The 46,591-nt window shown below is 70.1% G+C and carries 42 protein-coding genes; 26 read left to right on the top strand and 16 right to left on the bottom strand.

All coding sequences use genetic code 11. The features are described 5' to 3' along the window. The 3 genes from AB8Z75_RS02710 to AB8Z75_RS02700 all read right to left on the bottom strand — a co-directional run. A partial coding sequence (locus AB8Z75_RS02710) for a transposase (RefSeq protein WP_369199713.1) occupies nucleotides 1–192 on the bottom strand: 192 nt, incomplete at its 3' end. 216 nt (nucleotides 193–408) lie between these two features. Next, complete coding sequence (locus AB8Z75_RS02705; RefSeq protein WP_369199712.1) at nucleotides 409–1,251, bottom strand: phosphotransferase; 843 nt, start codon at nucleotides 1,249–1,251, stop codon at nucleotides 409–411. Between the two features lie 450 nt (nucleotides 1,252–1,701). Further along, on the bottom strand, nucleotides 1,702–2,613 hold the full coding sequence (locus tag AB8Z75_RS02700; RefSeq protein WP_369199711.1) for a LysR substrate-binding domain-containing protein: 912 nt from the start codon (nucleotides 2,611–2,613) through the stop codon (nucleotides 1,702–1,704). A gap of 96 nt (nucleotides 2,614–2,709) precedes the next feature. Here AB8Z75_RS02700 and AB8Z75_RS02695 point away from each other — a divergent pair, with 96 nt between their 5' ends. From AB8Z75_RS02695 to AB8Z75_RS02670, 6 genes are all read left to right on the top strand, one after another. After that, on the top strand, nucleotides 2,710–3,084 hold the full coding sequence (locus tag AB8Z75_RS02695; protein WP_369199710.1) for a cupin domain-containing protein: 375 nt from the start codon (nucleotides 2,710–2,712) through the stop codon (nucleotides 3,082–3,084). Then, a complete protein-coding gene (locus tag AB8Z75_RS02690; protein WP_369199709.1) occupies nucleotides 3,081–4,223 on the top strand; it encodes a four-carbon acid sugar kinase family protein in 1,143 nt (380 codons plus the stop codon). Before AB8Z75_RS02695 ends, AB8Z75_RS02690 begins: the two co-directional genes overlap by 4 nt. Then, nucleotides 4,220–5,212 (top strand): 4-hydroxythreonine-4-phosphate dehydrogenase PdxA, encoded by a 993-nt coding sequence (pdxA, locus tag AB8Z75_RS02685; RefSeq protein WP_369199708.1) that lies wholly within the window; start codon nucleotides 4,220–4,222, stop codon nucleotides 5,210–5,212. Before AB8Z75_RS02690 ends, pdxA begins: the two co-directional genes overlap by 4 nt. Beyond that, complete coding sequence (locus AB8Z75_RS02680; protein ID WP_369199707.1) at nucleotides 5,209–5,976, top strand: cyclase family protein; 768 nt, start codon at nucleotides 5,209–5,211, stop codon at nucleotides 5,974–5,976. Before pdxA ends, AB8Z75_RS02680 begins: the two co-directional genes overlap by 4 nt. Next, a complete protein-coding gene (locus AB8Z75_RS02675) occupies nucleotides 5,977–6,660 on the top strand; it encodes a hypothetical protein (RefSeq protein ID WP_369199706.1) in 684 nt (227 codons plus the stop codon). 182 nt (nucleotides 6,661–6,842) lie between these two features. Beyond that, nucleotides 6,843–7,367: a hypothetical protein gene (locus tag AB8Z75_RS02670; protein ID WP_369199705.1), complete on the top strand. Its 525-nt coding sequence runs from the start codon at nucleotides 6,843–6,845 to the stop codon at nucleotides 7,365–7,367. 185 nt (nucleotides 7,368–7,552) lie between these two features. On the opposite strand, the gene AB8Z75_RS02665 is transcribed toward AB8Z75_RS02670, so the two are convergent. Then, nucleotides 7,553–8,947, bottom strand: coding sequence for an MFS transporter (locus tag AB8Z75_RS02665; RefSeq protein WP_369199704.1), 1,395 nt, complete (start codon nucleotides 8,945–8,947; stop codon nucleotides 7,553–7,555). A 553-nt stretch (nucleotides 8,948–9,500) separates the two neighbouring features. On the opposite strand from AB8Z75_RS02665, the gene AB8Z75_RS02660 reads away from it, so the two are divergent. Both AB8Z75_RS02660 and kdgD read left to right on the top strand, forming a co-directional pair. Further along, the gene (locus AB8Z75_RS02660) at nucleotides 9,501–10,682 is read left to right on the top strand and encodes a mandelate racemase/muconate lactonizing enzyme family protein (protein ID WP_369199703.1); all 1,182 of its coding nucleotides are present in this window, start codon (nucleotides 9,501–9,503) and stop codon (nucleotides 10,680–10,682) included. A 184-nt stretch (nucleotides 10,683–10,866) separates the two neighbouring features. Next, a complete protein-coding gene (gene kdgD, locus AB8Z75_RS02655; protein WP_369199702.1) occupies nucleotides 10,867–11,793 on the top strand; it encodes a 5-dehydro-4-deoxyglucarate dehydratase in 927 nt (308 codons plus the stop codon). A gap of 31 nt (nucleotides 11,794–11,824) precedes the next feature. Here kdgD and AB8Z75_RS02650 read toward each other — a convergent pair whose 3' ends face one another. Next, nucleotides 11,825–13,324: a sulfatase-like hydrolase/transferase gene (locus AB8Z75_RS02650; protein WP_369199717.1), complete on the bottom strand. Its 1,500-nt coding sequence runs from the start codon at nucleotides 13,322–13,324 to the stop codon at nucleotides 11,825–11,827. 59 nt (nucleotides 13,325–13,383) lie between these two features. Next, nucleotides 13,384–14,745 carry an ROK family transcriptional regulator gene (locus AB8Z75_RS02645; RefSeq protein ID WP_369199701.1) on the bottom strand — a complete coding sequence of 454 codons (1,362 nt, stop codon included), beginning with the start codon at nucleotides 14,743–14,745 and terminating at the stop codon, nucleotides 13,384–13,386. Between the two features lie 133 nt (nucleotides 14,746–14,878). On the opposite strand from AB8Z75_RS02645, the gene AB8Z75_RS02640 reads away from it, so the two are divergent. Next, nucleotides 14,879–16,261: a sugar porter family MFS transporter gene (locus AB8Z75_RS02640; RefSeq protein WP_369199700.1), complete on the top strand. Its 1,383-nt coding sequence runs from the start codon at nucleotides 14,879–14,881 to the stop codon at nucleotides 16,259–16,261. Between the two features lie 238 nt (nucleotides 16,262–16,499). On the opposite strand, the gene AB8Z75_RS02635 is transcribed toward AB8Z75_RS02640, so the two are convergent. Beyond that, nucleotides 16,500–17,459: an NADP-dependent oxidoreductase gene (locus AB8Z75_RS02635; protein WP_369199699.1), complete on the bottom strand. Its 960-nt coding sequence runs from the start codon at nucleotides 17,457–17,459 to the stop codon at nucleotides 16,500–16,502. Between the two features lie 70 nt (nucleotides 17,460–17,529). Between AB8Z75_RS02635 and AB8Z75_RS02630 the strand changes: the two genes are divergently transcribed. From AB8Z75_RS02630 to AB8Z75_RS02620, 3 genes are all read left to right on the top strand, one after another. Further along, nucleotides 17,530–18,483 carry a GlxA family transcriptional regulator gene (locus AB8Z75_RS02630; RefSeq protein WP_369199698.1) on the top strand — a complete coding sequence of 318 codons (954 nt, stop codon included), beginning with the start codon at nucleotides 17,530–17,532 and terminating at the stop codon, nucleotides 18,481–18,483. Between the two features lie 186 nt (nucleotides 18,484–18,669). Continuing rightward, nucleotides 18,670–20,661, top strand: coding sequence for a molecular chaperone HtpG (gene htpG, locus AB8Z75_RS02625; protein ID WP_369199697.1), 1,992 nt, complete (start codon nucleotides 18,670–18,672; stop codon nucleotides 20,659–20,661). 265 nt (nucleotides 20,662–20,926) lie between these two features. Next, nucleotides 20,927–21,076, top strand: a complete 150-nt coding sequence (locus AB8Z75_RS02620) for a hypothetical protein (protein ID WP_369199696.1) — start codon at nucleotides 20,927–20,929, stop codon at nucleotides 21,074–21,076. On the opposite strand, the gene AB8Z75_RS02615 is transcribed toward AB8Z75_RS02620, so the two are convergent. Beyond that, a complete protein-coding gene (locus AB8Z75_RS02615) occupies nucleotides 21,062–22,060 on the bottom strand; it encodes an SDR family NAD(P)-dependent oxidoreductase (protein ID WP_369199695.1) in 999 nt (332 codons plus the stop codon). The genes AB8Z75_RS02620 and AB8Z75_RS02615 overlap by 15 nt on opposite strands. Before the next feature lie 73 nt (nucleotides 22,061–22,133). Between AB8Z75_RS02615 and AB8Z75_RS02610 the strand changes: the two genes are divergently transcribed. Continuing rightward, nucleotides 22,134–23,108: a cupin domain-containing protein gene (locus tag AB8Z75_RS02610; RefSeq protein WP_369199694.1), complete on the top strand. Its 975-nt coding sequence runs from the start codon at nucleotides 22,134–22,136 to the stop codon at nucleotides 23,106–23,108. Between the two features lie 65 nt (nucleotides 23,109–23,173). Here the strand turns inward: AB8Z75_RS02610 and AB8Z75_RS02605 are convergent, their stop codons facing one another. From AB8Z75_RS02605 to AB8Z75_RS02595, 3 genes are all read right to left on the bottom strand, one after another. Further along, nucleotides 23,174–23,704, bottom strand: coding sequence for a VOC family protein (locus tag AB8Z75_RS02605; protein WP_369199693.1), 531 nt, complete (start codon nucleotides 23,702–23,704; stop codon nucleotides 23,174–23,176). A 246-nt stretch (nucleotides 23,705–23,950) separates the two neighbouring features. Next, a complete protein-coding gene (locus AB8Z75_RS02600; RefSeq protein WP_369199692.1) occupies nucleotides 23,951–25,273 on the bottom strand; it encodes an MFS transporter in 1,323 nt (440 codons plus the stop codon). Further along, the gene (locus AB8Z75_RS02595; RefSeq protein ID WP_369199691.1) at nucleotides 25,270–26,967 is read right to left on the bottom strand and encodes an amidohydrolase; all 1,698 of its coding nucleotides are present in this window, start codon (nucleotides 26,965–26,967) and stop codon (nucleotides 25,270–25,272) included. Before AB8Z75_RS02595 ends, AB8Z75_RS02600 begins: the two co-directional genes overlap by 4 nt. Nucleotides 26,968–27,191: 224 nt before the next feature. Here AB8Z75_RS02595 and AB8Z75_RS02590 point away from each other — a divergent pair, with 224 nt between their 5' ends. Continuing rightward, the gene (locus AB8Z75_RS02590) at nucleotides 27,192–28,097 is read left to right on the top strand and encodes an Lrp/AsnC family transcriptional regulator (RefSeq protein ID WP_369199690.1); all 906 of its coding nucleotides are present in this window, start codon (nucleotides 27,192–27,194) and stop codon (nucleotides 28,095–28,097) included. 208 nt (nucleotides 28,098–28,305) lie between these two features. On the opposite strand, the gene AB8Z75_RS02585 is transcribed toward AB8Z75_RS02590, so the two are convergent. Further along, nucleotides 28,306–29,502: a putative sulfate exporter family transporter gene (locus tag AB8Z75_RS02585; protein ID WP_369199689.1), complete on the bottom strand. Its 1,197-nt coding sequence runs from the start codon at nucleotides 29,500–29,502 to the stop codon at nucleotides 28,306–28,308. Nucleotides 29,503–29,651: 149 nt separating this feature from the next. Between AB8Z75_RS02585 and AB8Z75_RS02580 the strand changes: the two genes are divergently transcribed. Beyond that, the gene (locus tag AB8Z75_RS02580) at nucleotides 29,652–30,602 is read left to right on the top strand and encodes a LysR family transcriptional regulator (protein ID WP_369199716.1); all 951 of its coding nucleotides are present in this window, start codon (nucleotides 29,652–29,654) and stop codon (nucleotides 30,600–30,602) included. Nucleotides 30,603–30,632: 30 nt separating this feature from the next. Here the strand turns inward: AB8Z75_RS02580 and AB8Z75_RS02575 are convergent, their stop codons facing one another. After that, on the bottom strand, nucleotides 30,633–31,544 hold the full coding sequence (locus AB8Z75_RS02575) for a MerR family transcriptional regulator (RefSeq protein WP_369199688.1): 912 nt from the start codon (nucleotides 31,542–31,544) through the stop codon (nucleotides 30,633–30,635). Between the two features lie 247 nt (nucleotides 31,545–31,791). Between AB8Z75_RS02575 and AB8Z75_RS02570 the strand changes: the two genes are divergently transcribed. The 3 genes from AB8Z75_RS02570 (at nucleotide 31,792) to AB8Z75_RS02560 (ending at nucleotide 33,677) form a co-directional block, all read left to right on the top strand. Then, nucleotides 31,792–32,298, top strand: coding sequence for a metallophosphoesterase (locus AB8Z75_RS02570; protein WP_369199687.1), 507 nt, complete (start codon nucleotides 31,792–31,794; stop codon nucleotides 32,296–32,298). Between the two features lie 139 nt (nucleotides 32,299–32,437). Further along, the gene (locus AB8Z75_RS02565) at nucleotides 32,438–33,238 is read left to right on the top strand and encodes a helix-turn-helix domain-containing protein (protein ID WP_369199686.1); all 801 of its coding nucleotides are present in this window, start codon (nucleotides 32,438–32,440) and stop codon (nucleotides 33,236–33,238) included. Between the two features lie 10 nt (nucleotides 33,239–33,248). Further along, nucleotides 33,249–33,677 carry a nuclear transport factor 2 family protein gene (locus AB8Z75_RS02560; protein ID WP_369199685.1) on the top strand — a complete coding sequence of 143 codons (429 nt, stop codon included), beginning with the start codon at nucleotides 33,249–33,251 and terminating at the stop codon, nucleotides 33,675–33,677. A 127-nt stretch (nucleotides 33,678–33,804) separates the two neighbouring features. Here AB8Z75_RS02560 and AB8Z75_RS02555 read toward each other — a convergent pair whose 3' ends face one another. Continuing rightward, complete coding sequence (locus AB8Z75_RS02555) at nucleotides 33,805–34,461, bottom strand: trimeric intracellular cation channel family protein (RefSeq protein WP_369199684.1); 657 nt, start codon at nucleotides 34,459–34,461, stop codon at nucleotides 33,805–33,807. Between the two features lie 429 nt (nucleotides 34,462–34,890). Between AB8Z75_RS02555 and AB8Z75_RS02550 the strand changes: the two genes are divergently transcribed. From AB8Z75_RS02550 to AB8Z75_RS02525, 6 genes are all read left to right on the top strand, one after another. Beyond that, nucleotides 34,891–36,099: an AAA family ATPase gene (locus AB8Z75_RS02550; protein ID WP_369199683.1), complete on the top strand. Its 1,209-nt coding sequence runs from the start codon at nucleotides 34,891–34,893 to the stop codon at nucleotides 36,097–36,099. Between the two features lie 20 nt (nucleotides 36,100–36,119). Beyond that, nucleotides 36,120–37,730, top strand: a complete 1,611-nt coding sequence (locus tag AB8Z75_RS02545; RefSeq protein WP_369199715.1) for a VWA domain-containing protein — start codon at nucleotides 36,120–36,122, stop codon at nucleotides 37,728–37,730. 168 nt (nucleotides 37,731–37,898) lie between these two features. Continuing rightward, nucleotides 37,899–38,759, top strand: a complete 861-nt coding sequence (locus AB8Z75_RS02540) for an ABC transporter ATP-binding protein (protein ID WP_369199682.1) — start codon at nucleotides 37,899–37,901, stop codon at nucleotides 38,757–38,759. Further along, a complete protein-coding gene (locus AB8Z75_RS02535; protein ID WP_369199681.1) occupies nucleotides 38,756–39,730 on the top strand; it encodes an iron-siderophore ABC transporter substrate-binding protein in 975 nt (324 codons plus the stop codon). The genes AB8Z75_RS02540 and AB8Z75_RS02535 overlap by 4 nt, the downstream gene beginning before the upstream one ends. Before the next feature lie 4 nt (nucleotides 39,731–39,734). Next, entirely contained in the window at nucleotides 39,735–41,804 is a 2,070-nt protein-coding gene (locus AB8Z75_RS02530) for an iron ABC transporter permease (RefSeq protein ID WP_369199680.1), read from the top strand. Nucleotides 41,805–42,083: 279 nt separating this feature from the next. Further along, on the top strand, nucleotides 42,084–42,659 hold the full coding sequence (locus AB8Z75_RS02525; protein ID WP_369199714.1) for an MSMEG_1061 family FMN-dependent PPOX-type flavoprotein: 576 nt from the start codon (nucleotides 42,084–42,086) through the stop codon (nucleotides 42,657–42,659). Nucleotides 42,660–42,662: 3 nt separating this feature from the next. Here AB8Z75_RS02525 and AB8Z75_RS02520 read toward each other — a convergent pair whose 3' ends face one another. Then, nucleotides 42,663–43,085 (bottom strand): VOC family protein, encoded by a 423-nt coding sequence (locus tag AB8Z75_RS02520; protein ID WP_369199679.1) that lies wholly within the window; start codon nucleotides 43,083–43,085, stop codon nucleotides 42,663–42,665. Nucleotides 43,086–43,330: 245 nt separating this feature from the next. On the opposite strand from AB8Z75_RS02520, the gene AB8Z75_RS02515 reads away from it, so the two are divergent. After that, entirely contained in the window at nucleotides 43,331–44,782 is a 1,452-nt protein-coding gene (locus tag AB8Z75_RS02515; RefSeq protein ID WP_369199678.1) for an MFS transporter, read from the top strand. Between the two features lie 296 nt (nucleotides 44,783–45,078). Continuing rightward, nucleotides 45,079–45,666: a hypothetical protein gene (locus AB8Z75_RS02510; protein WP_369199677.1), complete on the top strand. Its 588-nt coding sequence runs from the start codon at nucleotides 45,079–45,081 to the stop codon at nucleotides 45,664–45,666. Nucleotides 45,667–45,809: 143 nt separating this feature from the next. Here the strand turns inward: AB8Z75_RS02510 and AB8Z75_RS02505 are convergent, their stop codons facing one another. After that, nucleotides 45,810–46,565 (bottom strand): SDR family NAD(P)-dependent oxidoreductase, encoded by a 756-nt coding sequence (locus tag AB8Z75_RS02505; protein ID WP_369199676.1) that lies wholly within the window; start codon nucleotides 46,563–46,565, stop codon nucleotides 45,810–45,812. Nucleotides 46,566–46,591: the final 26 nt, after the last annotated feature.

Here is a 46,591-nt window from a genome sequence, read left to right as displayed (position 1 = left end):
CTCATAGACCGTCTGCCAGGGGCCGTACCGCTCGGGCAGGTCAGGCCAGGGCACACCCGTGCGGGCACGGAACAGCACCCCGTTGATCACCCTCCGGTGATCGGCCCACTGCCCACCTGGCCTGCCATTGACCGGCAATAACGGCTCGATCTTCTGCCACTGCGCATCACTCAGCTCATGCCGTCGCACCATGCAGGACACCTGCCCCGCACCACACCGATCCACCACCAAGAGCCATCAGAAACGGCCTAGCGGTCCGGTCCGATTTCGGGCCGCCTCCCCTGCCCTTGCGGGCATGGGGCAGGGGGATGCGGTTCTCTCTCAGGTCGGCCGAGTTGGGTCCCTGCACCAGGCGGGAATGCCGCACTGGCGCAACGGATGGGGACCCAGCAGCTCTCCGTCTCGGGCTCAGCCCAGTCCGCAGCGTGCGAGCGCGGCATGAAGCTGATGGAGCCCCTCCGCTCTCCAGTGCTCCCGATCGGGCATGTGGTCGTTCCGGCGCCAGCGCCACGCCGAGAACATGGCCCAGTTCAGGGCGCGGCACCGGTGGATCAGGTCATGGTCGGCCCCCGGGTAGTGCTGTGCCACCTCTTCGGGTGCATGGGCCAGGTCGAACTCGATCGGCCCACGGCAGCACGTGGCGAGGTCCACGAAAAGCGGCCCTCTCCTCGTGCTGAGGAGGTTGCCCGGATGCGGCTCGCCGTGCAACAGCTGGTCGCCGGCTCGTTCGGCGCTGATCGCGGTGGTCACTCCGCTCAGTGTGCTGACCAGGAGTTCCCGGTCGGAATCGGACAACCCCGGGGACCGCTCCTGGTCGTTCACCTGCCTCAGCGCACCGGCGACTCGATCCGTGAAATCCGGTGCGTCGAGCTCGATCCGGCGCAGGGCTGCATGGTGCTGTAGCAGCGCGTCCGCGTAACCGGCCGGCGCGATCGCTGATTCCGCGGGCTCGTAGTAGGTCCAGAGCGAGATGGCGAAGCCCTCACGCACGTGGACTCGGGGGTCGACACGTGGGTCGAGCTCGGCCACCGGAGCGTCAACGTCGACGAGGCGGCGGGCAACCTCTACTTCGAACTCGGAGGCGGTCAGATGCCCCGAAGGTGCGACCCGAGCCAGGACATCGCAAGGGACCAGGCGCAGCGCGACGCGATCCGAGTTGTGGATGACGACCGTGTCGTCGACCTGCAGGCCCAGCTCGGAAGCGGTCGCCCGTCCCGCCTCAGCTGCGCGGCGGAGTTCGAGTGGCTCCATACCGGTCTCCCCGTCGTCGAGTACGCGTACACGTCGGAGAAGCTCAGCGATGCTCCGACGTCCGCGCGTACAGCATTCGGCGCCCGAATCTGGACCCCGCCATCAGCATGGCAAGGAAAGACCTGCGCGGGGTCCCCATTTTCTCGGGCCGGTCATGTCACCGGCCTACGTGCGGAACGTCGAACTGGACGTGGGGCGTGGGGCGTGGGCCTGACGGCTGCCGAGTGGGACGGCTGCGGGTGTTTCTACCGGTCGGCGAGGCCGTTGTGGTCGGTGGCCGGGTCGTCGGCAGGCGGTCGACGGGATCCTGGACCGGCATGCCGTGACGTGACGTGATGTGGCGTGACCTGACCGAACGATCCGGCCCGTGGAGAAGTCCACGAACGCCACCGGCTGCGGTCCGCGAACGGAACGGACGAACACGTCGGAGCATCGTCTCCGGGGTGGGCCTCACTGTGTCCGGTCTTCGCGTGCCGGGACAGGTACCGAGCTCTTGCCCTGTTCCAGGAGCCACCGGTGGAGAGACCGGATGCGGGGGTCGGCGTTGCCGGCGCGAGAGAGCAGCACGTATGCGGTGCCGTCTTCGACGAAGCCCAGCGGTGCGACGAGACGGCCGGAGTCCAGGTCGTTCTTGACGAGCGGGTAGGGGCCGATAGCGACTCCGAGCCCGGCCGATGCGGCTTCGAGGCTGAGGTAGAAGTGCTCAAACGTCTGCGCGGTCACCCGTGGAAGGGTGGTCTGTGACAGGCGGGCCCAGGTCTCCCAGGCGTCGGGTCTGGTGGCCGAGACGAGGTGTGGCGCGTACCCGAGGTCCGCCGGGCGACGGAGCTCGCGTGCGGTCTCGGGCGTGCATACCGGTCCGATCCACTCGGCGAAGAGCGGCTGGGATACCAGGGAAGAGTCGAGGTGGAAGTCGTTGCGTCTGATGGCGACGTCGACGCCCGCTCGGCGGAGGTCGATCGGTCCTCCTGCGGCGGAGAGGTGCAGATCGGTCGCGGAGTGCGGGTCCGAGTAGGACGCCATGCGGGGCAGCAGCCAGCGCATCATCAGGGTCGGTTCGCAGGAGAGGACCAGCGGGGCCGTATCGGCGTGCGGCCGTGCTTGCCGCACTGCGGCGGCGAGTTGGCCGAGCGAGTCGACGACGTGCCGGTTCAGCTCTTCTGCCGCCGCTGTGGGCACGAGGGTCCTGCCCTCGCGGCGGAAGAGCTGGACACCGACGGCGTGTTCGAGTGCGCGCAGCTGACGGCTGACCGCCCCGTGGGTGACGTGCAGCTCTGCCGCCGCCTTGGTCAGGCTCCCGAGCCGCATCGTGGTTTCGAAGGGCACCAAGGAGTTCATCGGTGGCAGGTCCGACCAGCTCATGTGCGTTTTCCTCACATGTAAGTGCGTAAGTTGTGCTTGTTTCCCGCGCTCTTCCCTTCGATTTTAGGAGGACGACTCACAGGAATAGGTATCGCTATGTTGCAGAAGATTGTTCTCAACGACGGGTTCGCCCGGTTCACGGACACCTGGTCTCCGAAGGTGGCCGGAGACATCAACGGCATGCAGGTCAAGCTCGCCAAGTTCGAGGACGCCTTCACCTGGCACCATCACGAGGTCGAAGACGAGATGTTCCTGGTGATCAACGGCAGACTGCGCATCGACCTGGAGGACGGAGCAGTCGAGCTGTCGCCGGGAGAGTTCGTGGTCATTCCCCATGGCGTCGAGCACCGCCCGGTCGCGCTGCCGACGGCCGAGGTTCTGCTGTTCGAGCCGGCAACCACGCTGAACACCGGAAATGCCACCGGTGACAGCCGCACGGTCAGCGATCTGGACCGGCTGGACGTGTGGTGACCGCGCGCGTCGCCATCGTCGCCGATGACCTCACCAGCGCCGCGGACGGGGCCGGGCCCTTCCGTGAGGCGGGTTTGTCAGCGCTGATCACGCTGTGCGGGGAAGAGCTCTCCACCCCGTTCGAGGTCATCGCTGTCGACACTGACTCCCGCGGCCTGGCTCCGGCACCGGCCGGGGTGAAGACCGCGGCGGTGATCCGCGCTCTGGGGAGCTCCCGGGTGCTCCTCAAGACGATCGATTCGACGCTCCGCGGGAATCTGCGCAGCGAGGTCCGGGCCGCACTCGCAGCCGGCAGCCGGTCCACGGCGATCGTGGCTCCCGCCTTCCCCGCCGAAGGACGCACGACAGCGAACGGGGTCCAGTTGGTGCACGGGGTCCCTGTCGCCCACACGGTGTTCGGATCGGACCGGAGCCATCCGGCGACGACGTCGGATCTGCTGGAGATCTTCCCCGAGGGCTGCCGTTGGGAGGTAGGGACCCCGCTCCCTACGGGCATCGTGGTCGCGGATGCCGGCTCAGACGCCGATCTGAACGCGGTTGTCGGCGGTGTTCCCGCGGACCGCGAGGTGTTGTGGGTGGGCTCTCCCGGGCTCGCCGCTGCCCTGGCCCGTCGGGCTCCGTACCGGGTGAAAGCCGTGCCGGTGCGGCTGCCGCCGCGTCGACGGACGCTGGTCGTCGTCGGCAGCCGCAACGACATCAGCCGACAGCAACTGGAACAGTGCGTACCGCGCGAGCACGTCCTGGACGTGAGCGACGGCACAACTGGTGGTGCTCTCGCGGCGGTTGGCAGCTGGCTGGAGACAAGGGGCCGTGCCGGCGTCACCGACCGATCGGACGGGGCGAGCCCGGAGCAGGTCGCTGATCGCCTCGCGGGCGCGGTGTCCGCGCTGCACAGGCACAACGCGTTCGATGCGCTCTTCGCCACCGGCGGCGCCACGGCCCGAGCCCTGCTGGACCGGCTCCGGGTGCGGAGCCTGGAGCTGCTCAGTGAGCCCGAACCGGGGATCGTGGCCGCGAAAGCCGACGGGCAGACGCCGTTCCTGTTCGTCCTCAAGGCCGGCGGGTTCGGCGACGCAGCAGCCTTCCGTCGGCTGCACTCCCTCTTCACAGCCACCCACCAAGGGCAGGAGCTGACATGAAGCCCATCGCCGTTACCATGGGCGACCCCGCCGGCATCGGGCCCGAGATCGTCCTCAAGCTCGTTCGGGACCTCGGGCAGACGGTCCCGATGGCTGTGATCGGTGACGCCGGCACCTTGTCCCGCACGGCCGACGCGCTCGGGCTGCCCGTGACCGTGCGGGAGATCTCCGCGCCGGCGGAGGCCGCGGACGGCGCTGACGTGCTGCACGTCATCCCGGTGACGTCTCTGCGAGCTGACCTGCCCACGGGCCGGGTGTCCGCGGAAGCCGGCAGGGCCGCTTACGACTATGTCGCGCGCGCCGTTCACCATGCCCTGGACGGTGACATCGACGCGATGGTGACCGCTCCCCTGAACAAGGAGGCGTTGCGGGCAGCCGGGCTGCCGTATCCGGGTCACACCGAGATCCTCGCCGAACTCAGCGGTACCGACGACTACACGATGATGATGGCGAGCGACGCTCTCCGCGTCGTGCTGGTCACCATCCACGAGGCCCTGCGGGTGGCGCTCACGCACGTGGACGCACCATCCATACTGCGTGTGACCAGGCTCGCTGATCGCGCCCTGCGCCAGTCGGGGAACCGCTCTCCCCGGATCGGCGTAGCCGGTCTCAACCCGCACGCCGGTGAAAACGGGCTGATGGGCACCGAAGAGATCGACATCATCGCTCCCGCTGTCGTGGCTGCGCGCGGCGAGGGCATCGACGCGTCCGGCCCGTTCCCTCCCGACACCGTGTTCCTGCGGGCGAAGAACGGCGACTTCGACGTGGTGGTCGCCCAGTACCACGATCAGGGGCTGATCCCGTTCAAGTACCTCGGACTGGACAAGGGCGTCAACGTGACCATCGGACTGCCCTTCGTGCGCACCAGCGTCGACCACGGCACCGCCTTCGACCTCGTCGGACAAGGCACCGCCGACCACCGGAGCCTGCGAGTGGCACTGGATCAGGCACTGGTCATGGTCGGGGAACGAGGGATGGGAGCCTCATGAACAACCCGACCCTCGCCGGCGTACTGGAGATACTTCGCGGAAGCGTGTGGGTGGATCTCACGCACACCTTCCACACGGACATCCCGCACAGCCCCGCATTCGAGCCCGCGTCACGGACCGTCGTCTCCACCATCGAGCGCGGCGCCGACGGTGCGTTGACGGGATTTCTCAGTCACGACTACCGCCACGTCGGCCAATGGGGCACCCATGTGGACCCGCCCGCGCACTTCGTTCCGGGGCTGCGCCACCAGGACGACATCCCGGTGACGGAGATGGTGCTGCCGCTGGCGGTCATCGATGTCCGCCGGCACGTGCGCGCCGACCCCGATTACGCCGTCACGGATGACGATCTCGCCCAGTGGGAGAACCGGAACGGGCGGATTCCGGCAGGCTCCTTCGTGGCGCTGCGCACTGGCTGGTCCTCGCGGTGGCCGTCCCAGGAGAAGATGCTCAACCCCGGCCCGGACGGCCTGTTCCACTACCCGGGCTGGAGCCGCGAGGTCCTCACCACCCTGTTCGAGGACCGCGGCGCCACCGCGTGCGGGCACGAGACCACCGACACGGACACCGGGATCAGCGTCAGCCGCGGCGACTCCTCACTCGAACGGTATGTCCTGGGCACCGACCACTACCAGATCGAGCTGATGGCCAACCTCGACCAGGTGCCGGAATCCGGCGCGGTCATCGTCGCCACCTGGCCCAAGGCGCTTCGCGGCTCCGGCTTTCCCGCCCGGGTCTTCGCCATCTACCAGAAAGACGAGTAAGTGGACTTCATCTTCATGCTCACCCGTGACGACCAGACCGTCGTCGACTGCCTTGACCTCGTCGAGGAGCTGGCCGATGTGCCACTGGAACACATCGGGTTCAAGGACGTCGGTGTGGACACCGCCACGCTGCGCGCGCTCCACACGGCGCTGCGCGAGCGAGGCGCGGAAACGTATCTCGAAGTCGTCAGCGCGAACAGGGAAACCGCCCTGCAGTCGGCCCGTATGGGGCGCGACCTCGGGGTCGACTGGTTGATGGGCGGAACGTGGGTTGACGAGACCCTGGAGATACTCGCGGACAGCGACACCAAGTACCTGCCGTTTCCGGGAGCCCCGACCGGTCACCCCACCGTGCTGGGGGGCACCGCAGAACAGATCGCCGCCGATACCGCGCGCTTCGAGCAGTCCGGCGCCGCGGGAGTCGATCTCCTCGCCTACCGCGCCAGCGACGGTGACCCCCTCGGACTCGTCGCCGCCGCTCGAGCAGCCGGCACGGGGCGTCTGGTCGTCGCGGGCAGCATCGGTCACACCTCCCAGATCCGAGCGCTGGCCGACGCCGGCGCCGACGCCTTCACGATCGGGCAAGCTGCTCTCTCCGGTGCGTACAACCCCCGCAGGGGCACGCTGCGGGGGCAGCTCAACGAGATCCTCGATGCCGCAAGCGCCGCGAGCGTGCACGCGTAGCCACTCGCTGCCACGCCCTGCCCCTCGCCCGCTGCTCCCCCCTCGCCCCTGTCCTCCGTCGAGCCACGGCCTTCTCCTTGTAGGAATCCGGTCCACAGCGGGAAGAAGGAAGAAGGCGGGGCTCGGTTCCGCCGGGTACTGGTATTGATGTGCCCGTCCGTGTCCGCTCCACAGGGGGAACCATGCGCATCACGACCGTCCTCGCCTTACTCGTCGCCATGCTCGCGGGTCCGTTCATCGCCCCGTACACCGCGGCGGCTGCCGCTCTCGGTCCCGCGCAGCCATCCAAGGCCACGGGAGCCGCCGCCGGTGCGGGAGCGGACGCTCTCGCACCGGTGGGTGCCTTCGGCGTTTCGGGGGCGTCGGGCGCTTCGAGCGGCAGCGTCGGCAGCATGAGCAGCGCGGGCGGCCGTTACGTCACCAGCGGCATGAATGGCGTAGCCGGCACGACCGGGATGACCAGCACGAGCGGCGTGAGCAGTATGAACGGTATGAGTAGCACGAGCAGCACAGGCAGTACGAGTGGTGCCACCGGTCAGGGCTCCAGCAACGGCCCGAAAGGCGCTCGGGGCTGGTCCGCCGACTCCTGGGTCATGCCTGCCGTCGTCGCCGGTGCCATGCTGTTCTTCCTTGCCGGCCCCCGGCTCGTCGCCCTTCTCGTGAACGCCCTGCGACTCACCAGGCGTGTACGGCGCCCCAAGCGGTGATCCCCACTGTTGCGACCGCGTGAGGCCGTCGTTCCTTCCGGGCTCGGCAACGGGCTCGGCCACAGTCACGTGTCCATGAGCTCGTGTGCGGGCTTCCGGTGGGACGCGCACTCCTGAACCAGCGCTCGGAACCCGGCCGGGTGGCTCGAAGGCGCGTCGGGTATGGAGCATCTCCCGCTGCGGGACTATGCGAGGGCCTGGCCGTCCTCGGGAAGCTCGACGCGCTTGATCTCGCGGACGATGACGAGGTAGCTCACCACGGCCATGGCCGCACAGGCGCTGACGAAGGCGAGGGCGAGGTCGAAAGAGCCCGTGGCGTCGAGGATCCAGCCGATGACGAGCGGCGTGACGATGCCGGCGACGGCGCCGAAGGTGTTGAAGACGCCTCCGGCGAGGCCGGCGATCCGCTTGGGCGCCACATCGGACATGACGGCCCAGCCAAGGGCACCCAACCCCTTGCCGAAGAAGGCCAGGGACATGATCAGGACGACCAGCCAGGACGCGGTCACGTAGTTGCAGATGATGATGCTGGTCGACAGCAACAGGCCGGTGACGATGGGGATTTTGCGGGCTGCTGTCAGACTGATGCCCCGCCGGGCCAGACGGTCGGAGAGCCAGCCGCCCAGGACGCCGCCGACGAAACCGCACAGGGCCGGCAGCGAGGAGACGAACCCGGCTTCGAGGATGCTCATGCCGCGTTCCTGGACCAGGTACACCGGGAACCAGGTCAGGAAGAACCAGGTGATGGTGTTGATGAAGTACTGGCCGACGAAGACACCGAGGGTGATGCGGTTCTTCAGCAGCGTCCCGATGTGCCGCAGGTTCCGCCTGTCTGCGGTGGCCTCCTTGGCCCGCGGCTGCTGTGGGGCGGCGGGGGCGTCCAGGTCGACCAGCGCGCCGCCGGAGGAGAGGTGGTCGAGTTCGCTCTTCTGGATACGCGGGTGGCTGCGGGGAGCGTAAACGACCTTCGTCCATACCAGCGCCAGGACCACACCGACACCGCCGATGACGGTGAAGACGTGCTCCCAGCCCATGGCGGTGACGAGCCATCCCATCAGCGGGGCGAAGGCGACGGTGGCGAAGTACTGGGCGGAGTTGAACAGGGCGGAGGCGAAGCCACGCTCCTTGGTGGGGAACCAGGCGGCAACGATGCGCGAGTTGCCGGGGAAGGAGGGTGCTTCGGCGAAGCCGACAGCGAAGCGGAGAATGAACAGCAGGACGATCGCAGCTCCGGCGAAGAAGCCGATGGCGCCCTGCAGCATGGTGAAGACCGACCAGGCGAAGATGGCCAAGCCGTAGACCTTCTTCGAACCGAAACGGTCCAGCAGCCAGCCGCCGGGTATCTGGGCGATGAGGTAGGACCAGGAGAAGGCGGAGAAGAGTACGCCCAGCTCACCGGAGCTGATGTGCAGGTCCTCCTGCATGGAGTCGCCGGCGATGGAGAGGGTGGAGCGGTCCGCGTAGTTGATCGTGGTGACGACGAAGAGCATGGCCAGGATCAGGTGTCTGAGGCGACCTGTCCTGGCGGTCGCGGTGGGGGCGGCGGTCGTCAGCTCGTCCTGCCGGTCGACAGCGGGCATGATCGGTCTCCTCGACCTCGGTGATGCGGCTGCGCTGCCGCGTGTGGTCCGCGCCACAGAACCGGTGGCTGAGTTGACCGTAGGGACACTCACGATCCACGTCCATGTCCAATTTTGTTGCTTGCAATACAGTGCTTGTATGACGCCTTAGTGATGTGTGTGTGCCGCGCACCTGACGGGTGGGGCTGATCCGGGTTGGGTCACGCGGTGACGACGCTGTGCGTCGGAGGTCCGGATGCGGGCCGGATGAGGACCGGATGAGGACGGTCGCCCTTCCGGTCGACGGGGTCAGCGCAGGGCGCGATGCTCTTCCTGAATGATCGGATCCAAAACTTATGTTGGACGTAAATCATTACCGCGCATAGCGTCGAACCCACCGGACATGGCGCACCACGGCCGCTGACGGAGGAGCGGAGGCACCCGGCTCCGCATCGGGCAGAAGGTCACGGGTCACCTCGGTGCCTCGCGCCTCGGGTGCATCGTCCGGTGGTGAACTGCCACGACACGCACCGCCCCGTCACGATTCCACACACGTCAACCCCAGGGACACGAAGTGGTGACCACGACGCACACGACCACCCATGCCGCGCGCACCGAGGGCGAGGCGGCACTCGACCGGATCGCCTGGCTGCGTCTCTCCTCGGTGACGCTTCCGTTGGCGACTCCGATCAGCGACGCGAAGGTCTTCACCGGACGGCAGAAGCCGATGACCGAGGTGGCCTTCCTGTTCGTGGAGCTCGCGACCGAGCAGGGGTACGAAGGCATAGGCTTCAGCTACTCCAAGCGGGCCGGCGGCCCCGGCCAGTTCGCCCACGCCGAGGAAATCGCCGAGACGCTGGTCGGCGAGGACCCCAGCGACATCGGGAAGATCTGGACCAAGCTCGTCTGGGCCGGCGCCTCCGTGGGCCGCAGTGGCCTGGCCACCCAGGCCATCGCGGCGTTCGACGTCGCGCTGTGGGACCTCAAGGCCAAGCGGGCCGGGCTGCCGCTGGCCAAGCTGCTGGGCGCGCACCGCGACTCGGTGCGGTGCTACAACACCTCCGGCGGCTTCCTGCACGCCCCCACCGAGCAGGTCCTCGACAACGCCGACGCCTCCCTGGCCAGCGGTATCGGCGGGATCAAGCTCAAGGTCGGCCACCCCGACAGGAAGTACGACCTCGCTCGCCTCACCGCGGTGCGCGAGCACGTCGGTGACGAGGTCCCGCTGATGGTCGACGCCAACCAGCAGTGGGACCGGCCCACCGCCCAGCGCATGGGCCGTGCCATGGAGGAGCACCACCTCGTCTGGATCGAGGAACCTCTCGACGCCTATGACACCAGGGGCCACGCCGCCCTGGCCGCCTCGCTGGACACCCCGGTCGCCACCGGCGAGATGCTCGCCAGCGTCGCCGAGCACGTCGAGCTCATCCGCCACGACGCCGCCGACATCATCCAGCCCGACGCTCCCCGCATCGGCGGCATCACCCAGTTCCTGAAGCTGGCCGCCCTCGCCGAACACCACCAGCTTCAGCTCGCGCCCCACTTCGCCATGGAGATCCACCTCCACCTGGCCGCGGCCTACCCCATCGAACCCTGGGTGGAGCACTTCGACTGGCTGGAGCCGCTGTTCAACGAACACCTGGAGATCCGCGACGGGCGGATGCACGTCTCCTCTCGGCCCGGTCTCGGCTTCACCCTCAGCGAGCAGGCTCGTGCCTGGACCGTCGCCACCCACGAGGCCGGCACCCGCCCCTGACATCTCCTCCGTCGACCGCGGAGCTGCGACCTGCGGCGCACACCGCCGAGCCCCGGCGCGGGAGCGCGCAGCAGCGGACGGGCTTCGCGCGCCGGCACCTGCCCCTCCGACCGGCCGGTCGGCTTGTCGGCCTCCGCGCCGCCTTACGCGACACACACTGACCATCCACAGGAGAAGCAGTCCCATGACGTCCTTCACCCCGGCAGAACTCGGCCGCCGTATCGGCTCCGGGCTACTGTCCTTCCCCGTGACCCACTTCCACGACGACCTGTCCTTCGACGAGGACACCTACCGCCGGAACATCGTTCGCCTCGGCCGGTACGACGTCGGGGGCCTCTTCGCCGCAGGCGGCACCGGCGAGTTCTTCTCTCTCACGCCCGACGAGGTCGCACGGGTCGTCACCGCCGCCGCAGACAGCGCCCCGGACGACACCCCGATCCTGGCCCCGGCAGGGCACGGGACCGCCGCCGCCATCGAGTTCGCAGCCGCCGCCGAACGCTCCGGCGCCGACGGCATCCTGCTCTTCCCTCCCTACCTGACCGAAGCCGGCCAGGAGGGGCTGGCCCGGCACGTCGAGGCAGTGTGTCGCACCACGTCCCTGGGCGTCGTCCTCTACAGCCGCGCCAACGCGGTCTACTCCGCCGACACCGTCGCCCGCCTCGCCGACAGCTGCCCCAACCTGATCGGCTACAAGGACGGCGTCGGCGACATCGACACCGTGACCCGCATCCACGCCCGCCTCGGCGAACGCCTCACCTCCATCGGCGGGCTGCCGACCGCTGAAACGTACGCCCTGCCGTACCTCCAGCTGGGCGTGGCGACCTACTCCTCGGCCATCTTCAACTTCCTGCCCGAGTTCGCCCTCGACTTCTACGCCGCCGTACGCGAACTGCGCCAGGCCGACGTGACCCGCATGCTGTCCGACTTCGTCCTGCCCTACACCGAGATCCGCAACCGCCAGGCCGGCTACGCGGTCAGCATCGTCAAGGCCGGCATGACCGCCACCGGAAGGACCGCGGGCCCGGTCCGGCCCCCGCTCACCGACCTCACCCCGCAGGAGTACGACGAGCTCTCGGCCCTGATCGACAAGCTCCCCGGTGCCACGGCCTGACAGGCGTCCGCTCTCCGTGAGGCCGTGATCATCACCTGCTGCCGGCCGGCCGCGGCGCTTCGGTGTCCTCCGTCTCGAAGGAGGACAGGGTGGTGTCGTAGTCGGTCGGCACGTCGTACATCGGCGTCATCCAGTGGAAGAAGTTGTCACCCCGCTCGCGCAGCAGGTGGTAGAGGCGGTGTGTCAACTCCGTGCGGACCGCGCGCAGCTCCGGGTGCCCGTAGCGGTTGAGGAGTTCGTCCGGGTCGGTTTCGAGGTCGTAGAGCTCGTTGTGCGACTCGGGGTTGACGACGAGCTTGTACCGCCGCGTACGGAGCATGCGTTGCGGATACGGGAAGTGGTGGCCGTGGTACTCCGCCAGGTGGTGCTCGTCCCATTCGGGGTGCTCGCCGCGTGCCAGCGGCAAGAGGCTGCGGCTGTCGACGGCCGGCGCGGGGTCACTGCCGGCGAGTTCCAGGATCGTCGCCGTGTAGTCGGTCAGTGAGACGAACTCGTCGCGTACCTGTCCGGGCGGCCCGCCGGGCACCCGCAGCAGCCCTGGGATGCGGTAGATGTCCTCGTACATGGCAGGGCCCTTGTCGTGCAGCCGGTGGGCGCCGGTGAACTCGCCGTGGTCAGCGGTGAAGCAGACCGCGGTGCGCCGGTCCAGGCCCAGCTCCCGCACACACTCCAGAATCCGGCCGATCTGTTCGTCGATGAGGGTGACATAGCCCCAGTAGACGGCGATGAGTTTCCGGCTGTCCTCGATCGGCATGGTGTCGAAAGCCCACAGCTTGCTGTAGTTGCTCTGGACAGGCGGCTTGCCCGCGAACGTCTCCCCCACCGAGGCGGGCAGGTCGACCAGCTCCGGGTCGTACATGTCGAAGTACGCGTCGGGAAGAATGTACGGCAGGTGCGGGCCGAAGAAGTGGGTGGCGAGGAAGAAGGGGTCACCGCCGCCGCCACGCTCGTCCTCGGCGAACCGGTGGAGCATGTCGATGGTGCGGTCGGCCAGGTAGTACTCGAAGGTCGCTTCGACGGGCTGGTGCAGCCGGGCCGCGAGCAGGTTGCCGGGGCTCCCGTTGGGAGTGGTGCCCCGCATCCGGTCGCTGATGGCGTATCCGGGGAGGTCGTGTTCCTCCAGGTAGGTCAGGTAGTCCGGGTGGTCGACGGGGTTGTGCCAGCCCGCAAGGTCCGGCCCCTCGAAGCCGTAGTCGGCCGCCGTACGTCGGACGCCACCGTGCCACTTGCCCATCAGACCCAGGTTGTAGCCCTGACTTCGCAGTTGCCCGGCGAACGTGAACTGGTCGTCGGCGAGGTCTTCCAGGTACCCCACGTTGCGTTCGTAGTTGGCGAGCAGCTTGTGCCGGAAAGGCGCGGCTCCGGTGAGCAGGCTGGCCCGGGCGGGGGTGCAGATGGCCGTGGGGGTGTAGCAGCTGTCGAACCGGGTGCCCTCCGCCGCGAGGCGGTCCAGGTTGGGAGTGCGCACGTGCGGGTTGCCGTAGGCTCCGAGAGTGTCGACCCGGTGCTGGTCGGTCATGAGGAAGAGCATGTTGGTGCGCACGGCGGTGCCTTTCCGGTCGTTCGGGTTCGGTCCGGTCGAAACCGGATTCACGACGCGGCGGTGGCGGAGGCCCCGCCCGCCACGCCGGGTGCCGGTGCGCCGGAGGGCGCCACACCGGGGGCCGCCACCGGGGCCGCCGCGTCGGGTGTCGGCGCGCCGGGTGCCCGTACGCCGGAGGCCGCCGCGTCGGGTGTCGGCGCGCCCGGGGCCGGTGCGCCTCGCGTCGCATATCCGGCGAGCAGGGGCGACTCGTGGAAGACGAGAGCGAGCGCGCCGAGGGCCCCGGCACGGTCGGCCAGGACGGCCGGGACGAACCGCACACCACGGTTGACCCGCGCGGCCGTGTAGCGGCGGAAGGTGGCTTCGGCCGGGTCGAGGAAGAGGGGGCCCAGTTCGGCGACCTCACCGCTCAGGACGACGCGCTGCGGGTTCGCGGTGCTGCACGCCGCCGCGAGTGCCCGGCCGACCGCTCGCGCGGCGCGCTCAAGGGCCGCGCACTCACGCTCCTGGCCGGCGGCCAGGGCCTCGGTGAAGCGGCTCCAGCTGCGCCGGCCGGCGGCCCGCAACAACGCGGGCACGGATGCCACCTGCTCCAGGCAGCCGTGCCCGCCGCACCAGCAGCGGGCGCCTTCCGGGTCGACGCTGATGTGGCCGATCTCGCCCGCCGCACCCTGGGCGCCCCTGAACAGCCTCCCCTGCGCGACGAGTCCGCCGCCGACGCCGTACGACAGCGTCACGTGCAGGGCGTCACCCGCGCCGCGCGCAGCGCCCCAGATGGCCTCGCCGAGGGCGGCCAGGCGGGTGTTGTTGTCGGCGAGTACGGGGACGCCGAGGGATTCGGCGACGCGGTCCGCGACGGACTGCCGGTGCCGGGGCACCCCGGGCGCCGTGTCGGTGGCCGGCCCCGCGCTTCCGCCGGTCGTCCCACCGGGGCCCGGCGTGCCGATGCCGACACCGCTGAGACCCGCGAGGTCGATGCCCTCGCGGGTGGCGAGGTCACGCAGCAGGGCGAGAGCGGCGTCGGCCTGTTCGCGCGCGCTGCTGCGCTTCGGCCAGTGGACGCCGCCGGACGCGGTGATCTCGTGAGACGCGTTGGCGATCGCGACTCTGAGACGTTCGCGGCCCATCTCGATACCCACGGCCTGCGCCGAACTCGGGTTGAGTACGAGCCGGTGCACGGGGCGGCCACGGCCGGCCGGAGCCCCGTCCGCGGGAGCGGACTCCTCCAGCAACACGTTGTCGGCGAGGAGCTGTCCCACGATGCCGGACAGGGTCGTTCGGGAGAGTCCCGTGGCCGTGGCCACCTCGGCCCTGCTGCTCGGGCCCTTCCGCCGGAGCACCTCGAGTACGCGCTCCATGTTTCCGTACCGCAACTGGCGCAGCACGGTGGGGTTCTTGACCACTGCCATGGCGCCCATGCTGCCCAGGACCCCTATTTTCGTCAACACTTCGACGCAACCCTGTGAACTGTGCACCGGCATCTTGATTTTCGACGAAGACTTGACGCTAATGAGGCGCAGCCGTCAAGCAAGGGAGTTCGTCATGCCTGCCGCCATCCCGGCCACGACGCACACCGCACCCGACGCACACGCCCGGTCGCGCCGCACCTTCCTGCTGTATCTGTGCGGGGCTTTCGGCGGGCTGCTGTCCGGATACGACATGGGCATCGTCGCCGGGGCCCAGCTGTTCCTCACGCGCGAACTGGAGCTGAGCTCCTGGATGCAGGGGGCGTTCGTCAGTTCACTGATGGTCGGCGCCATCGCGGGTTGCTTCGGCGCCGGTCCGGCCACCGACCGCTGGGGGCGCCGCCCGGTGATGCTGGCGACCGCAGTGCTGTTCGGCGCGGGTGCGCTGGGCATGGCCCTGGCCACCGGCCCGTGGGTACTGATCGCTTTCCGTGTCGCGACGGGCGTCGGCGTCGGCGCGGCCTCCGCCGTGATCCCCAGCTACCTGTCCGAGCTGGCTCCGACGCGCATCCGCGGCCGTGTGTCCACGCTCAACCAGATGATGATCGCGATCGGCATCTTCGTCTCGTACCTGACCTCGTACGCCCTGTCGGGCGCGGGGGCGTGGCGGTGGATGCTCGGTCTCGCCATCGTGCCCGCAGTGGTGCTGTTCGCCGGTATGTGGCCGCAGCCGGAGACGCCCCGCTGGCTCGCGGCGAAAGGCCGGGAGGACGAGGCCAGGGCCGTGTTGCTGCGGCTGCACGAGCCCGCCGAGGCCGAAGCGGCCCTGTGCGACATCCACGCCGCCGCGCACACGGACCGTCGTGCGCGAGGCCGCATACGGGAGCTTTTCGCCACCCGTCAGGTGCGCCGCGGGCTCGGCATCGCGGTCGCCATGGCCGTCATTCAGCAGGTCATCGGCTCCAACACGATCGTGTTCTACGCACCCACGATTCTCAAGGCGGCCGGGTTCGGGGACTCGGCCGCGCTGCTCAACAGCGTCGGGCTCGGCGTCTTGTCGATCTGCACCACCTTCGTCACGGGACGCCTTGTCGACCGGGTGGGCCGCAAGCCCCTGCTTCTCATCGGGCTCGTCCTGATGGTGCTCAGCATGGGCACCCTGTGTGCCGTCTTCTCGCTCGGTCTGCTCGACCAGGGGGTCGGCAAGACAGCCGCCGTCGCCAGCCTCGCGGTCTTCAAGGTCGCGTACTCGCTGAGCTGGGCACCGCTGCTGTGGGTGATGCTGCCCGAGCTGTTCCCGCTCCGGGTGCGCAGCATGGGGGTCAGTGTCGGGTCCGGCACCAACTGGGCTGCCAACTTCGCCGTCTCGCTGGTCTTTCCCACCCTGCTCGCGGCAGGCGCGGGTGCGGCGTTCGCCCTCTTCGGTGGTATCTGCGTTCTCGCCTTCGCGTTCACGGCCGTCTTCATCCGGGAGACCGCGGGGCGCTCCCTCGAAGCCCTGGAGCGAGCGGCGAACTGACGCGAGCATTCGGTTGCGGCCTCCAGTGCCCGGCATCGCCCCGGAACCGGCAGCACCCCGGAACCGGCAGCACCCCGGAAACGGCAGCACCCGGCCCGTCCGACGCGGCGTGCCCACCCTCGGCCGGGCCGGTACGAAGACAGCGGCGGAGAAGAAGCGTGAGAAGCGCCGCCGTCCAGTCGACACCAAAGGCGGGGTGCACAAAGGGCTCCGCCGGGCCGAGGAGCGCCGCGATCGGTCACCGCATGACGAGGACCAGCTTCCCCGTGGTACGCCCCGTCTCGCCCACCTCGTGCGCCTTCGCCGCGTCCGCGAGCGGGAAGGTGCCCGCGATCTCCGCCCGCAGCCTGCCCGACTCGACGAGACCGGCGATCGCCTTCATGCCCGCGTGGTCGGCCTCGACCAGCATCCCCTCTGTGCGCACGCCGAGTTGGGCGGCCTGCTCGGCCAGTTCCTTCTCGCCGTAGGGCAGGATGGTGACCAAGAGCCCTCCCTCCCGCAGGGTGGTCAGGGAGCGGGCCCGGGCGTCACCGCCGAGGGTGTCGAAGACGACGTCGACGCCGCGCACGGCGTCGGCGAAGTCGGTGGTGCGATAGTCGATCAGTTCGTCGGCGCCCAGGCTCCGCAGGAAGTCGTGCTTGCCCGCGCTCGCCGTGCCGATCACGTGGGCGCCCCGCGCCTTGGCGATCTGCACGGCGAGGTGACCGACTCCACCGGCCGCCGCCTGGATCAGCACACGCTGACCCGCCTGGACGTCGGCGACATCGACGAGGGCCTGCCAGGCGGTGAGCGCGGCGAGCGGCAGCGCGCCCGCCTCGACGTGATCGATTCCGGACGGTTTGTGCGCGAAAGCCCTCGCGGGCCCGGCGACGTACTCGGCGTGCGAACCCGCGCCGTGCGGGTAGGGCAACATCCCGAACACCTCGTCACCCGGCTTGAACAGGGCGACTCCCAGCCCGACGGCCTCGACGACTCCGGACACGTCCCAGCCCAGGACGGACGGCGGGTCGTCGCGGAAAAGGCCGCCGGAACGGTGCTTCCAGTCGGTGGGGTTGACTCCTGCCGCGTGGACGGCCACGAGCACCTGGCCGAGACCCGGTTGCGGGCGCTTCTGCTCGACCTCGCGCAGGACCTCGGGAGGCCCGTAGGCGTCCTGGGACACGGCGCGCATGGTGGCTGTCGAGGTGTGTGCACTCATGCATGCAGCCTCCGATCTTGCCCCCGATCCCGGCAATGGCATGATTGCCATCCTTCGATAGGATCCTGCCATGCAGCGATCTGCACCCCATCGCGTGGTCGTCCTGGCGCCTGACCGTGTCTACCCCTTCGAGCTGGGCATCCCGAACCGGGTCTTCGGCTGGGCCGACGACCGGTACCAGGTTCTCACCTGCACGGTGGACGGACGTCCCGTGCGCACCAACTCGGACTTCGGCCTTATCGTCGAACACGGCCCCGAAGTGCTCGAGACGGCCGACACGGTGGTCATCCCGCCGTACGCCCCCTCCCTGCTGTCCGCGCATCTCCCGGAACCGATGGCCGCCGCTCTCGCGCGCATCCCGCCCGGCGCCCGCACGGTGTCGATCTGCACCGGCGCCTTCGCCCTCGCCGCGGCCGGGCTGCTCGACGGCCGCCGGGCCACCACGCACTGGGCGCTGACCGACTCCTTTCGACGGCTCTTCCCGTCGGTCAAGCTCGACCCGGACGTACTGTTCGTCGACGACGGGGAGATCCTCACCTCGGCGGGCGCCGCCAGCGGTGTGGATGTCTGTCTGCACCTCGTACGCAAGGACCACGGCAGCGAGCTGGCCAACCATGTCGCGCGGTGCTGCGTGGTGCCGCCGTGGCGGGAAGGCGGCCAGGCGCAGTACATCCAGCAGCCCGTCCCCGAACGGTCCTCGGCAGGCACAGCACCCACGCGGCAGTGGGCCCTGGAGCACCTCGACGAGCCGCTGACCCTCACCGACCTGGCAGCCCATGCGCGCATGAGCCTGCGCACGTTCGCCCGCCGCTTCCACAACGAGACCGGGGTGAGCCCCGGCCGCTGGCTCATCCAGCAACGCGTACACCGAGCCCGCGGGCTGTTGGAGTCCACCGACATGTCCATCGACCACATCGCGGGCGCGGTCGGCTTCGCAACCGCCGCGTCGCTACGGCAACACCTGCACTCGGCCATCGGTGTCGCTCCGCTGGCCTACCGGCGCACGTTCCAGACCACACCCTGACACCCGCCGTGGACGCCTACCGTGGCAGCGGGGCCACGGCTGCCGCCCCCGGCACACGCGGGGCCGGACCGCGTCCGTAGTCGTACCGTGCGAGGGACAGGCGAGGCGGCGCCCGCCTCGCCCACTCGCATACAGTTCCGTGCAGTCAATTCCGTCACCGGATGGCCTGAGAAGGAATAACGGATCATGTCGAGCGAGACCACCGAGACCACCGAGACGTTCGAGTTCCAGGTGGAAGCCCGTCGGCTTCTCCAGATGATGGTGCACTCCATCTACTCGAACAAGGACGTGTTCCTGCGGGAACTCGTCTCCAACGCCTCCGACGCGCTGGACAAACTGCGCCTGGAGGCGCTCCGCGACGACTCCCTCGACGCGGACATCTCCGACCTCCACATCGACATCGAAGCCGACAAGGAGGCCCGCACGCTCACCGTGCGGGACAACGGCATCGGCATGTCCCGTGACGAGGTCGTCGAGCTCATCGGGACCATCGCCAACTCGGGAACCGCCCAGTTCCTGGAGAAGCTCTCGGAGGCGCAGCAGACCAAGGATGCCGGCGAGGACGGCTCCTCCGCCGCTGCGGAGGAGCTGATCGGGCAGTTCGGCATCGGGTTCTACTCCGGGTTCATGGTCGCCGACGAGGTGACGCTGCTGACCCGCCGCGCCGGCGAGAAGCAGGGCACGCGCTGGAAGTCGGCAGGCGAGAGCAGCTACACGATCGAAACCGTCGAGGACGCCCCGCAGGGCACCGCGGTCATCCTGCATCTCAAGCCGGTGGACACCGAGGACAGGCTCTACGACTACACCTCGCCCTGGAAGATCAGGGAGATCGTCAAGCGGTACTCGGACTTCATCACCTGGCCCATCAGGATGGCCGCCGAGCCGGTGGAGACGCCGGACGGGGAGGGAGCGGACGGCGAGACGGGCAAGGCCGGTGAAACCGCCGTCCGCGAGCCCGAGACGCTGAACTCGAGGAAGGCGCTGTGGGCCCGCCCACGCAGCGAGGTCTCCGAGGAGGAGTACCACGAGCTGTACAAGCACATCAGTCACGACTGGAACGACCCGCTGGAGACGATCCGTCTGGCGGCCGAGGGCACCTTCGAGTACCAGGCGCTGCTGTTCATCCCCTCCCAGGCGCCGCACGACCTGTTCCAGCAGGGTGCCAAGCGGGGCGTGAACCTGTACGTGAAGCGCGTGTTCATCATGGACGACTGCGAGGCGCTGCTGCCGCCCTACCTGCGGTTCGTCAAAGGCGTCGTCGACGCGCAGGATCTCTCGCTGAACGTGTCGCGGGAGATCCTTCAGCAGGACCGCCAGATCCAGCTCATGCACCGTCGCCTGGCGAAGAAGGTTCTCTCCACGGTCAAGGAGATGCGGACCAACGCACCGGACCGGTACACGACGTTCTGGCGGGAGTTCGGCGCTGTCCTCAAGGAAGGCCTGCTGAGCGACTTCGAGAACCGGGAGACGCTCTTGGACGTCGCCTCCTTCGCCTCCACTCACGACAAGGACGAGCCCACTACGCTGGCGCAGTACGTGGAGCGGATGAAGGAGGGCCAGGAGCACATCTACTACGTCACGGGTGACTCGCGCGCGGCCGTTGAGAACTCGCCCCACATGGAGGCGTTCCGCGCCCAGGGCATCGAGGTGCTGCTGCTGACCGACCCGGTCGACGAGGTGTGGGTCGAGGCCGTCCCCGACTTCGACGGCAAGCAGCTCCGCTCCGTCTCCAAAGGCGAGGTCGATCTCGGCACCGAGGAGGAGAAGCAGGAGCGGGAGACCGAACGCGAGGAACAGCAGCGGGAATTCGCCCAGATGCTGTCCTGGATGACCGAGCGGCTGAGCGAGAGCCTCAAGGAGGTCCGGCTCTCTGCGCGGCTGACGGACTCCCCTGCCTGCGTCGTCTCGGACACGCACGACGTGACGCCCGCGCTGGAGCGGATGTACCGGGCGATGGGGCAGGAGGTTCCGCACAGCAAGCGGATTCTGGAGCTCAACCCCGGGCACGCACTGGTCAAGGGCCTCAATCGGGCCTACGGCGAGCGGACGGACCACACGGAACTGGGCGAGACCGCCGATCTGCTGCACGGCATGGCGCTGCTTGCCGAGGGCGGTGAGCTGGAGGACCCGTCGGGTTTCGTGAAGGTGCTCGCCGACCGCCTGGAGCGCACCTTGTGAGTACCCGGGTGGCTGTGTTCCCGCGGGCGACGGGAATCCGAGCGGGGACCCGAGCGGGGAAGCGGGGAAGCGGGGAACCGGGCGGGGACACAACCACCCGGGCAGCACGCAGGGCAGCCACCGCTGCGACCGGGAGGCAGCCGGGAGGCGGCGGGCAACTCGCCGCCTCCCCGCTCGGTATACCTCGTTGGCCGGCTTCACTCTCCGGCACCGTGCCGACGGGGGGCGCCTTTCCGCTGGAGGCGTCCGGCTGGAGAAGCGGGTGGTGCACGAGGTCGACGGGCCGGTGGTCAACGCGCAGGCCGGTCTCGGCCCGCACCCCGCCATCATCGGCCAGGCGCGCGCCGGGAGGAAGCTCCGGCCGGCGTCGGAGCTGCCACCGGCAGCCTTCCTGCCGACGTCACGCGGTGAGTAACCGCTCGCTCAGCCCCCACAGCCGCCGTGCCGCGTCCGGGTCGATGGCGTGCGGGACGACGTCGGCCGAGGCGATCGCGGCGGGGCCGAAGACGGCGGGCTCCGCGGTGTCGTCCAGCAGTGAGATGTCGTTGTTCCTCAGGTAGACGCCGCCGATGTCGGCGAGCAGCGGGCTGGTCGCGGCGAACACGATGGTGCCCGCGCCCTGCTGCGGCGTCTTCCTGTCGCTGTCCGGGTCGATGATCGGCCGTCCCGACGCGTCGATGAGTCCCATGGCCAAGCGGACGCTGCGCACCTGTTCCTCGGTGCTGGAGTTTCCCAGGTTCGTACCGACGACGATGCCGGGGTGCACGGCGTAGCCGCGGATCGCTTCGCCTGCCCATCGCCGGTCCAACTCGACGGCGCACAAGACGTTGGCGGTCTTGGACTGTCCGTAGGCGAGCATGGCGTCGTAGCAGTTGGTGAAGTGCGGATCCTCCCAGCGGATGCCGCTCAGCCGGTGGCCGCCTGAGCTGACGTTGACGACGCGGGCGCCTCGTGCGGCGCGCAGTGCGGGCCGCAGCCCCAGGGTCAGCTGGAAGTGGCCGAGATGGTTGGTTGCGAACTGGGACTCGTAGCCGCGTGCGTCCCGCACCAGAGGCCCGCCCATGATGCCGGCGTTGTTGATCAGGATGTGCAGCGGGCGACCGGAATCGAGGTACCGGTCCGCGAAGGCGTCGATCGACGCCGGGTCGAGAAGGTCCAGTTGGGCGACCTCCACGCGTGCGATCCCCGCCAGCGCGGGGGCGGCCAGGTCGCGATGGCGCGAGCCGACGGTGACGGACGCCCCGGCCGCGCTCAGCGCGCGGGTGGCCTGTAGGCCGAGTCCGACGTGGCCGCCGGTGACGACAGCATGAAAACCGGTCAGGTCGACGCCTTCGAGAACGTCCGCGGCCGTCGATGCCGCGGTGAAGCCGGACCCCAGGGGATGTTGTTTCGTCTGCATGCCTTCACTGTGGCGGCGCTCGCTCGGACTATGAATAATTGACGGTCCGGACTTCTTTCGTCAGAGTACGGACATGACGGCCGACCCACTGTCCGAGCTGTTCGACCTCGTAGAGCTGCGAGGCCAGATGACGGGCGGGTTCGAGGGGCGCGGACAGTGGGTGTCGCACGGCCTCGTCGACGACCCGCTCAAACTTGTCGCGGTGGCGCACGGGCGGGCCCGGTTGTCCACCGACGGACTCGATGCCCCGCTCGAACTCGGGCCCGGCGACGTCGCGTTGCTGAACAACCGGAGGTGGCTGCACCTCGCAGGTGGTACCGGCGAAGGGCCGCCCCGCGAGATCTTCCCCGACCCGAGCTACCGCATCACGCGCGACGACAACGACCACAGCGGCGGCCAAGACACCCCGGACATCGTCCTGGGCGCTCGCGTCGGCCTCAACTCGCTGGGGCAGACGCTACTGCTGGAGGCGCTTCCGCCAGTCGGCCATGTCCGGGCGTCGACCGCGCCCGCAACCGGCCTGCGCCGCCTCCTCGATGACCTGGTCGAGGAGGCGGCAGAGAGCCGGATCGGCTCGGTCTTCGCCGTCCGGCAGTACGGCCAACTCCTGGTTCTCGAGGTGGTGCGCGCCTACCTCGATCAAGCACAGCCGTCACCAGGGTGGCTGCGAGTGGTGCGGGACGAGAGGCTGCGTCCGGCGCTCGACCTCATGCACGCCGCCCCGGAAAAGCCGTGGCAGCTGGCGGACCTGGCACGCGCCGCGGCGATGTCGCGGACCACGTTCGCCCAGCGTTTCCGGATCATGGCGGGCGTACCGCCGCTGACGTACCTCCATCGCTGGCGCATGCTGCTGGCCCAGCGGGCCCTTCGCGACCGCGATGTCCGCATCGGCTCATTGGCAGCCGAACTGGGCTACGCTTCCGACAGCGCCTTCAGCACCGCGTTCAGACGGGAGTGGGGGGAGGCGCCCCAGCGCTACCGCGACCGGGCGCGCGGCGAGTCGGCCGCCCGCACCGGCCCAGCAGCCGATCGGCGCTCTCGTCGTTGACCCCTGTGTCGCGCCACCGTGCCCACTTGCGTCGGCGTGCCCATCGGGGCCGCGGCGTCGGGACGTCAGCGCCAGTGGTTGTTGCTGGTGTGGTCGCCACCGAGCCAGCGGGCGAGGTCGGCGTGCGCCGTCGTACGCCGCTCGGCTTCGATCTTTTCCACGTCGGGGTGGTCGACCGTGAACTCCAGCATCAGGCCGTTGGGGTCGGTGATGTACAGCGAGACACAGAACCCGTGGTCGATGACGTAGGCGTCCGCCTCCGAGTAGCCGGCCGCGGCGATGCGCTTCCGCATGGCCTCCTGGGTCTCGTGCTCGACCTTGAAGGCGATGTGCCGCCAGGGGGTGAAATGGACGTCGGTCTTGAACTCCTCCTGGTCCTCGGGGTTGGCGAACTGGAAGAAGGCGAGGGCCCCGCCATCGGCCAGTCCGTAGAAGGTGTGGCTGTAGACACGCTCGGCGCCGAACAGCACCTCTCGCTCGGTCCAGGTGGCCACCAGGGGCAGGCCGATCACGTCCTCGTAGAAGCGTCGGTTGATTTCCTGGTCGTCGGTGATCCAGGCGTGGTGGTGGAGGCGGAGCGGAAGCGTCTGGCTCATGTCGATCATCTCCGTTACTGAGACCTGGTGTTGGTCCGGCAGCCGGGCGGCTGTCGCTTCACCTCCCAGAGTGCGCCTTTCCTAGTTGAAGGTTAAACCAATTTTCGGCCATTCTGCCCCCGCGCGTGACGGACAGGGCGAGCGGGGCGTCCTGTCCCGGAGTGGAAGTGACGCGAGCGTGAGCGCTGTCTGACAGCGAGAGGAAGTCCCGGGCCGCCAGCGGGCCGGACATGTGACGGAACGCTCCTACGTCGCGGTGCCGGCCGGCGTCGTCGGCGCCGGAGTGTCCGCGGGTATGGCCGCGTCGGTGTGCTGCGGTGCCTTCAGCAGGCACGTGATGCTCAGCGCGCACATCGCGACGAGCAGCACGATGACCGGGACGATGCTGTCGGTCGCCTGGAACATCAGCGTCGAGGCCACGGGCGAGAGCCCGCCGAACAGCGCGCCTGCCACCTGGTAGGTCACCGAGATGCTGGTGTACCGCGCGTGGGGCCGGAACATCTGGGCCAGCACCGCGGCCACGGGACCGTACGTCGCCGCCATGAACAGCCGCATCGCCGCGAAGACCAGGAAGATCAGCACGGTCGAGTCCGAGGAGACCACCAGGAACTGCGGTGTGGCCAGCACGGCCACCGCGGCCAGGCCCCAGATGACGACCCGGACGCGCCCGACCTTGTCGCCCAGCCACGCGACGCCCAGTGTGGCGACGAGTTCGACGACGGCAGCGACACTGAGCGCGTTGAGTACCACCGTCTCCGAGAGCCCCACCGCGGGGTCGGTGGCGTACGCGGTGATGAACGTGGTCACCAGGTAGTAGCCGCCCACCGCGATCGGGAGCGTGCCGATGCCCAGCAGGATGGGTTTCCAGTTCGTCTTGAGTGCGTATGTGAGCGGCAGGCCCTCGTCCGGTTCGGGCTCCGCCTCGAACACCGGTGACTCCTCGACCTTGAGCCGGATGAGGATGCCGATGACGATGAGCACCGCCGAGAGCAGGAACGGCACGCGCCACGCCCACTCCTGGAGCGCGTTGTCGCCGAACGTGGACAGCACGCTGAACAGGCCGGTGGACAGGAGGGCCCCTGCCGGATTGCCGAGCTGGGCGAAGCCGCCGTAGAAGGTCTTCTTGTCCTCCGGCGCGTGCTCGACGGCCATCAGGACGGCACCGCCCCATTCGCCGCCGACCGCGATGCCCTGCACGAAGCGGAGCAGGACGAGCAGGACGGGGGCGAGCACGCCGACGCCGGCATACGTGGGCAGCAGGCCGACGAGGAACGTCGCGGCGCCCATCATGGTGAGCGTGATCACGAGGGCGCTGCGCCTGCCGAACCGGTCGCCGATGTGGCCGAAGACGATACCGCCGAGCGGCCGGGCGAAGAATCCGACCGCGTACGTGGCGAAGGCGGCGGCGATACCGGTGAGCCGGTCGGTTCCCTCGGGGAAGAAGACGCTGCCGAAGACGAGGGAGGCGGCGGTGGCGTAGACGTAGAAGTCGTACCACTCGATGGTGGTGCCGACGAACGCGGCGATGCCCGCCTTGCGCGCCTTGCGGGATTGGGCGTGTTGCGTCACGGCTGCCCCTCGGTCGACGTGGGTGTGGTGGAGTGCTGGAGCGCGCCGTCTCCCCACGTCTGGAGGACGTCGATCGCGGCGATGGATCCGGGGTCGACGGTGAGCGGGTCGCCGCCCAGAACGGTGAAGTCGGCGAGCTTGCCCGGGGTGAGGCTGCCGAGTTCGTGCTCGCGGCCCAGGGTGCGGGCCCCGCCGAGCGTGTGCGCGGCGAGCGCGTCGGCCGCCGGGATCCGCAGGGAGGCGTCGCCCAGCCGGTGCCCGCGCCGGGTGACGCGGGTGACTGCCGCCTGGATCGCCTCCAGCGGTTTCGGCTCGGCGACCGGCGCGTCGGAGCTGAGCGTCACGGGCACCCCCGCCTCCAGGAACTCCCCGAGCGGGTTGAACCGCTCGCCAGGGGTGCCGATCGCCTCGGTGACGCCTTCGCCCCAGTTGTAGTAGTGCTGGGTCTGGTTGACCGGGTGGATGCCCAACCGGTGCATGCGCGCGATCTGTGCGGGGGTCGGCAGTCCGCAGTGCTCGATCCGGTGCCGCGCCTCGGACCGGGGGTGGCGCTCGGTCGCGGCCTCGACGGCGTCGAGCACCATCTCTATCGCGTCGGGTGACTGGGCGTGGGTGGCCGTCTGGAGCCCCACCGCATGAGCCCTGGCGATGAGTTCCCGGTACGCCTCGGGTTCGTGGTAGAGCTGCCCGGTGCGGCAGGGGTCGCCGACGTAGCCGTCGGGGAAGTACGCCGTCCAGCCGCCCAGGGTGCCGTCGGCGTAGAACTTGATGCCCGCGAAGGAGAGCCGGGCGTTGCCGAACGCGCCGTGCATGCCTGTGTCGATCACGTGGTCCAGCAGGTGGCTCAGCAGATACATGCCGACGCGGGTGCGCAGCTCGCCGGCGTCGGCCAACCGCAGGTAGGTGTCGAACTCGCGGCGGGTCACCTGGCAGTCGCCGATCGTCGTCACGCCGCCGGCGAGGAACCGCTCCTGGGCGGTGCGCAGTTGCCGCAGGTGTTCCTCCGGTTCGTCACCGAGGTGGAAGTTCGGTCCGTGGCGGCCGATCTTCACGCCGCCGACGCCGGTGAGGATGTTGCAGGCGGCGTCGGAGACCTCGCCGGTCAGCTCCCCGTCTGCGTCGCGGAAGAACGTGCCGCCCTCCGGGTCCGGGGTCTCGCGGGAGACACCGTGCCGGGCCAGGGTGGCGCTGTTGACGACGCCGCCGTGTCCGCTGGCGTTCATCAGGTACACGTCGCGATCGGTGCTGACCTGGTCGAGCTCCTCCTTGGTGGGGTGTCGGCGCTCGGCGAGGTTGCGGTGCTCGTAGCCGTAGCCGCGCACCGGCCGTCCGGGTGGCAGGGTGCCGGCCGCCGCGCGCAGCAGGGCGATGATGCCGGGGATGTCGGCCGCCTTGTCGGGCCCGCAGTCGACCCAGCTCATCATCTGGCCGTACATCAGGGGGTGGGCGTGCGGATCCACGAAGCCCGGCACCACGACGGCGCCGCCGAGGTCCACCTCCTCGGTCGTGCGGCCGAACCGCGCCGCCGCGGCTCGGCACTCCTCGAGTGTGCCGACGGCGCCGAACCGGTTGCCGTGCACGAGGAACGCCTCGGCCCCGTCGGTGAGCGGGTCCACGGTCCGCAGGGTGGCGCCGGTGAACAGAGTGGTGGTCGCGTCCAGGACTGACGTCTCCTGGTGGCGCAGCGTGCGCATGGGTGTCCTCGTGCGGGTGTCGGGGGCTTGTCGATTGTCGGCACCGTAAGACCGCCCCCCGCCCGCAGCAATGCCATGTACGCTGCTCCGCGCGCGTGTCGCCGCGTTTCTGTCGGCCTCCGGCTCTGATATGCGGCTGATCAGCTCCCCATGCTCACGTCGACCGTAAACTTGTTCTTTCGGAAGCACGGAATCACTCTGTAAAGATTGGGTCTCGGACACGCATGAACGAGGATCTGGACGCCATGCTCATCGCCGCGCTCCAGCAGGACGGCAGGGCGAGCTACAGCGAGCTGGCCGCCCGGGTGGGCGCGCCGAGGACGGCGGTCTCGACGCGGGTGCAGGCGCTGCTCACCTCGGGCGCCGTGGAGATCGCGGCCGTGGCGCATCCCCAGCTTCTCGGGCTCACCTCGCTCGCCCACGTCTCCGTCGCCGTGTCGGGGCCCGCCGACGACGTGGTCGGCGCGCTGTGCGCGACGGACGCCTCGGTCTTCGTCTCCGCCGTCAGCGGCGCCTACGATCTCGTCGCGGAGCTGCGCGTCTCCAGCGACCGCGAGCTGTACGACGCCCTCGCCCACCTCCGCGCGCAGCCTCGGGTACGGGCGGTCAACACGCTCCTCTACACCGACGTCGTCACGTCGGTCTTCATGCCGCAAGGACCGCTCCGCGGCGACGTGCACGTCAACGCCACCGACCTGCGGCTCATCGAACTGCTGGAGCGCGACGGCCGCATGCCGTTCGTCGAACTGGCCCGCCGCGTCGGCATGTCACCGAGCGCCGCCCGCGCCCGGGTCAGCCGGCTCGTCGGCAACCGCGCCCTGCACGTCGCCGCCGTGGTACGGCGCGGCTCGGGCAGCGGCAGGCCCGCACTCGGCGCGGGCCTGAATCTGGGCGGGGACGACGAGCACGTCACCGAGTTCCTCGCCGCCCTGCCCGGGGTCGAGTTCGTCGCCCGTACCGTGGGCCGCTTCGACCTGGTGTTCACCCTCGGCGCCGACTCGACCACACGCCTGCACCACGTCACGGAGCAGATCAAGGCACTCGACGAGGTGCGCGGCCTGACCACGTGGGCGCACCTGGAGGTGTTCAAGGAGCACTACTCGCGGGGCATCGCGCGGACGCAGACGTAAGGGCACGTGTGCTTCCGGGGCCGCCGCCCGCTGGGCCCGCGCCTCGGCCCGACGCCCCCTCTCGTTCGGCTCGCCGGGGAGGGGGTGGTGGTGACCGTCTCGGCGGGCAGAGCGCTGCTGCGTACTCCGCCACCGCCGAAGACGGCCGTCTCCGCTCCGGGGCCGACGTCCTGCCGACGCGGTGCCGGGAGCCGCTGTGCCACCCCGTTCAGAAGTGACCGAGCAGGTACTGCAAGGCCAGGCTGGTCGCGGACACCACCAGCCACAGCAGGCCGCCGAGCAGCAGCGGGGCGGGGCCGGCGCGCCGCAGCTTGGCCGGTTCGGTGGACAGGCCGATGGCGGAGAGTGCCACCGTGATGAGGAAGACGGCGAGTGTGCTGAGCGGCTCGTGCGCCGCGTGGGGCACGAGCCCCGCGGTGTTGATCGCGGCCAGGGCGATGAAGCCGACCAGGAACCAGGGGATGAGACGGCCGAACCGGACCCGCCGGGGCTCGGGCCTGCCCGACTCGGCCGAGCCCGCGGTGGCCGCCGCGCGGCGGCGGACCAGTGCGGCCAGCCCCAGGCAGATGGGGATGATGAGCAGGGTGCGGGCCAGCTTCACGACGACGGCGTAGTTCGCCGCGGGGCCGCCGTAGGTGGTGGCGGCGGCGACCACGGAGGACATGTCGTTGACCGCGGTACCGGCGAAGAGCCCGAAGGCGTGCTGGCTCATGTCCAGCAGGTGACCGAGGAAGGGGAAGGTCAGGACCGCGGCGACGTTGAAGACGAAGATGGTGGAGACCGCGTAGGCCACCTCCGCCTCCATCGCTCCGATGACCGGCGTCACCGCCGCGATGGCCGAGGCGCCGCAGATCCCGGTGCCGACCCCGATCAGGGTGCGCAGATCACGGACGATTCCCAGGCGCCGCCCGATCCAGTACGCCGCGGCCAGGCAGGCCGCGAGGGTCACCAGCATCACCGGAAGCGACCCCAGTCCCACCTTCATGATCTGTCCCAGTGACAGCTGCGCGCCCAGCACCACGACTGCGGTCTGCAGCAGGCCGCGACCGGCGAACGCGATGCCCGGCCGCAGCACGGCCCCAGGCCGGACCGCCACCGCCACCAGTACGCCCAGCACGATGCCGCTCACCGGCCCGCCGACGACCGGCATGAGCCTGCCCACCCCAGTGGCCACCGCCGCGATGGACACGGCGAGGGCCAGCCCGGGGAGACGGGAGAGGACCACGGTGCCCACACTCCGGGTGGAGGGGGGCTTCGCGGCCGACGCGTCGGCGGGCGAGGCCGTGTCCTGGGCGGCGGTCGTGGACCCGGCTGGGGCCGCGTCCTGAGCGGCGGTCGTGGAGCCGGATGGGGCCGGTGTCGGTGAGCCGTGGGCGGGGGGAGAGGCGTCGCTGTCATCAGTCATGATCCACACTCTCCGGGCCGGGGCGGCCCCGCTGTAGCCCCCGATCGCACAGCAGCTCATAGTGCAACGCTATGAGCGCGACATACGCTGTCGCTGTGACAGCTGATTCCGCGGAACCTCCCTCCAGCCCCGCGTCCGGCGCGGCGCCGATGCCCTCCCGCACCCCTGACCTGGAGTCGCTGCGGCTGCTCGTGCTCGTCGCCGAGCTGGGCAGTCTCGGTCGGGCCGCCGAGCGGCTCCGGATCGCGCAGCCGTCGGCGAGCCGCCGCCTGTCCACCCTGGAGCGGGCGCTCGGGCTGGTGCTGGTCGACCGCACGCGCCGAGGTTCGCGGCTCACGGCCTCGGGCCAGATCGTCGCGGGTCACGCCCGGCGTGTCCTGGACGAGGTGGAGGCCCTGCTCACCGGTTCCGACGCGCTGCGCAACCGGCGGGAGGCCGAACTCCGGGTGGCGGCGAGCCTGACGATCGCCGAGTACCTGCTGCCCGCCTGGATCAGCGAGCTGCGAAGCCGCAGGCCAGAGCTGTACATAGGGCTTCAGGTCACCAACAGCGAGCACGTTCCCGGTCTGGTCGAATCGGGTGAAGCCGACGTCGGCTTCGTCGAGGGACCGCATCTGTCGCAGGTGATGTCGACGCGGCAGGTCGCCGAGGACCGGTTGGTCGTCGTGGTCGACCCCGGCCATCCGTGGGCCCGCCGCCGTCAGCCGCTGGCCGCGCGGGAGCTGTCCACCACGCCACTGGTGCTGCGCGAGAGAGGGTCCGGCACCCGCCAGACGCTCGACCGCGCGCTGCACCTGGCCGGGTACGGCCGCGCCCGCGCGCTGCTGGAGCTGGGCTCGACGGCCGCCGTCCGGGGCGCGGTGATCGCCGGCACAGGGCCCGCGGTGCTGAGCGAGCTCGCCGTGCGCGGAGACGTCGCCGAGGAGCGTCTGGTCGGGATCGAGGTGGCCGGGGTGGAGCTCACGCGTGCACTGCGTGCGGTCTGGCCGATGGGAAGGCGGCTGGTGGGGCCGGCGGCAGAGCTGGTGGCGGTGGCCCGGGGGGACGGTCGCTCGGAGCGGGCCCGCCCTAGGTCGCGGAAGGGCAGCGGCGGGCGCTGATCGGCCTTGTGTGCGGCACGGCCACGGTGCCTAGGTGGCGGGTGCGTCTTGGGCGGATAGTTCTTCCGCGAGTTCCATGCAGCGCAGGCGCGCTGGGGAGAAGTCGTAGGGCATCTTGCCGGTGGCTTCGAACACGCTCATGGAGTCAGCCTCCCGCCTGCCAGAGCCGAAGCCGCCCTCGCCCTCGCCGTCATCGGCGGTGGCAGGGTGCAAGGTGTCCCAGGCGTCGAAGAGGGCGTCGTCGTCCTGGTCCAGGCCGGATTCCTCGATGACGGCCTGCAGGGCGCTTTCGAAGGCGTGCCGCTCGACGGCCACTTGGGCCACCCGTGGATCATCGACGGCGACACTGTCATCGAGTGCCTCCTCGGCGTCATCGATACGGTCGGAAACCTCCCGCAGAGCGGGATGCGTGGCCAGGACGACGAAGCGGGTGGCCTGGACGGCCGCGCCGAGCGGGCCGAAGATCCGCTCAGTGACCAGCAGACTGTCCAGGTCCGCCTGGCGCAGGGAGCCCTCGGGCAGGCTCTTGAGACGTTCGGTGACGACCTCGGAGAGCAGGCCCATCCGGCTGCCTTCGGTGCGCATCCGCTGCACGGCCATCCGTTGCCGCCGCAGTTCCGCCTCCTGCTCGGCGAGGGTTTCCTCCAACCGCTCCAGGATGCCCGCGATGTGGTCTCCGCTGTCCGCACCGGCACAAGCCGTGCCGGTGGTCAGGGCGTCTCGGATGTCGTCCAGGGCGATCCCGGCGTCGGCCATCTTGCGAATCCACAGCAAGCGGATCATGTCCTCGTACCCGTAGCGGCGGCGGTCATCGCCGCCCCGCTCAGGCTCGGGGAGCAGGCCGATCTCGTGGTAATGGCGAATCGCCCGCGGCGTGCTGCCGACGAAGGCCGCCGCGTCGCCGATCTTGACCTGACGGGGTGGCACGAAAGACGCATGCATGAGCAGAGACCTTTCCTCAAGGCATCGGGACGTGAGTCCACCGGACCACATGCCGCTACGGAAGGTGCAACCCCCCGGAATGTCCGCACTCAACCGGGCAAGAGACCGCACGCGGCTGCATCCGGGGATGACCGCCACCCGAGAGTACGTAGGGGAGGCCGTCGGCCGCGCAACTGAGGCGGGCGCAACACGCGCTCGGGGTCGCGCGGCGCCACGCAAGCACCCTCCCGTCCGCTACGGTCGCAGGGTGCGACTCCTGCTCATGTCCGACACCCATCTGCCCAAGCGCGCCAAGCGCCTGCCTGAGCAGCTGCTGGCCGAGGTCCCCCGCGCCGATGTCGTGCTGCACGCGGGCGACTGGGTGGACACGGCCACCCTCGACCTGCTGGAGTCGCGAGCGCGGCGGCTGATCGGGGTGTACGGCAACAACGACGGCCCCGAGCTGCGGGCGCGGCTGCCGGAGGTGGCGTACGCGCAACTGGGAGGCCTGCGCTTCGGTGTCGTCCACGAGACCGGCGCGGCGCAGGGGCGGGAGCATCGCTGCGCCGCCCGCTTCCCCGACCTGGACGTCCTGGTCTTCGGGCACAGCCACATCCCCTGGGACACCACGACAGAAGACGGACGGCTGCGTCTGCTCAACCCGGGCTCGCCGACGGACCGGCGGCGCCAGCCCCACTGCACGTACATGACCGCTCAGGTGAAGGCCGGACGCGTGGCGGGGCTGGAGTTGCACACGCTTCCGCTGCGCCGGTGAAGCAGGCCGCCTCACCGCTTGGCCCGCGAGGCACCCTCCTCCGAGGCGGCATCGCCTGCGTGACGTGCCGCCTCCGTCGTGGCGTCGATTACCTCAGAGGTAATGGCGCCGGACCAGTGACCCGCTTAACGTCTCCCGCATGGCAACCGCAGCGCCCCCACAAGTCGGCCAACTGCTCCGCGAGTGGCGCCGTCGGCGACGACTGAGTCAGCTCGAGCTGTCCCTGCGAGCGGAGACCTCGTCGCGGCACATCAGCTTCGTCGAGACGGGCCGCTCCCGGCCCAGCAGCGTCATGGTGCTGCGCCTGGCCGAGGAACTGGACATACCGCTGCGCATGCGCAACCAACTCCTGCTGGCCGCTGGTCACGCCCCGGTGTACACGGAGAGTCCGCTCGACTCGCCGCGTATGGTCGCCGTGCGCAGGGCCGTGCGGCAGGTGTTGGAAGGCCACGAGCCGTACCCGGCGGCCGTGTTCGACCGGGCCTGGAACATCGTGGACAGCAACGCGAGTCTCGCCCTGTTCACCGACAAGGTGGCGCCCGAGCTGCTGAAACCACCGGCCAACGCCCTACGCGTCGCCCTGCACCCGGACGGCCTGGCACCGCACATCGCCAATCTCGGCCAATGGCGGGCCCACCTCATGGGCCGTCTGCGCCGCCAGGTCGCCGCCGGCCTGGAGGGTGCGCTGCGCGAGTTGCACGACGAACTGGCGGCATACCCCTGTCACGAGCCGGAGCCCGACGTCGAGTTCCCCGGACCGGCGGACATCTTCGTGCCACTGCGGCTCCGCCACGACGGTGGCGAACTGACCTTCTTCAGCACCGTCGCCACCTTCGGCACCCCGCTTGAGGTGACGACTGCCGAGTTGGCCATCGAATCGTTCTTCCCGGCGGACGCCGCAACGGCGGCGGCGCTTCGTAGCCCAGCCCCTCCTCAGTGAACGGAGTCTCATGCCCACAGACACGCGCACCGTCGTGGACGAGCTTGTGCGACGCATCGGCCAGGGCGACCCCGAGCGCATCGCCGCGCTGTACGCCGAGCACATCGACTGGAAGCTCAGCTGGCCGGAGCCGGGGCACAGTCGGGCAGCACCTTGCTGGATCCGCGCACGCTCCACCCGAGCTGACGTCGCCGACCACTTCCGCTCACTGGCCGAGGAGCACATACCGGAGCAGGCCGACACCCGGATCGAGCGGACCCTGGTCGACGGAGACAACGCAGTCCTGCTGGGCGAGATCCGCCAAACGGTCCGTGACACCGGCCGCCCCTACCGCGCTCGGTTCGCCCTGCACCTGACGGTGGTGAACGGCCTGATCACCCGCCACCACGTCTACGAGGACAGCCTGGCCGTCTCCGGAGCCTTCGAGCCGCAGGTGTGACACGCTCCCCCTGCTCTTGCCCCTGCCCCCTGCCTCTGCTCCCGCTCCCGCTCCCGCTCCCGCTACGACGACGGTTACGGTTCCAGAGCTCGGCCCGCCCAAGGCGACAAGCCTGGCGTGGGCCGGGCTATGGGCTGTCGCGGGGCGGTTCCCGGCGGCCGGAGGTCTCAGGCGGCTCGGGTACGTTGAGGCGGTAGCGGAGGCCGAGCACACGGATCAGGAAACACGTCATGGCGGCGCCCAGTGCGGCCGGCACACCGTAGACGCCCATCCGGACGGTGGCGACGGTCATGGCGGCGCCCACGAGGGCGGGAACGGCGTACAGACCACTGCGGAGCACCGACGGGATCCGGCGGACGAGCGTGTCACGGATGGTGCCCCCGCCCACCGCGGTGAGCACGCCCAGCAGGACTGCCGGTGCAGGGGCCAGCCCGAATTCCAGGGCTTTGCTCGCGCCGATGACAGCGAACGCGCTCAGCCCGACCGCGTCGAGGATCGTGATCGGTGTCTCCAGACGATGCAGGTGCCTGCTGAGGGCGAAGGCGATCAGGCCGCCGACGGCCGCGAGCGTGTAGTACCGCCAGTCGCGGAGGGTCGCGGGTGGCAGCGAGCCGAGCAGGACATCGCGGATGACACCGCCGCCCAGCGCTGTCATCATGCCGAGAACGATCACTCCGACCACGTCCAGGCGCGCGGCACGCACCGCTGTCAGCGCTCCGTTGAGCCCGAAAGCGAACGTGCCGGTCAGATCCAGGGCGAGCAGGGGCGGAGGTTCGGAACTCATACGGACCGCATACCCCGCCAGAGCGCGCGTCGCGGTGGGTGTACTGCACATGCCGACATCGAATGCAACATTCGGGTGCACACGGGCACTGCGCCCTCAGGGGAACCCGGAGAGCCATGCCGGGAGACACCCCGGCGCGCCGGTCACCCGGTCACGCGGTCACGCGGTCACGCGGTCACGCGGTCACGCGGTCACGCGGCGACAGGCTCGTGGCCTGGCACGGCTTCGCACCGCGTTGTGCGAGCCGGTCGATGCCCACGGCTCCCCCGGTAGCCGAGTTATCTTACTCGGGCAAAGAATCGTTCTTCGATGACCAGCCCGGTGTGACCGCTATCGCCCGCAGCTACCCGTCACTTCGGCGTGGCTCCGGGAGGAGGACTGCCTCGGCGGCCCGGCCGGCAGAGCGGCGTCACAGGCAAGGAGCTGCACATGAGCGCGCGGGACGCGCAGGACGCGCAGGACGCGGCCAAGAGGCTGCGGGCGATCAGCGACGAGTTGTCGGACCGCTTCTACGAGCGCGATGACGTGGTGCGGGCGCTGGTGGTGACGTTGCTGGCCGGGCAGCACTCGTTGGTGCTCGGTCCGCCGGGGACGGCGAAGTCCGAGATGGCCCGGGAGCTCACGGGCAGGATCGAGGGGGCGTCCTACTGGGAGATCCTCCTGTCCAAGTTCACCGCTCCGACGCGGATGTTCGGGCCGATCGACGTCGCCGCGCTGACCCGGGGTGAGTACCGCCAGGTGTACGACGGGCGAGCCACGACCGCACATGTCGCGTTCATCGACGAGATATTCAAGTGCTCCGCGGCGGCGCTGAACGAGACGTTGGGCTACCTGAACGAGCGGATCTACCATCCCGAGAACGGGGGCGCGCCGATCTCCTGCCCGCTGATCGGGGCCATCACGGCGAGCAACGAGCTGCCCAGCGGGGAGGACCTGGCCGCGATCTACGACCGCCTGTTGGTACGGATCGAGGTCGGTTATCTGGCCGATCCCTCGAACTTCGCCGCGCTGGTCCGCTCGGCCGTCGGCCGCCCGGCGGCACCGACCCGCACCACCGTCGAGCTGGCCGCGTTGCAGCAGGCCGTGGCAGAGGCCGTCCCGGCCGTGGACATACCCGATGTGATCGTGGACGCGGTGTGTACGCTGCGGGCCGCCCTGCGCCGCAAGGAGCTCGTCGCTTCCGACCGCCGCTGGCGCCAGTCGGTCGGTCTCCTCCAGGCGTCCGCCTACCTTGACGGCCGCTCGGCGGTCGCGGAGACCGACCTGTCGGTGCTCACCCACGTGCTGTGGGACTCCCCCGCCGAACGCCCGACCGTCGAGCGCGAGGTACTCCAGCTGGTCAACCCGGACGCCAAGGAGGCGCTCGACCTGGCCGACGCCATGGACGAGCTGGAGGCCCAGCTCGACGCCATGGCCGGGCAGTCTCGCGAGGCGCTGAGCGAGTGGGTCATCAAGAAGGCCCACAACAAGCTCGCCACGGCCGGGAGGAGGCTGGAGAAGCTGCGCGAGGAGGCGGCGGGCGCCGGACGCTCCACCGCTGCCATCGACCGGGTCTTCGGGCGTCAGCGTGCCGTCCGCGTCCGCGTTCTCACCGAGGCCCTCGGTATGGATGCGAGCATGGTGCAGTCCCAGCTGTGAGCAGCGGAGAGACAGAGGCGATGGGTGCGGCACCGCACCAACTGAACGAGCTGACCAGCCGGTCCGCGAAGTGGCTGGGGCTGTCCGCCGCCGCTCCGCAGCGGCACAGCGTGGCCCTGGTGGCGGACCGGTTCGACCTGATCGCCTGGCGCGACACCTACGAGCAGTCGGCCGCGCTGCGGGAGCTGGCCGAGGAGCTGGCCGGTCGCTACCACTGCACGACCGATCTTCTGGCCGACGTCTTTCTGGCCGCCTACAAGCTCGACCCGCGGTTGCGCGAGCGCACGGAGATGTCCCCTTCCCGGCTGGTCAACCACCAGATCATCAGCTCGCTGGTGGAGTCGCCGGAGTTCGCGGAGCTGCGCCGGGAGACCTTGGGCGATCCGTACGCCGCCGCCATGGCCGTACTCGCCCAGGCGCCTGCGCTGCGCCGGATGCTGGAGCGCTCCCAGGACGCGCGGACGCGGGCCGAGCATGCGCAGAGGGCCCGGCAGGACGCCGCGAACGCGGCGCAAGCCGTGGCCGAGGCGCTCCGACGGGCCGCCGACGAGGCGGATGAGGACGGCACCGTGCGGGCCCCGGCCGCCGACGCCGTGCACGAGGCGATCAACACTGCCGAGGCCGCCGCGCGGCGGGCCGCCCAGGACACCGCCGTCGCCGCCGCGGCGGCGGTCCCCGGTACCCGTTCCGACGCGCGGAGCGCGGTGGCTCAGGCCGCCGCCGCGGTGCGGGAGGAAGCCGCGCTGATGCGGGCGTGGGGCGTCGGCCTGGGCGAGCTCGAGCGGATGCCGTTCGACCAGCGCGCCCGCCTCGCCGACCGGCTGCGTACCAGCCGTCTCGCGCAGTGGGCCGAGCTGATCGGGCGTTTCCGGCAGATGGCCGAGGGTGAACGTGCCCGCAAGGTGGAGAACGCCACCGGTCAGCTGGTCGGCGTCACGCTCGGCGACGACCTCTCCCGCGTCGTTCCCTCCGAGTTGGCCCACCTCGGCGTGGCCGAGCTGCGCGCGGTGTTCGCCGCGCGCTACGCCGCCGGGGAGCTGATGCTCTACGACAGCCAGGGCGAGGAGGCCACCGGCCAGGGCGCCGTCATCGCGTGCGTGGACACCTCGCACTCCATGTACGAGGCGGGGCCCGGCGGAGTCACCCGGGAGGCGTGGGCCAAGGCCTGCGCCCTGGCGCTGCTGGACCAGGCCCGCCATGCCGAGCGGGACTTCGTCGGCATCCTGTTCTCCGCCGCCGACAAGTTCCGGGTCTTCCGCTTCCCGGCCGGCCGGCCCGCCGGCATCGCGCAGGTGCTCGACTTCGCGGAGGCCTTCCTCGGTGGCGGCACCAGCTACCAGACGCCGCTGACAGCAGCCAGTGAACTGCTGGAGGAGGAGTACAACGACTCCGCCCGCAAGCGCGGCGACATCGTCATGCTCACCGACGACGAGTGCGACGTCACGGAGGAATGGATGCGCGGCTGGAACGGCGCCAAGCGCCTGCTGGGTTTCCGTACCTTCGGGCTGGCCATCGGCGCACCGCGCGCCGCCGAAGCCGGTTCGGTCCTGGAGGCCCTGTGCGACAACCTCCGTTCCATCGAGGACCTCACCGACGTCCACGCCGCCGCCGACCTCTTCCGCGTGATCTGACGCCCGCGTGATCTGACTTCCGCGTGATCTGACGCCCGGGTGGTCTGACGCCCGGGTGGTCTGGCTTCTGCCTGATCCGACCCGGCGCTCTCCCCTGTTCTCCCGGGCCTGAGGGGCGTCCGGCAGCCCACCGACGACGACTTACTTAGGTTAGGCTAACCTACCTACATGAGCGTTGGTGAGCACGCCGCCGCTGCCCCGCGTCTGCGCGGGCACGGCCTGGCAGCCGAAAGTGTGACCGTGGCGTACGACGACGTCGATGTCGTACACGAGGCCGCCCTCACACTCCGGCCAGGCGAGATCACCGCGCTCGTCGGCCCGAACGGGAGTGGGAAGTCGACACTGTTGCGCACCCTCGCGCGCCTGCAGCGCGCACGCAGCGGCACGCTCACCCTCGACGGGGAAACCGACGGCCTGGCCCTCACCTCGCGCGCGTTCGCACGCCGCGTGGCGCTGCTCACGCAGGGCCGCCCCACGCCCGGCGGCCTCACCGTCCGCGACCTCGTCGAGTTCGGCCGCTACCCCCACAGGGGCCGCTGGGGCGGACAGGACCCCGACGGCAGCGCCGCTGTGGAGCGCGCGCTGCGGATGACAGGCGTCGAGGACCTGGCCTGGCGGGGAGCCGAGCACCTGTCGGGTGGCCAGTTGCAGCGCGTATGGCTCGCGAGCTGCCTCGCCCAGCAGACAGGTGTGCTCCTTCTCGACGAGCCGACGACCTATCTCGACCTGAGATACCAAGTCGAACTCCTCGACCTCATCCGGGACCTGGCGGACGAGCACGCGATCTCGGTGGGCGTCGTCCTGCACGACCTCGACCAGGCAGCGGCCGTCGCCGACAGGATCGCCCTGCTCCAGACGGGGCGGATCACCGCCGAAGGCGTCCCCGCCGACGTCCTGACGCCGCGGCGGCTGACCGAGGCCTACGGCATCCGGATCGACGTCGACACCGACCCCCTGACCGGCCGGCTGCGGACCCGCGCGGTCGGCCGGCATCACATGCGAAGTGAAAGGCTCAGCACCACCCCATGAAACGCCCCCTGATCACCGCGTTCGCCGCCACCGTCGCGGCCGTCGTCCTGGCCGGCTGCGGGACGACCGAGACCGCCTCCACCGGCTCGGACGCGACATCCGGCCGCATCGCCCTCACCGACGCGACCGGCACGAAGGTGACCCTCGACGGCCCCGCCAAGAAGGTCGTCGGCACCGAGTGGAACGTCGTCGAGAACCTCGTCTCGCTCGGCGTCGAGCCCGTCGGCGTCGCCGACGTGAAGGGTTACCAGGAGTGGAACTCCGCAGCTGAGCTGAAGAACGACCCCAAGGACATCGGCACGCGCGGCGAGCCGAGCATGGACACGATCGCCTCCCTCGCGCCGGACCTCGTCGTCGCGACCACCGATCTGCCCTCCTCGGCCGTCAAGCAACTACGGAAGATCGCCCCCGTTTTGGAGGTGCGCTCCGCCGACGCGTCCGACCAGCTCGGACAGATGAACGAGAACCTCGACCTCATCGCCGAGGCCACCGGCAAGGAGAGGCGGGCCGACGTCGTAAGGAAGCAGTTCACGGCGAAGCTCACCGCAGGCCGGAAGGCCCTCCGGGACGCCGGTCTCGACGGGACGGCGGTCGCCTTCGCCGACGGTTACGTCACCTCCAACCAGGTCACGATCCGTCCCTACACCCGGCGCTCCCTCATCGGGGCCGTCAACGAGGAACTCGGGCTGAAGAACGCCTGGAAGGCCAAGGGCGACAAGAACTACGGGCTCGGCAGCACGGACGTGGAAGGGCTCACGGGTCTCGGAGACGTCCAGTTCGCCTACATCGCCGGCGAGCAGGACAGCCGCGACCCGTTCGCCAAGGATCTGGCGGCCAACCGGACGTGGAAGTCGCTGCCCTTCGTGAAGGCCGGCGACGTGCACCGGCTGCCGGACGGCATCTGGATGTTCGGCGGCCCCGCGTCGATGGGGGCCTATGCCGACGCCGTCGTCGACGCGCTCGAGAAGTAGCGCCGTGGCCGTCACCGCAACAGCCTCCAGCCCCACCACTGCCGGGACCAAGGCGACCACGACGGGCGCGGTCGCGGTGACGGCCGGGCTCGTGCTCCTCGTCGCTGTCCTCGCCGTCGTCGACCTCACCCAGGGCACCGCCGCCGTCGGCCCGGGTGAGGTGGTCAAGGCACTCACCGGCCGCGCGGGGCACTCGGACACCACCGTCGTCATCGCCTCACGCCTGCCACGGATGGCCGCGGGGCTCCTGGTCGGCGTCGGCCTCGGTGCCGCGGGCGCCGCGCTGCAGGCCGTGAGCCGTAACGTGCTCGCCTCGCCGGACACCCTCGCGGTGAACGCCGGCTCGTATCTGGCCCTCGGGCTGCTGGCGGCGACCGGGGTGTCCATGCCCTTTCTCGCCTCCTCCACGGTGGCCTTCGCCGGTGGTCTCGTAGCGGCCGTCGCCGTGCTGGGGCTGTCAGGATCCGGCACGGGAACCGTCCGACTCGTCCTGGCGGGCAGTGCCCTCGCGCTCGGCGTCGGCTCCGTGACCGAAGGCCTGCTGCTGCTCTTCCCCGAACGGACGGAGGGCCTCTACCAGTGGAGCCACGGCTCCCTCGCCCAGAACGGGGCAGCCGGCGTGGCCCAGATGGCACCGGTCGCCCTGCTGGGGCTCGTCGGACTGCTGCTCGTCGCCCGCCGCGTCGATGTGCTGGCTCTGGGGGACGAGGCCGCTCGGGGGCTCGGCGTACCGGTCCGGACCACCCGCTTCACGGTGGTCGCGCTCGCCGCGCTGCTGTCCGCTGCGGCCGTGACACTCGCCGGACCGATCGGGTTCGTCGGGCTGTGCGCCCCGGCACTCGTACGTCCGCTCGGGCGCCGTTACCGGCCCTTCGCCCGGGCGCGGCTGACCCTCCCCGTGGCCGGTCTGGCTGGCGCCGCGCTCGTGCTCGGCTCGGATGTGCTGCTGCGGGCGGTGGCCGGCGCCGACTCCGCCGTCGCGGTACCGACGGGAGCGGTCACGAGCGTAGTCGGCGCGGTGTTCCTCGTCGCGATGGCCCTGCGGATCCGGGACACAGGCGGCGTGTCCGCGCCCGACAGGCTGCGCATCCCGAGCCGGGCCGATTTCGTGGCGACGGTAATCGTTCTCGTGGCCGTGCTCGTCGGCGTGACGATCGCCGCCGTGCTGCTCGGCGACGCCAAGCTGCTGCTCGGAGACGTCGCCAACTGGGTGCGGGGGCAGGCGGGCCAGGCCACCGGTTTCGTCCTCGACACCCGGGTGCCGCGGGTGCTCGCCGCGCTCCTCGCGGGGGCCGCGTTGGCCCTGGCGGGCACGCTGGTACAGGCCGTGACCCGCAACCCTCTCGCGGAGCCCGGCGTCCTCGGCGTCTCCGGCGGGGCGGCACTCGGCGCCGTCCTCGTCGTCACGACGGTGCACGGCGCCGGCTCGTGGGGCATCGCAGGCGCCGCGTTCGCCGGTGCCTCGGCCACCGCGGCGCTCGTCTTCGGCCTCGCCGCGCGCGGCGGGTTCCAGCGCAACCGTCTCGTCCTGGTGGGCATCGGGGTGTCGTCCGGGACGACCGCGCTCACCAGCCTGTTCATCGTCCTCACCGATCCGTTCAACGCGACGAAGGCGCTCACCTGGCTGTCGGGCTCGACCTACGGGCGCACCGCGACCGACGTGCTGCCTCTCGCCCTCGCCCTCGCCGTCGGCGCGGCCGTGGCGGTCGCACGGCGCAAGGAGCTCGACCTCGTCTCACTCGACGAGGACACCCCCAGGCTGCTGGGCCTCTCCCTCGCGCGGGGCAGGCTCGGTTTTCTCGCGGTCAGCGTGTTGCTGAGCGCGACCGCCGTCGCGGCGGCCGGAACCATCGGCTTCGTGGGCCTCGTGGCACCACACGCGGCACGCGCCCTGGTGGGGCGCCGGCATGTGCGAAGCGTGCCGGTGGCCCTGCTCCTGGGCGCCGTTCTCGTCGCCGTAGCCGACCTGCTGGGCCGTACGGTCATCGCCCCGGCGCAGCTCGGCGCGGGTCTCATGACCGCCGTCGTCGGCACGCCCTACTTCCTCCACCTCCTCGTCCGTAGCCGGAGGTAGGTAGGAACGTGTTGTGTGCTGTGCGCGCCCCACACCCCACACCCCGCGCCCTCCGCTTCCCGGCCCCGACGCGGGCGCGGAGCTACCGGCTCTTGAAGGCAGACGAACCCAGCCACCTGTCCACGACCTGTCCGAGCGGCGCCGCGTCGCCTCGCGCAGCCGCACACCGGGAGTACGTACGTGCCCAGCCCCATACCGGCCACCGACGCCACAGACACCAGCGACGCCGACGACACCAGCGACGCCGACGACACGAGCGATGCGAGCGATGCGAGCGACGTGAACGGCACCGGTAGCGCGGTCGTCGGCGAGCAGCCGCCGGAGACCGCCGACCCCACGGGTTTCGTTCCGGTCGACTCCCCCGAGGACCTGCGCGAACTCCTCGGCCGGCCGCACCCGGTGGTGGTCGACAAGGTGCACAAGCGGCTGACCGACGCCGACCTGGACATGCTGGCGCGTTCGCCGTTCGGCATCCTCGCCACCTCCGACGCGGACGGCAACTGCGACGCCTCGCCCCGAGGCGGTCAGGCAGGTTTCGCCCTGGCCCTGGACCGCGGCACGCTCGCCCTGCCGGACCTCCCCGGCAACCGACGGGGCGACAGCTTCCACAACATCCTGGAGAACCCGCACGTCGGCCTGGTCTTCCTCGTCCCCGGCTCCAGCGAGGTGCTGCGGATCAACGGCCGCGCCCACGTCCTCAAGGACGCCCCGTTCTTCGACGCGATGACCGTCCGGGGCAGGCGCCCCCGGCTCGCGCTGCTGGTCGAGACCGACGAGGTCTACCTGCACTGCCCCCAGTCGCTCAACCGCTCCGAACTCTGGGCGATGCGAAAGCGACCGGCGGGGCGCCGATGACGTTCAGCTCCCGTACTTCTCTCGCATCTCCGCCAGGAACTCAGGTGACGGCGTTCCGGGCGTCGACACGTCGATCACCTGCCCGTTGGGGTCCTCGACCAACATGCTGCGCTGCCCGTAGAAGGTCTCTCGCGGCGGTTCGACGATTCTCGTGCCTGCCGCCACCGCCCGTGCGTACACCGCCTCCACGTCGTCCACCACGAAGGTCAGCACGGCGCCCTGAGGCCTGCCCCGGTAGGCCTCAGGGACCAACTCGTGCTCACGGCGCCAGATCCCCAGTTCATTCAGCGGGTTGTCCGGCGCTTGCAGGTTGACGAACCAGTCGCTGTCGAACACCACGGTGAACCCGAGGAGATCGACGAAGAAGTCCCGCGTTCCGGCCAGATCGTCGGAGAGGATGTTGGCAAAGGCTCGGTTGATGGTCATGAACCCTCCAGATCAGGGGCTTGGCGCAGCGATCACACGCGCACTCTACGGGTGCTGGTTCGGTGCGTCGCGGAAAATCCCACGGCCGTCGCTCTCGCTCTCCTGTCACCGACCGACGACAGCGCCCGGACGGACCGGCGAAGGAGAACTGTGACGCACGTCACGCCCGATTTGCCGGATTACCGGGTCGCCGCGCGCCGCCATGATGCCCGCAAGAAGGACAACACCGGGAGCAGGGAGCGCGAGTGAACAACAGCCGGAGCGTCGGATCGTGGCGGGAACTCGGCAGCCATCTCGGCACCGTTGTGGTGCTGGCCGGTGGCGTTCTCGTCGGCGCCATCACCATCTATCTCGCGGCGAGCCTGCTGCCGACAGCAGTCGCTGACATCGGCGGCGAACGCCTCTACGCGTGGAACATGACCGTGTTCCTGATCGGCCAGGTGGTCGCGACCATGCTCGTGAGCTGGACGCTGGGGAAGAGCGGCGACATCGGGGCCTATCTGTTCGGGTTCGGAGTCTTCGCCGCGGGTTCGGCGCTGTGCGCGGCGAGTCCGGTGATGCCGGTGCTCCTGGTCGGCCGCGGCGTCCAGGGGCTGGGGGCGGGCTTGCTGACCGGCCTGGGGTTCGCTCTGATCCATTCGGCACTCCCGCGACACCTGTGGGTGCGCGGCAGTGCGTTGGTCTCCGCCATGTTCGGCCTGGGCAACTTCGTCGGCCCGGCGCTGGGCGGGCTGTTCGCGCAGTTCGGGACCTGGCGGCCGGCGTTCGTCGTGTTGGCACTCGGCTCGGTGGCACTGGCCGCGGTGGTACCGAAGGGACTTCCGCGCAACGGCCGCGCCGGGGGCGAACCGGTGCCGGTGGCGATCCGATCGTTGCTGCTCGTCATCGGGGCCGCGGGCGCGGTGAGCGTTGCCGGGATCCTTACGGACGCGCGGGCGATGGTGGCTCTTCTGGCCCTGGCACTGGCGCTCGTCTGGGCCTTCGTGCGGAGCGAGAAGCGCACCCATGTGCGCGTACTGCCCCGCCCGGCCTACCAGGCCGATTCGACTCTGCGCTGGGTCTACCTGACCATCGCGCTGCTCGCCTCGGGAGTCGCCGTGGAGACCTTCCTTCCGCTGTTCGGCCAGCGGCTCGGCGGCCTTCCACCGCTGGCAGCCGGGTTCTTCGGTGCCGCTCTTTCGCTGGGCTGGTCCCTCACCCAGGTCGTCAGCTCCTCGGCGCACCGGCCGCGGACCGTGCGCCTGCTGCGGGTGGCCGGCCCCGGGCTGCTCGCAGCAGGGCTCGCCGTCCTCGCCGCGCTGCAGCAGCGCGACGTGTCGCTGCCGGTGGTCCTGGGCTGGCTGCCCGTACTCCTCATCGCCGGGGCCGGTATCGGCATGGCCATGCCCCACCTGTCGGTCGCCGCGATGACCAGTACGACGGACAAGCAGGAAGGCGAGAAAGCCGCCGCGGCGATCGCGACCGTACTGACGATGGCCACCGCGTTCGGTGCGGCACTCGCCGGTCTCCTGGTCAACGTGGGCGGACCCTCGTTGGTCTCCTCCGCGCGGTGGCTTCTTCTCGGCTTCGCTTCGCTGTCCGCTCTGGGAATGCTCACGGCGCTGCGCACCGAGCACAGCGGCGTGCGGTCGGACGAGGCGCCCAGGCGGGACGGGGTGGAGACCGCTGTCGAGCCAGGAGGCCCCCTTGAGGGCTGAGCGGGGCGTCACCGTTCAGCCGTAGGAGTCTCCGTCCGTTCGGTGTAGCGCTCGCGACCACGCCGGACGGGCGGCGGCACCTGCCCTCTCCTGCCCCGGTCGGAGCTTCCAGATCACATTGAGGCGGTGGAGGAGCGAGGCGCTGGGAAGGGGTTGTTCTCCTGCGAAGAGGCGGTGCTGAACAAATCGACGGGTGCTGTGATCGGAAGCGAACGAGGGGGACGAAGCGTCCTTGCCGAGGAAGAGTCCGTCTCCCGAAGGGAAGCCCCGGTCGCCCGCGTGGTCGAAGGAGAACGATGTTTCCGTTGCGGTTGCTGTTCGCGCTGTGCGCCGCACCGTTGATCGTGGCCGCCTTCGTCGGTGTCGTCTGGCTGTCCCTACGCGTCCACCCGCTGTACCTGCTGCTCGGCTTGGTCTGTGCCGGGCTCGCGCTGGCGCTCGGCTGCCGCGTCCACGGTCATTTCGTGGACAAGGGGTCTGCTCCCCTCGCGTTCACCATGGGCCTCGTCCTGGTCGCCACCGTTCTCGCCGGCTATGTGGTGGCGTTCAACTCGGTCGCTCCACGGCACACGTGCACCGTGACCGAGGAACGCACCTGGAAGCGGTACAGCCCCGGCGGGTACACGACCTACACCTACCGTCGACTGGCGTGCGCTGACGGCCGGACCGACTCCTTGGGGAGCCAACTGACGGCTCGAGAGGGAAAGGACTCCACCGACCGGCAGGAGCACACGCGGCTGTTGGTGGCCTACGACCCGAACGGCCGGCTGCCCTCCTTGGCTCTCGACGACCAGTTCTGGTGGGTTCTGTGGGCAAGCTTCGGCATGGCACTGGTGATCGCGGTCCACGCGGGCGTCGTCATCGCCGAACAGCGCCGCCGGTGAGCCGGAGGCCCCGCCCGCCGAAGGCCGGTTCCGCCGCGCGGCGTCCTCGGCGCGGCGTCCTCGGCGATGACGACCCAGCCGGGCCGACCTCGACGCGGAACCGCCCGTCGCCCTGGTCGACGCGGTGGGCGCGGGCAGTGCGGTCAGCGCAGCTTGACGGAGCCTCCGTCGGCCATGACGGTCTGCCCGGTCATGTACTGGGCGTCGTCGCTCGCGAGGAAGGCCACGATGGGGGCGACGTCACGGTCAGGGTCGCCGAAGCGCCCCAGGGGCACGGCGGCGGCGGACTGCGCGTACTGCTCAGGACGCGCTTCGGCCCACTTGGCCACACCGGCTGTCAGAGCCATCGGGCAGACCACGTTGACGCGGATGTTGAGCGACGCCCACTCGTTCGCCGCGACGCGGCTCAGGCCGCGGATGGCCTCCTTCGCCGCCGCGTAGGAGGCCTGGTTGGGCTGGCCGTTGAGTCCGGCACCGGATCCGAAGTTGATGACGGAAGCGTTGCCGGTCTTCCTCAGCTCGGGCACAGCGGCGAGCATGAAGTTGCGGGTGGCGTACAGGCCGGTGTCCATCGCGAGGTTCCAGTCGTCGTCCGTCTGCTCCTCGAACGGCTTCTGCCGGGACACACTCGCGTTGTTCACCAGCACGTCGAGGGAGCCGAAGCGCTCCACCGCGGTCGCCACGGCCGTGTCCGCGACGGCCCGGTCCGAGACGTCACCGCGCAGGAAGGCGACGGCGTCGCCCAGTTCGGCGGCGAGCGCGTGCCCGGCCTCCTCCTGCAAGTCGACGACCACGACACGGGCCCCTCGTTCGACGAAGAGTCTGGTGATGGCGCCGCCGATTCCCGAAGCGCCCCCGGTGACGATGGCTGACTTGCCCTGCAAGGTCTGAGGACTCATGGCGGGTTTCCCTTCCTGGGTGGGTG

The organism is Streptomyces sp. PU-14G (genome assembly GCF_041028275.1).
In the GTDB taxonomy this organism is placed as follows: domain Bacteria; phylum Actinomycetota; class Actinomycetes; order Streptomycetales; family Streptomycetaceae; genus Streptomyces.
The sequence above is the reverse complement of the archived record's forward strand: the minus strand, read 5'-3'. Positions and strand labels throughout refer to the sequence as shown.

Bases quoted from the DNA above. Each gene is read 5' to 3' on its own strand.
- AB8Z75_RS02565 (WP_369199686.1), top strand. From the start codon at position 32,438: ATGGCAACCGCAGCGCCCCCACAAGTCGGCCAACTGCTCCGCGAGTGG.
- AB8Z75_RS02505 (WP_369199676.1), bottom strand. From the start codon at position 46,565: ATGAGTCCTCAGACCTTGCAGGGCAAGTCAGCCATCGTCACCGGGGGC.
- htpG (WP_369199697.1), top strand. From the start codon at position 18,670: ATGTCGAGCGAGACCACCGAGACCACCGAGACGTTCGAGTTCCAGGTG.
- kdgD (WP_369199702.1), top strand. From the start codon at position 10,867: ATGACGTCCTTCACCCCGGCAGAACTCGGCCGCCGTATCGGCTCCGGG.
- pdxA (WP_369199708.1), top strand. From the start codon at position 4,220: ATGAAGCCCATCGCCGTTACCATGGGCGACCCCGCCGGCATCGGGCCC.
- AB8Z75_RS02705 (WP_369199712.1), bottom strand. From the start codon at position 1,251: ATGGAGCCACTCGAACTCCGCCGCGCAGCTGAGGCGGGACGGGCGACC.
- AB8Z75_RS02680 (WP_369199707.1), top strand. From the start codon at position 5,209: ATGAACAACCCGACCCTCGCCGGCGTACTGGAGATACTTCGCGGAAGC.
- AB8Z75_RS02580 (WP_369199716.1), top strand. From the start codon at position 29,652: ATGCCCTCCCGCACCCCTGACCTGGAGTCGCTGCGGCTGCTCGTGCTC.
- AB8Z75_RS02585 (WP_369199689.1), bottom strand. From the start codon at position 29,502: ATGACTGATGACAGCGACGCCTCTCCCCCCGCCCACGGCTCACCGACA.
- AB8Z75_RS02630 (WP_369199698.1), top strand. From the start codon at position 17,530: ATGCAGCGATCTGCACCCCATCGCGTGGTCGTCCTGGCGCCTGACCGT.
- AB8Z75_RS02595 (WP_369199691.1), bottom strand. From the start codon at position 26,967: ATGCGCACGCTGCGCCACCAGGAGACGTCAGTCCTGGACGCGACCACC.
- AB8Z75_RS02510 (WP_369199677.1), top strand. From the start codon at position 45,079: ATGTTTCCGTTGCGGTTGCTGTTCGCGCTGTGCGCCGCACCGTTGATC.
- AB8Z75_RS02665 (WP_369199704.1), bottom strand. From the start codon at position 8,947: ATGCCCGCTGTCGACCGGCAGGACGAGCTGACGACCGCCGCCCCCACC.
- AB8Z75_RS02575 (WP_369199688.1), bottom strand. From the start codon at position 31,544: ATGCATGCGTCTTTCGTGCCACCCCGTCAGGTCAAGATCGGCGACGCG.
- AB8Z75_RS02640 (WP_369199700.1), top strand. From the start codon at position 14,879: ATGCCTGCCGCCATCCCGGCCACGACGCACACCGCACCCGACGCACAC.
- AB8Z75_RS02610 (WP_369199694.1), top strand. From the start codon at position 22,134: ATGACGGCCGACCCACTGTCCGAGCTGTTCGACCTCGTAGAGCTGCGA.
- AB8Z75_RS02700 (WP_369199711.1), bottom strand. From the start codon at position 2,613: ATGAGCTGGTCGGACCTGCCACCGATGAACTCCTTGGTGCCCTTCGAA.
- AB8Z75_RS02550 (WP_369199683.1), top strand. From the start codon at position 34,891: ATGAGCGCGCGGGACGCGCAGGACGCGCAGGACGCGGCCAAGAGGCTG.
- AB8Z75_RS02590 (WP_369199690.1), top strand. From the start codon at position 27,192: ATGAACGAGGATCTGGACGCCATGCTCATCGCCGCGCTCCAGCAGGAC.
- AB8Z75_RS02650 (WP_369199717.1), bottom strand. From the start codon at position 13,324: ATGCTCTTCCTCATGACCGACCAGCACCGGGTCGACACTCTCGGAGCC.
- AB8Z75_RS02520 (WP_369199679.1), bottom strand. From the start codon at position 43,085: ATGACCATCAACCGAGCCTTTGCCAACATCCTCTCCGACGATCTGGCC.
- AB8Z75_RS02560 (WP_369199685.1), top strand. From the start codon at position 33,249: ATGCCCACAGACACGCGCACCGTCGTGGACGAGCTTGTGCGACGCATC.
- AB8Z75_RS02645 (WP_369199701.1), bottom strand. From the start codon at position 14,745: ATGGCAGTGGTCAAGAACCCCACCGTGCTGCGCCAGTTGCGGTACGGA.
- AB8Z75_RS02605 (WP_369199693.1), bottom strand. From the start codon at position 23,704: ATGAGCCAGACGCTTCCGCTCCGCCTCCACCACCACGCCTGGATCACC.
- AB8Z75_RS02635 (WP_369199699.1), bottom strand. From the start codon at position 17,459: ATGAGTGCACACACCTCGACAGCCACCATGCGCGCCGTGTCCCAGGAC.
- AB8Z75_RS02535 (WP_369199681.1), top strand. From the start codon at position 38,756: ATGAAACGCCCCCTGATCACCGCGTTCGCCGCCACCGTCGCGGCCGTC.
- AB8Z75_RS02695 (WP_369199710.1), top strand. From the start codon at position 2,710: ATGTTGCAGAAGATTGTTCTCAACGACGGGTTCGCCCGGTTCACGGAC.
- AB8Z75_RS02615 (WP_369199695.1), bottom strand. From the start codon at position 22,060: ATGCAGACGAAACAACATCCCCTGGGGTCCGGCTTCACCGCGGCATCG.
- AB8Z75_RS02540 (WP_369199682.1), top strand. From the start codon at position 37,899: ATGAGCGTTGGTGAGCACGCCGCCGCTGCCCCGCGTCTGCGCGGGCAC.
- AB8Z75_RS02555 (WP_369199684.1), bottom strand. From the start codon at position 34,461: ATGAGTTCCGAACCTCCGCCCCTGCTCGCCCTGGATCTGACCGGCACG.
- AB8Z75_RS02545 (WP_369199715.1), top strand. From the start codon at position 36,120: ATGGGTGCGGCACCGCACCAACTGAACGAGCTGACCAGCCGGTCCGCG.
- AB8Z75_RS02670 (WP_369199705.1), top strand. From the start codon at position 6,843: ATGCGCATCACGACCGTCCTCGCCTTACTCGTCGCCATGCTCGCGGGT.